Genomic DNA, 50,051 nt, shown 5'->3' with positions numbered 1-50,051 from the left:
CCAAGAAGTGCGGCTACGACTCCGTCCCCTGGCCCACCTCGGTCGCCCCTGAGCAGTCCGGGATGAAGGACTCCTACCGGGTGGCCCACCCCGACCCGGTCGCCGCCCCCGGCATCACCTGGTCGCCGATCTACACCACCTTCACCGGTGGCTACGGCCACGACGCCCACAAGGGCGAGCCCGAGCCGCAGGACCGCATCGACTTCGTCCACTACAAGGGCGACATCGAGGTGACCTCCTCCGAGGCCGTCGTCGAGGGCACCCCGGCCCCGATCCCCGGCCACAAGGACAACGCCTGGACCTCCGACCACGCCGCCGTCCTGACCACCTTCGCCATGAACTGACCGAACCCCACCCAGATCGCGGCGCCGGACCCTACCGTCCGCTGCCACCGCTGATCGTCGTTCGCCCTCACGGATGACGATCAGCGGTGGCCGCCGACGGCTCAGCCCACGCCGGCCCGGCCTGACGGCATTGAGGACCGAGCGGCCGGGCGCGGGCCGCCGGCGAGCCGGATCGCGGCGAGCGCGCCCACCACGAACACGGGCACGACCGTGAACGCCCGGGCCAGCCCCACGGAGTCGGCGAGCCAGCCGAGCAGGACCGGCGAGATCATGAGTGACGTCGACGTGGCCAGCGAGCACCGGGCCATCGCCGTGTCGGCCCGCGACGGGTCTCCGCCGATGACCATCGCCACCGCCGCCGGATAGAGGTTGGCGATTCCGAGGCCGGCGACCGCCGCCGCGCCGACCACCGCGGTCGTCGAGTGCGACGCGTTCAGCAGGCCGAAGGCGAGACCGCACGTCAGGAGCGATCCGGTCAGGACGTGCTGCGGGGCGACGCGGGCGACCATCCGGCTGCCCGCGGCGCGACCGGCGATCACGCCGGTCAGCATCAGCGACGTGCCCCAGCTCGCCTGGGCTCGGTCGAGTCCCACGACGTCGTGCAGGTACGTGGCCACCCACAGGGCGAAGGACCACTCGACCGCGACGCTGAGGGCCGCGGCGACGACGCCGAAGGCGGGCCGGCCCCGCCGTACCCCTGACGCGGCGCGCCGCGGCGGGACGGCCGGTGGGTCCGCCGACCGCGCGGTGCCCAGCATCAGCGGCACGACGACCAGACACAGAAGCACCGCGTGGAGGCCGCCGAACCCCCGCCAACCAAGCCCGGAGCCCGCGACGAGTGGCAGTGCGGCGGTTCCCAGAGCGGCGCCGAGGCTGTAGGCGAGGTTCAGTTCGATGATCATGCGGGCGGACCGCGGCCCCTGCAGTCCGACGAGCGCCGCCTGCCCGGAGATGAGGCAGACGCTCCCACCGAGACCGACGAGGAACGCGCTCGCCACACTGATCGTCGGCGTCGTGGCGACCGCGAAGCCCACCCCGCCCGCGGCCACGAGGAGCCCGGCGCAGAGCAACAGCCTGCCTCGGCCCAGCTTGCGGCGTACGGGCTCGGCCAGGACCGACGCGACGAGACCTCCCACGGCCATGGCCGACAGGTGCACGCTCTCGACAACATGACTCATCCGCAGATCGTGCCGCATGTACGGCAGCAGCGCGCCCAACCCACTGTGCAGAATGGCGACGCCGGCCAGCAGCAGATACAGCGAGATCGTGAACCGATCGCGCCGCGTGCCGCCGGCCGGCTCGGTGACGGCCGTCATCCCGGATTCAGCCGAAGGACGGGGCGTGCGCGGGCGGCGGAGTCACTCGGCTGGCGGTGACCCGTACGACACCGTCGATGATCACGCCGCAGACCGCCGGGATGTCCCCCGCCCGCAGCGCCTCCAACGCGGTCGGAGCCGCGGAGCCGCGCGGGGTGGAGAGGAACACGAGGTCCGCCTCGCGGCCGGGCTCGATGATTCCGGTGTTCCGTCGGTAGCGGCGCGCCGTCGAACCGGTGGCCGCGCAGACGGCGAGCTCCGGCTCCAGACCGGCCAGCGCGGAGGCGTAGGCCATGGTGCGCAGGATGCCGACCGGGATGACGCCGGTGCCCGACGGGGTGTCGCTGCCGATCTGCAGCCGGTCGACGAGATCCCGCCGCATGAGCTCGCGCACCACGTCGCGCAGCGCGCGGGTGTTGCCCGCCTGGACGATCTCGATGGCCGCGTCGGTCTCCTCGATGATGCGGACCACGTCGTCGTGGCTGGGAGCGGTCGGACCGCCGTTGCAGTGCACGGCGACGTCGGGCTGCACGGCGACGACCATGTCGGCTCCGATGACGGTCGAGCCCGGGACGGAGGCACCCCCGACATGCACCGGTACGAGGAAGCCATGCCGCTTGGCGGCCTCGACCAGCGGCACGGCGGCGGCCGGGTCGCTCACGCTGGAGATGCCGATCTCCCCCAGCAGCCAGCACCCCTCCGCCGCGGCCTCGGCGAAGTCCTCCTCGGTCAGTCCCGGTTCGAGAAGCAGGGCCCCGGCATGGACCTTCGCACCGAGCGGGCGCACCGTGGCGAAGCTCTTGTGCGCGAGGATCGCCAGCGCCTTCACCCCCGCGGCGTCCCTCGGCCGGCCGGGGGTGTGCGGCTCGCCGCACGACACGAGCGTGGTGACACCACCATGCACGTAGGACTCGATCCACCCCGACGTGTTCTGGCGCGGCGTGTAGTCGCCGAGCACGGGGTGCGTGTGCGCGTCGATGAGCCCCGGGACCAGCGTCGTGCCGTTGGCGTCTATGGTGCGGGGCGTGCCGCCCGGGTGCACGTCGTCGAGCCGGCCGACGGCCGCGATGAGCCCGTCACGGCACAGGACGCTGTCGCCGGCGAGGATCGGTGCCGTGAGGTCGCCCGAGACGATGGCGCCGATCCCGGTGATGAGCAGGTCGTCGCTCACGCCACCGAACCCTTCGCCGCCGCCTCGAGGGCGAGGCACAGCTCGTCCGTCCCGGCGACCGTGCCGAAGTGCGTCTCGATGTCGTACAGCGTGGACGCCTGTTCGCGCGAGCCCGTGGCGGCGCAGGCGTCCCGGGGAACGAGGACGTCGTAGCCGAGGAAGAAGCCGTCGTGCGCCGTCGACCGGACGCAGATGTTCGTGACGACACCGCAGACGATGAGCCGCGTGATGCCCTTCCGGCGCAGCCACGCGTCCAGGTCGGTCTGGAAGAACGCGCTGAACCTCCGCTTCACGAGCAGGTGGTCGTCGTCCGCCTTGGACAGCCCGTCGACGACCTCGGCGCCCCAGGTTCCGGCGAGGCAGTGCGGTGCCCTCTTGCGGAACTCCTCGTCGTCGAGCGAGTCGTGCCTGTCGCACACCCAGACGACATGCCCGCCGGCCTGACGGGTCGCGTCCACGAGCCGGTTGATCGGGTCGTGGAGCCGGTCCGCCCCGGGGAGCACCATCGCACCGCCGTCGGAGCAGAAGTCGTTGAGCATGTCCACCACGAGCAGGGCGGTCGACGCCCCGTCCAGCGGAGGGAGCGTGCCGTCGGACTCGACGCGGTGGGCGGAGAAGGAGTCCAGTTCCTCGTCGCGGACCCCTTCCGGCGTGACGGCCGTGGGCGGGAGCGCGCCGCCGGGGTCGGGGGCGATGAACTCGACGCGGATGCCGTCCGGGTCGACGATCTGGAACGAATCCGCCGACGGGTCCCGCACCGGGTCGGAGACCACCGTGGCGCCCGCGGCCGTGACCGCGGCGTGCACGGCGTCGATGTCGTCGACGACGAGGGCGAGATGCGCGGTGCCGACGTCGGCCGGGGACGGCGCGACCTTCGCCGCCGGCGGCGCGGAGTAGACCATCAGCTCCAGCACGATCCCATGGCCGCGCAGGTGGGCGAGCTCGATCGCCGCGCCGGGGATGCCCAGACCGTCCGCGCACACCTCGGGGGTCTCACTCCACCGCATGATCTCACGGAAGCCGAATGCGCCGTAGAAGGCGATCGAGCGGTCCAGGTCCGCGACGGTCAGGCAGACGTGGTGCAGCCCCTGGAATCGGCGCTCGTCAAGCGGTCCCAGCCTCATTGGAAACAGTCCTTCGCGTTGTGGTGACGTTCGTGCGCGCGGGTGCGGACGCTCACGCGACCTCCCCTCCGTCCACCGGCAGGACGACGCCGGTGACGTAGCTGGAGCGGGGCGAGAGCAGGAAGGAGATCGCCTCCGCCACCTCGTCCGCCGTGCCGACCCGCTCCATGGCCGTGTGCTTGGCGACCTCGACGAGCCATGACCCGACGGTGTGCCCGTCCGGCTGGTTCGAGCGCAGCATGGGCGTGTCGATGGGTCCCGGACTCACGCAGTTGACGCGCACGCCCTCGAGGGCGAGCTCACGGGCGGCGACCTTCGTCCAGTGCACCAGGGCGGCCTTGGACGAGGAGTACGCGGTGAACTTGGGGTAGGAGCGGATACCGGCGGCGGAGGCCACCGTCACGAACGCGGCGTTCCGCGATCGGCGCAGGTGGGGCAGCGCCGCCCGGGCGATCCGGCTGGGACCGAGAAGGTTGACGCCGAGCGTCAGGTCCCAGAGCTCCGGCGTCGTCTCCTCGATCGTCGCGTACTCGCCCATGCCGGCGGTGACGGCGACACCGTCGATCCCGGCCATGAGCTCGGCCGCGCGTTCGACGGCGGTGTGGCACGATTCGCCGTCCGTGATGTCGCAGACAACGTCGACGTGCGGCGAGGCGACGCGGTCGACGCGGACGACCCGCGCGCCGCGCAGTTCGCAGAGCCGCGCGGTGGCCTCGCCGATGCCGGACGCCGCGCCGACGACGACCAGCCGCAGGCCCTGCAGTTCCGTGGTGCTCATCGGGCGCCGCCGTTCGCGAGCCGGCCGTGCGGCGGCGGCCAGGTCTCCAGGCGCCGGGAGAGCACGTCGGCGAACGTGCCGTCGGTCTTGAGGACGACCCGGCAGCGCGCGCCTTCCTGGGGAGGGTGGCCGCGGTAGCGCCCGCGCGTGTCGCAGATCGTGGCGCCGCGTCCGGGCCCGTAACCGCACTCCACCTCGACGTTGACGACCGGCGCCTCGATCGGCTCGACGTCCCCGACGGCGATGGCCGCCGCCAGCGCGTCGTGGCACGGCGAGCACCGGACGTCGAACGACTCGGCGTGGAAGAAGTCGAAGTAGTGGTCGGTGATCCGGGCGACGAACGAGGTCACCGGCGTGGCGACCCGTTCGAAGTGGGCGCGGTGCTCCTCGGTGATCAGCTCTTCCATGGTCACGTCGAGCGGCACGAGGGTGGTGTTCCACGCGGCGCTGAGCACGGCCTGGGCCGCCTCCGGGTCGTGGAGGATGTTCGCCTCCGCCGCGGGCGTCTGGTTGCCGGGCGCGTCCGCGGCGCCGCCCATGATCGTCACATGCTTGATCAGCTTGGGCAGCTCGGGCTCCATGGCCAAGGCGATCGCGACGTTGGTCAGCGGGCCGGTGGCGATCAGGTGCACCTCGCCGGGGCGCTCCCGCGCGATCCGCGCGATCATCTCGGCGGCGGTCTCGTCCTGCCAGCTGCCCTTGGGCATCGGCAGGTTGGAGTTCCCCAGGCCGTCCTGGCCGTGCACGTGCGGTGCCAGCTCGGGGATGTCGCCACGGATCATGACGTCGGCGCCCTTGGCGACGGGGATGTGCTCCATCCCGACGAGTTCGAGCACCCTGAGACAGTTGATGGCCGCCGTCTCGGCGGAGATGTTGCCGAACACCGTGGTCAGCCCGCAGACCTCGACATCCGGGTCGAGCAACAGGTACAGCAGCGCCATGGCGTCGTCGACGCCGGTGTCGCAGTCGACCAGCACAGTGGCTTTCTTGGGCATGGGGATGGTCCTTCTAGTCGCGAGGGATGATGGCGGGCACGTACGCGGTGTCCGACGCCGCGAACCGCTCGACGCGGCGGCGGCGGATTCCGTATACGGCCAGTACGACGATGGTCGTCACGTACGGGAGGGCATGCAGGAGCTGTGGGTCGAGCAGGCCGCCGCCGCCCTGCATCTGCAGCGACGCGGCGACCGCCAGGCCGAAGAGGAACGCCGCGGCCGCCGAGCCCAGGATCGTGGCGCGGCCGAAGATGATCGCGGCGAGCGCGATGAACCCCGCGCCGTTGGTCGTCTGGGTGTTGAACGTGCCCACGACGCTGATGGTCAGGAAGGCGCCGCCCACGCCGGCGGTGAGGCCGCTGGCGATGATCGCGGTGGTGCGCACCCGGACCGGGCTGATGCCGGCGGCCAGGGCCGCCTCGTCGCTCTCGCCGACGGCCTGCACCCACAGCCCGAAGCGGGTCTTGTGCGTGACGACCCAGGCCACCGCGACGAGGGCCAGGGCGACGTAGACGAGGACGCTCTGCCTGTCGAGGGCGGGTCCCAGGACGGGGATCTCCGCGAGCGGTCCGAGCGGGACGTGCGGCAGCGTCGGCAGCCCGGCGGGCGCATAGGTCCCGGGCTGGTGGAAGACCACGACGGTGACCAGCAGGGCCAAGCCGCTGGCCAGCAGGTTCAGCGCGATCCCGGCGATGATGATGTCGCAGCGCAGGACGAAGGCGGCGATCGCCAGCAGAGCGCTGAACAGACCGCCGGCGAGGACGCCCGCCACGAGGCCGACCCACACGTTCTGGGTCTTGTCGGTCACTCCCAGCGCCACGAGCGCCGCGATGAGCATCGAGCCGTCCATGGCGATGTTGGTGGCGCGGGCGCGCTCCGCGATCGCACCGCCCATGGCGGTGGCCAGGACGGGGATCGTCGACGTGATGGCGAGTGCGAGGAAGTTGGCGAGCCCGCTCACATCGCACCCCTTCGGCGGATGCCCTGACTGGTGATCAGCAAAATGAGGAGTCCCTGGAGGATGAAGACGAGGGCGAACGGCACGTCGGACACCGACTGCATCGAGGTCGCGCCGGTCATCAGCGACCCGTACAGCACCGCGGCGGCGAGAACCCCGAACGGCGACAGCCGCCCGATGAGGGCCACGGTGATGCCCAGGAAGCCGAACTGCGGCGAGAAGCTGTCGATGAAGTTGTGCGTCAGCCCGAGGATGGCCACGCCTCCGGCCAGCCCGGCCAGCGCGCCGCTGGTGAGCATGCCGCCGAGCAGCGTGCGGTCGGACGCGATGCCCACGTTCTCGGCGAACGACGGCTGCAGGCCCACGAGCCGGAGTCGCAGACCGAGCCGGGTGCGCGCCAGGAACAGCGCCATCGCCCCCGCCAGGAGGACCGCCAGGAACAGGCCGTAGTTCGCGTTGGACGGGCTGAGAATGCCGGGCAGCCAGGTCTCCTGCGGGATCGGCGGCGTTTCCAGAGCGCCGGACTGCGGATCCTTGAAGTACGCCTTGACCAGGTACGTCGTGACGTCGATCGCGATGTACGTGGACATCAGCGTCGTGACGATCTCCGTCACCCCGAAGTAGACCCGCAGCAGGGCGGGGATCGCGATCCAGGCCGCGCCGACCACAGCGGCGGCCACGAGGGCGGTGACCATGACGACCGGTCCGGGCCCCGGCATGTACAGCGCCACGACGGCGGCAGTGAGCCCGCCCGCGTACAACTGTCCCTCGCCGCCGATGTTGAAGGCGCCGGCCTTGAACCCGATGGCCGAGGACAGACCGGTGATCGCCAGGATGGTGGCGATCGACAGCATGGTGCCGAAGCTGTAGACGTCCTCGAACGACCCGAGGGCGAATGCCCGGAAGGCGGCCATCGGCTCGTCCGCGATCACGGCGATGATGATCAAGGAGGCCAGCAGGCCGAGCGCGATGGCGATGAGCGACTGGCGGAGGCCGGGGGACGGCCGCAGCGCGCTGAGCCGGGCGCGCGCGGGTGACGCCGCGGGGGCGGTGGTGTCGGTCATGCGCTCATCCCCAACATCAGCCGGCCCACTTCGAACTCGGACGGGCGGTCACCGGCGAACTCCCCGACGACCTCACCCGTGAACATCACGAGGATGCGGTCGGCGAGCGACAGGATCTCCGGCAGCTCGGTGGAGACGAGCAGCACGGCGGCTCCGCGATCGCGGTGTTCGACGAGCTGGCGGTGCACGAACTCGGTGGCGGCGATGTCCAGACCGCGCACCGGCTCGCAGCACACGATGACCTCGGGTTCCCTGGACAGTTCGCGCGCCAGCACCATCTTCTGCGCGTTGCCGCCAGAGAGCCGCTTGGCGAACACCCCGGGGTGGGCGACGCGGACGTCGAAGCGCTCGATCAGTCGCTCGGCGAGCCGGCGCACCCTCGCCGGCTTGAGCAGCGGCCTGCCCAGGCTCCGGTCGTCGAGATGGCCGACGACGATGTTGTCGGTCACCGGCGACCAGACGCTCAGGCCGCGCGTGTTCCGGTCCTCGGGCACGTGAGCGAGGCCGGCGACCCTGGCCGCGCGCGGGCGCCTGCCCGCCACCTCGACGCCGGCGACCCGGATCGAGCCCGCACCGGGCCGACGGATGCCGGCGATGGCCTCCACCAGCTCCGTCTGCCCGTTGCCCGCCACCCCGGCGATCCCGACGATCTCCCCCGCGTGCACGGTGAGATCCAAACCCTTGATCAGCTCGACGCCGCGGCTGTCCCGCACGTGTAGCCCGTGGACCTCCAGCTTCGGCGCGCCCGGCGTGCCCCGCCCCCACTCCTTGGTCTGGCGCGGGAGGTCCTTGCCGACGATCAGCTCGGCAAGCCGGTGCTCGTCGACGTCGGCGACGCGCTCGGCGGCGACCCGCCGGCCGTGCCGCAGCACGGTCACCCGGTCCGCGATCCGGCAGACCTCCGACAGGTGGTGGCTGATCAGGACGACCCCGAGGCCGGCCGCCACGAAGCCACGCAGGGTCTCGAAGAGCCGCTCGGTCTCCTGCGGGGTGAGCACCGCGGTGGGTTCGTCCAGGACGAGCAGCCGGACGTCCTCCGAGAGGGCTCGGATGATCTCCACGCGCTGCTGCGCCCCGACCGACAGGTCCTTGACCTTCGCGTCCGGATCGACCCCGATGCCGTACCTCTCCGACAGCTCGGCGACACGAGCGCGTTGCGCGGCCCTGTCGAGGAAACCGAAGGCGCGCATGCGCTCGTGGCCGAGGAACACGTTCTCCGCCACGGTGAGCGAGGGCACCAGCTTGAAATGCTGGTGCACCATGCCGATGCCGTGGCGCAGCGCCGCCCGCGGTCCGTCGACGCGCACCGGGGTGCCCTCGATGCGGATCTCTCCCGCGTCGGGCTGCTGCAGTCCGAACAGGCAGTTCATCAGGGTGGACTTGCCGGCCCCGTTCTCGCCGAGGAGAGCATGGACCTCGCCGGCACGCACGTCGAGGTCGACGCCGTCGACCGCGGTCAGGGGCCCGAACCGCTTGGTGATGCCGCGCATCTCCAGCAGGGGGGTTGTCTGTTTCATATCGCTCGCTCGGTGATAGCCGGGGCTCGGCGGTTACTTGAGCGCCGTGTCGACGGTGATCTTTCCGTCGGTCACCTGCTGCTTGAGGTCGCCGATCTGCTTCTGGACGTCGGCCGGGACGATCGCGTCGTCGAACTCGATGCTGACGCCGTCGTTGGACAGGTCACCCACGCGGGTCTCCCCCATCGTCAGCTTCCCGTCGGTGAAGTCCTTGATCGCCTGATAAACGGTGTTGTCCACGGACTTGATCACGCTGGCGGCGATGAAACCGGGGTGCAGGTCGTTCTGGTTCGAGTCGGTGCCGATGCCGTAGCGTCCGGCCTCCTTGGCGGCCTTGAGGATCCCGATGCCCGTCGGTCCCGCGACCTGGTAGACGACGTCGGCGCCGTCCTTGAACATCGCGCTCGCGGTGTCGAAGCCCTTCTGCGGGCTGACGAAGTCACCGGTGAACCGCACGTCGACCGTGACGTTGGGGTCCACGGTCTTGACCCCCTGCTGGAACCCGACGATGAAGTCCCGGATGACCGGGATGTCCATGCCGGCGCAGAGGCCCACCTTCATCGACCCCTTGGCCTTGGGAAACTTGTCCGGGCTCTTGGTGATGTACGCCGCGAGCGCGCCGGCGAGGAACGCGCCCTCGTTCTGGGCGTAGGTGATGCCCGTGGAGTTCGGGCCCTGGCTCGGCGCATCGAAGATGAGGAACTTCTGGTTCGGGAAGGCCGGCGACACCTTCTTGAGCGTGCTCGCCACCACGGTGCCGCCGGTGAGCACGAGACCGACGTCGTCCCGCTTGGCGGCCTCACGGAGGTTGCGCTCCCACGCGGGGGCGTCGTTCGTCGACGCCTCGATCACCTTGACGGTGACGCCGAGGTCCGTCTCCGCACGCTTGAAGCCGCGGTTCGCCGAGTCCATGAAGCTCTTGTCGCCGAGCTGCCCGGACAGCGGCGCCACCATGTTCTTCGCCGCCGGCTTGCCGCCCGACGCGGCGGGTGTCCCTTCCGATCCACAGGCCGCGGTCGCGAGCGCGAGCGTGAGCGTGAGCCCGACGCCGGCGGCCGCGACGCGCAGCAGTCGCTTGTTGTGCATGTGTCGTGCCTCTTTCAGGTCCTGAGTTGGGGGGTGTTGAGGGGGGTCGCGGCTGTTGGGGGGCGACGGGGCGTGGCTGTCCTTTTGGGGCGTGATTTGGCGGTGCGGTGATGGGCGCGGCTGTTCGCTGGAGTCCGCAGCCGGGGTGCCCGTTGGATGCGCCCGTGGCGAGTGCGGTCCAGAACGGTCGCATCGCCAGAACGGACGCATCACCAGGCGGTCGAGAAAGCCGGGGCGGGCCTCCGTTCCCGAGGCCGCGGAGGCTTCGAGCCGGCGAGGTGTCTTCGTGTGTGGGGCGGCAACTGCGGCGAGGCACTGGGGTGGGCCGCGCGCAGCGACGCTTCATTCGCCGGATACGGTCCGGCGCGATGCCGGGAACCGGGGCCGGGTTGGCGGGGGGCAGAAGCGCGGAGGCCACCGCAGTGGTCGGCCCGGCGGTCTTCCCCGATCAGAGCGCTAGCGCAGACCGTCCTCGCCGATCGCGTCTTCCTCCCGGAGACCGCCGACGCGGGCGTGGGGGCGCCCCGCGTTGGTCACCGCCAGGGCGATGACGAGCTCGTCCGGCAGCGGTGCGTCGGTCACGCCGAACTCCACCGCGTCGAAGTGGGAGCGGATGAGCATCGCGCGCTTGTGGTGCACCGGAACATCGATCTTGGTGCCGGGTCCGCCGCGCTTCTTCGCCGAGGGAAGGATGGACACGCCTTCGGCACCACCGCGTACGGGCGGGCCGAACTTGGGGTGCAGCACCGCCGAGGCGTGCTCCAGTTCGCCGTTGACCCCCACGATGCCGGCCTTGCCGTAGGCCTCGATCTCATCGCCGAGCAACTCCTTGCACCGCCGCACGAGCTCCGCACCGAGCGTCTCGCCCGCGTCGATCAGCTCGGTGAGCTCTTCGGAGTAGCGGCCGCTGTAGGGGTTGGAGATCACCGCCCCGACGACGACCCGCCGCGCGGGGCGCTCCAGAGGGCGCCCGGCCTCGACGAGCACATCTTCTACGGTGCTCACCCACTTGCGAATGACGATGCTCACTTCACTCCTGACACGAGCTGATTGATGATCTGTTGCGCGGTGCGAAGCGCCGCCTCGCTGCCCGCCAGGTCCATTCGGATGCTGGGCGCCGCGACGCTCAGCGCGGCCACGACCCGGTTCTGCGAGTTCTGGATGGGCATCGCGACCGCCGCGATGCCCACCATGTACTCGTCCACCGACTGGGCCAGTTCCCTGCGCCGTACCTCGTCAAGGCGTTCGTCGGACGCGAGCGCCACGCCCTGGCCCACCAGCCGGGCACGCTCTTCCGGCAGGGCGAAGGCCGTCAACACGAGCCCGGAGGCGCTGGTCGCCAGCGGCATCCTGGTCCCGACCTTGAGGTCGGCGTTCAGGACCTGCTCCGATTCGACGCGCTGCACGATCAGAGCCGTACCGCGTTCGAGGACGGACAGGGACACCGCTTCGCGACACTCGTCGGCCAGGCGCTGCATGGCCGGACGTACGCGCTCGCCGAGGCTCGCCTGCTCCAGCGCCGCGTTTCCCACCCGGGTCGCCAGCATGCTGAGCCGGTAACGTCCGTCCTCGCACTGTTCGACCCAGCCGGAGCTCACAAGCGTGACCAGCTGCTTGTGCACCGTGCCCCGCCCCGAGCCGACCTGCCGGGCGAGTTCACTGACACCCACGGCGGTCGGCATCTCCGCGATGGCCTCCAGAAGCGCCAGGGCCTTCTGGCTGGAGCTCAAGGGCGGCGTGCGCGAAATGCCATCCATGGACCACTCTTCCTGTCCTCAAATTGAGGACGCCGTCTCCCATTTGGGAACATGCGGCGAATGTATTGGCCCCCAGATGGGTCGTCAAGCCCCAAACCGGACTCTCTTGGGACGTGTCGCCCCTCCTTGGACACAGCGCAAGACCGCGGACAGCACGAGCGAAGGGAGCGCCGAGCCACACCCGCCCTCGACCGCATCTGGGACGGCACCTCGGGCCGCGAGAGACGGCAGCGCACCGGCACACAGGCGTGCCGGCCGCAGGCGAGGCACCGGGCTCACAATGGCGCCAAAGAAGGCGAAAGCCGCAATGGGAAGGAAAAGACCGCCGCTGTCGGCGACGGTGTGGGACTGGTCTTGCTTGAAGTGGTGCTGTTGACGATTGTGTGCGGCGGGTGGAGGCGACTCAGGGGCACCATGCGGCGGAAAACGGGCAGCTTCCAGGTACGAGCATGAGCCTTGGGGAACCGACCGCCCACAATCCGCCCGGACCCGCCTGCGGCCCACGAATCACGCACCGTCTTCCGGACGACCGCAGAAAATCCACCAGGACCACGGCCGCACGGTTCAGGCGCTGTCCCCGGACCGAGGGCAGACAATCCACCAGGAGCAACCAGGCTCCCCCACAAATCATGCGCCGTCTCCGGACGACCGCGGATAATCCGGAACCGCCGCATGGCTCCATGAACCCATGCAGGAAAACCCGCAACCCGGCATCTACGTGCACTTGGACACGCGGCGGCGTCCGCCTACCGCGGACGGCATTCCCAAAAACAGTGACACGGGCCGACCGGGGCCGCACACACCGGTTTATTGCGAAATCCCGCCCCTGACCAGGCGCTTTCGCCGGCGCTCGGATCGTCTCCTCCCCCTGGCCCAGCCGGTGATGACGACCTCTCCGGAAAACCGCATGCGCCCTCGATATGCCGCACGTGGGCACCCGAGGATCGAGCTCCTCGGCTGGATTTCCGGACGCCTTCAGAGGTTTCCGGTTCGCGGCGCTTCGGAGGTTTCCGACTCGGAGTCGGGCGCGGCGTGCGGCCCTCGCGAGATCACACCGCGATCGGTATTCCGTACTCGATCAGCTTTTCCAATCAGGAACCAGAGGACGGAATCGATCAGTTCCACGGCAAGAGGCAGCCTCGTCGTGGGATATCGAAAGCGCCGGGCGTTCCTTTCCCGCGACGCGCCTCCGTCCGCACTGCGGCTGTTTCCATCACCTGCGGACCGCGACGGCTGAGCAGAAATTCGCGGCTGAAGCAATCCCAGGTGAGGCGCAGGGGCGGACGGAAGCGGAAGGGCCGTCATGTCACTGGCCGACTTCTGTCCCAGTGTGGTGTGTGACCAATAGTGTTCCCAAGCCGGGCGGAGCGGTCAGATGAACGAGGCCACCATGGCGGCGAACTCCTCGGGGGTGGCGATCCGCACGCCGAGCGTCGCGGCCTTGTCCCGCTTGGAGCCGGCCTTCTCGCCGGCCACGAGCAGGGAGGTGCGGGCCGAGACGCTGGAGGACGCCCGGCCTCCGGCGCGTTCGATCAGTTCGTTCATCTCGGTGCGGGTCAGCGTCTCCAGCGGGCCGCTCATCGCGCCGGTCACCACGACGGCCATCCCCGCCAGTGGCAGCTCCACGGCGAGCCCGGCGGCCGCCTCCGGGGAGCCGGGTACCGCCGCCCCCGATCCGGCGGCGTCGGACCCCGGAGCGTCGGATCCGGCGGCGCGGGGGCCGGCGACGCCCGGCTCGGTCATCGTCACCCCCGCCGCCACCAGCCGGTCGATCAGCGGCCCCAGCTCGGTGAGCTCCTCCACCAGGGCCGCCGCCTTCTCCGGCCCGATGCCGTCCACGGCCTGCAGCGCCTCGGCGTCGGCGGCGCGGATCGCGTCCATCGAGGCGAAGTGGCGGGCGATCCGCCGGGACATCGAGCGGCCGGTGCCGCGCACGCCCAGCGCGCAGAACACCTTGTTGAGCGGCTTCTCCTTGGCCCGCTCGATCGCCGCCAACAGGTTGTCGGTGCTGGTCTCACCCATCCGGTCCAGGCCGAGGATCTGCTCGCGGGTGAGCGTGAACAGGTCGGCGAAGTCGGCGATCAGCCCCGCGTCGACCAACTGCACGATGCGGGTCTCCCCCAGGCCCTCGATGTCGAGCTGGTCGCGGCCCACCGCGTAGCTCACCGAGGCGACCGCGTGGCAGGCCCGGCCCCGGGCGCACCGCCAGCGCTGCTGGGACGCGTCGATCTCGCCGCCGCACCTCGGGCAGACGTCGGGGAAGACGATCGGCCGCTCGGCCCCGGTCCGCAGGTGCGCCACGGGCGCCTCCACCCTCGGGATCACGTCGCCCGCCTTGTAGACGGTCACATGGTCGCCGAGCATCAGGCCGCGCCGGGTGATGTCCGCCGGGTTGTGCAGCGTGGCGTAGGTGACGACGCTGCCATCCAGCTGCACCGGCTCCAGCACGGCACGCGGCGCGATGATGCCGGTGCGCCCGACGTTCCACTCCACGTGCACCAGCTTGGTGATCTTCTCGACCGCGGGCAGCTTGTACGCGATCGCCCAGCGGGGCGCCCGGGAGCTGAACCCGGCCTGCACCTGGTCGGCGGCGAGATCGGCCTTGACGACGATGCCGTCGATGCCGAACGGCAGCCCGGCGCGCGCCGCGGCGATCTCCTCGACGCGGGCCTGGACCTGCTCGACGGCGGCCACGGCCACCACGCCGACCGGGGTCGCCCCGGTGGTCTGCACACCGAGGCGGGCGACCAGCTCCATGATCTCGCTGTGCGGCAGCTCGCGCAGCCGCCCGGCCGGCTCGCTCGCGTCGTCGGGCGGCAGCGGCAGCGCGCCGTATCCGAAGAACGTCATCTCGCAGCGGTACGGCCGGTCCTTGGCCCGCAACGTCCCGGCGGCGGCGCTGCGCGGGTTGGCGAACGTGGTGCCGTCGTGGGCGGTGCGTTTCGCGCACGCCTCCTCGAACTGCGCGGCGGTCATCAGCACCTCGCCGCGGATCTCCACGGTCACCGGCTCCGACAACGCCTCAGGCAGGCCGTGGACCATGCCGATCGCGTGCGACACGTCCTCACCGGCCACGCCGTCGCCGCGGGTCACGAGCTGGACCAGCCGGCCGCCGTGGTAGCGGGCCGACACCGCGAGCCCGTCAAGCTTGGGTTCGACGCTCCACCTCTCGACCGGGCGGCCGAGCCGCCGCTCCAGCCCGGCCGCCCACCCGGCCAGCTCCTCGGCGGAGAACACGTTGTCCAGGCTCAACATCGGCACGGTGTGCGGCACGTCGCCGGTCACCGCCCCGCCCGCCACCTTGCCGGTGGGCGAGCCCGGAAGCACCTGGTCGGGGTGCGCGGCCTCGTACGCCTCGATGCCACGCACCAGGCGGTCGTAGGCGTCGTCGTCGAGGGCGGAGTCGCCCGCGCCGTAGTAAGCGGCGGCGGCGTCGACCGCCACCCGCACCGCCTCGGCGTATTCCACCTGGTCGGCGAGGGGCGTGGCGTGGAGCGCGTCTGTCATGAGGACATAGTGCCGGGTCCGACCGACAATCCCGCGTGGCCACGCATCCGACCGGTCTCGGCGCCGTTGAAAGAGGCGCGGGGTGGAGAAGCAGGGCGCCCGGAGAAGGGCCAGGGCCGTGATCCGGGCTCCTCAGTGGTCGGCGTCTTCCGTCCTCAGTGCTGCCTCAGTCGTCGGCCACGTCCTCGGGGGTGGCGCGGGCGAGCCCGGCCAGCACGTCCAGCGCGTACGACAGGGTCTCCATGGGCGGGGAGGCGAGACCGAGCCGCACCGCGCCGGGCGCGCCGCGCGGCCCGACGACGAACGACGCGGCGGGCGTGACGGCGATCCCCCTGCGGGCCGCGGCGGCGACGAACGTCTCGGCCCGCCACTGCTCCGGCAGCTCCCACCAGCAGTAATAGGCGCGGGGGTCGGCCCGTACGGTGAACTCGGCGAGCCGCTGCGCGGCGATCCGCTGGCGCGCCGCGGCGTCGGCCCGCTTGGCTTCGGCGACGGCGGCCAGGGTGCCGTCGGCGGTCCACCGGACGGCGGCGTCGAGGGCGAACCGGGAGGGGGTCCACGCCCCGGAGCGCAGGGCGGCGGAGAGACGATCGGCGAGTCCCGGGGGTGTCACGGCGAAACCCACGGTCAGGCCGGGGGCCACCCGCTTCGAGAGGCTGTCGATCATGATCGTGCGCTCCGGGGCGAGCGCGGCGAGCGGCGGCGGCGCGGCGTCGTCGAGGAACCCCCAGACCGCGTCCTCGACGGCGTACAGCCCCAGCTCGCGCAGTGTCCGGGCGATCTCGGCGCGCCGGCTCTCCGGCATGGTGATTCCGAGCGGGTTGTGGAGGGTGGGCTGGAGGTAGACCGCGCGCAGCGGGGCGGCACGGTGCGCGGCGGCGAGCGCGTCCGGGCACAGCCCCTCGGCGTCCACGGCCAGGGGGACGGTGGTCACGCCGAGCCGATGCGCGACCGCCTTCACCACGGGATAGCTGACGGCCTCCACCCCGAGGCGCTCACCGGGCGGCACCAGCGCGGCGACGGCGGCGGCGATGGCCTGCCGCCCGTTGCCCGCGAACAGCACGCTCGCCGGGTCGGGGCGCCGGCCGTCCACTTCGAGCAGCCGGGCCGCGGCCTGCCGCGCCTCCGGGGTGCCGGCCGCGCCGGCCGGGCGCAACGCGGCGCCGAGCACGTCGGGACGCAGCAGCGGACCGAGCCCCCGGGCGAGCAGGGTGGGCTGCCCCGGGGCCACGGGATAGTTCAGTTCGAGGTCGATCCCGGCGGCGGAGGGCTCAGCGAGCGCAGGCACGGGCGGCGGCTGCGCGGCGCGGACGAAGGTGCCACGGCCGACCTCACCGACGACGAGGCCGCGCCGGGCCAGCTCGCGATAGACGCGGCTGGCGGTCGAGTTGGCGATGCCGCGCCCCCGGGCGAAGGCGCGCTGCGTCGGGAGCCGGTCTCCGGGCCGCAGACGACCCGAGGCGATCTCAACCGCGACCTCGTCGGCGACCGCGCGGTAGTCCTCCATGACACCTCCTCCGGGGGCGGCCCAGCCGTTCGACACGCCGCCGTCGCTGACCTCGCGGCCGGGGCCGGCCGACGACCGCGGTTGTGGAAGGCCCGCCGGGCCGCTTGAGCCATAGTGGCGTCAGAGTGCCCCGAGGTACGTCCAGGCGCCCGCGTCGCGGACGAAGCGGCTGTTCTCCTCCATCGCCCCCGGCGTCCCGCGATCTTCGTAGTGGGCCCGGAACCGCACGGTGCCCTCGGTGTGGAAGGCGCTGCCGCCGGTGGTGCCCAGGATCTCCAGCCGCACCCACCGCGGGCCGCCGGCGAGGTCGAGCCGGGCGGGACGGGTGGACGGGTGCCAGGTGCGCAGCAGGTAGCCGGCGTCCCCGACGCTGAACGCGCTGAACCGCGACCGCATCAGCGCCTCCGCAGTGGGTGCTGCGGCCTCCCCTCGGTGCAGCCGTCCGCAGCAGTCGCGGTACGGCAGGCCCGTGCCGCAGGGGCACGAGGAAGTGGGAGCGGAGCGGAGCGTGGGGCGGGCGTGGCGTCGGGACACCCCCTCATTCTGCCCGGCGCGCCCCGGTGGCACGGCCGGGCGTCTGCCTCGCCTCCGAGGTCCCACACGCACGGCGGCCGCTCATCTGCCGCCCGCGATCACCGGTTTGACGTCCACGATCGGCGTCCCGTCGAAGGCTTCGAGGTCTCGTACGCGCACGCGGCGGCCCTCGACGGCGGCGACCCGGACCCGGTGCAGCCCGATCGGGTTGGGCCGGTCCTGCGAGCGGGTGCTGAACACTCCCGTCTCCGGGTTGCGCGGGTCATCGCGGGGATGGACGGCGAGCACGTCGCGACGCGCGCGATGGAGCCAGGTGAGCACGAAGACCTCGTCACCGGCGGCCAGGTCGCGGATGCCCTCCGCCACGTCGGCGTCGAGGACCAGCCACGCGTCCGGCGCTCCCTCGAACCCCTGCTTGGGCGCGGCCTCGCGGCCGGTGATCGACGATTCGACGTGGCCGATCGGCCTGATCTCGTACGAAGCGGTCGTCATGGCAACTCCTCGGTTTGTACGGATCGTCCGATTATGTCGGCCCCCGTACGGCAGGGGCGGGTGAAACCCGAACAGCCAATGTCGGCGGTACCTGGTTTCCGTCAGCGTGCAAACCGGGGCAAGATGAGGCATGGTCACGCTTCACGGCGAGGCGTCCCCGGACGTCCCCCGCGCGTGGGGGCAGGAGCTGCGCTCACTGCGCGAGGCCACCGGCGCCCCGATCGCGTTCGGCGGCCCTGTCATGGACGGCGGGCTGCGCCTCCAGCACTTCGACGGCACCCGCACCGGCCTGCTGTCCGGGCTCACCGTCTCGCCCGGCGCCGGCGTCGGGGGCCGGGCGCTGGGCGAGCGCCGGGTGGTCGGCGTGGACGACTACCGGACGGCCCACGACATCTCCCACGACTACGACCTCCCGGTGCTCACCGAGGGGATCCGCGCCACGGTCGCGGCGCCCGTCGTCGTGGGCGCCACGGTCCGCGGCGTGATCTACGCCGCCGTCCGGGAGAGCCCGGGCCTGGGCGACCGGCTCAAGATCGCGACCTCGGCGGCGGCCCGCGCGCTGGCGCGGAAACTGGCCGTCGAGGACGAGATCGACCGGCGGGTGGCCGCCCGCCTCGCGGCCGTCGAGCGGACGCGGGCCACGGCCCTCGAACGGCTGCGCAAGGTCCACTCCGGCCTGCACGCACTGCACCGGAGCACCTCCGACGCGGCGCTCCGCGAGCGGATCGCCGCGCTCCTCGACGAGGCGTCCGGACCGCCCCCGCCGGCCTCGTCCGGACAGGTGTCCGGCGAGATCCCCGTGCTCAGCGCCCGTGAGCTGGCCGTCCTGTCGCTGGTCGCGACGGGCCGCACGTACGCGAGCGTGGCGGCCGATCTCGGCATATCTCCCATGACGGTCAAGAGCTACATGCGCGACATCCTCCTCCGGCTGGACGCGCACACCCGGCACGAGGCCGTCGTCGTCGCGCGCCGCCACGGCCTCATCCCTTGAAGTCCCCCGAAGCCCTCCCAAGTCCGCTTAAGACCTGTGAAGACCAGTGAAGTCCTCTGAAACCCCCTGAGATCCGCCTACATCCCCCGGCCCCCGCCCGCGTACCCCCATCGGGGGGTGCCACGACGGCGTGACGACGGTCACGATGTGCGGCGGACGACCAAGGAGGCCGCGATGTCACCCGACCCCACCTCTGCCCTGCGAGCCGCGCGCGACCGGCTGCTCGACCTGCGGACGGCCTACGACGACGCCGTCGCGACGTTCTCGTGGCCCGACCTGGGCGACACGTTCAACTGGGCGCACGACTGGTTCGAGACCTGGGCCCGCGATGACGAGCGCCCTGGTCTGGTGATCGTCGAGGAGGACGGCGGCCGGGCCGCCTACTCCTTCGCCGAGCTGTGCCGCCGCTCCGACCAGGTGGCCCGCTTCCTCGCGGCGGGCGGGGTGGGCCGCGGCGACAGCGTCCTCGTCATGCTCGGCAACCAGATCGAGCTGTGGGTGACGATGCTCGCGATCATCAAGCTCGGCGCCGTGATCATGCCGACCACCACAGCGGTCGGCCCCGCCGAGCTGACCGACCGGGTCGAGCGCGGCGACGCGAAGGCGGTCGTCTGCAACGCCGTGGACGCGCCGAAGTTCGCGACCGTCCCCGGGGCGTACCTGAAGGTCGTCGTCGGAGGGGCGGTGGACGGCTGGCGCGAGTTCGCCGGGGCGTACGAACTGGAGGCCGCGCCGCTGCCGCATCCGGGCAACGCGAGCGGCGACCGGCTGCTGCTCTACTTCACCTCGGGCACGACCAGCAGGCCCAAGCTCGTCGAGCACACCCACGTGTCCTATCCCGTGGGTCACCTGTCGACGATGTACTGGCTGGGGCTGCGGCCCGGGGACGTCCACCTCAACATCTCCTCGCCGGGGTGGGCCAAGCACGCGTGGTCGAACTTCTTCGCCCCGTGGCTCGCCGAGGCCACCGTGTTCGTCTACAACTACTCACGCTTCGACCCGCTGCGGCTGCTCGCGCAGTTGCGGGCGGAGAACGTGACCACGTTCTGCGCTCCTCCCACGGTGTGGCGGATGCTGATCAACGCCGACCTGTCCGAGCCCCCGGCGGCGCTGCGCGAGGCGGTCGGGGCGGGAGAGCCGTTGAACCCCGAGGTCATCACCCAGGTCGAGAAGAGGTGGGGGCTGACGATCCGGGACGGGTTCGGGCAGACCGAGACCACCGCGTCCGTCGGCAACACGCCGGGGCAGCGCCTCAAGCCGGGATCCATGGGCCGCCCGCTGCCGGGCGTGCCGGTCGTGCTCGTCGACACGGTGACCGGCGCGGTGCTCTCCGGCGAGGCGGAAGGCGAGCTCTGCCTCGACCTGTCCCTGGCCCCGTTGAGCCTGATGACCGGATACCAGGGGGACGAGGCGCGCCACGCCGAGGCGATGGCGGGCGGCTACTACCACACCGGCGACGTCGCCGCCCGGGACGCCGACGGCTACATCACGTTCATCGGGCGGACCGACGACGTCTTCAAGGCCTCGGACTACAAGGTCAGCCCGTTCGAGCTGGAGAGCGTGCTCATCGAGCACCCGGCCGTCGCCGAGGCGGCCGTGGTCCCCGCGCCGGACCCGGTCCGGCTGGCGGTGCCCAAGGCGTACGTGGCCCTGGCCCCGGGTCACGTGGCCGACGAGGAGACGGCCCGGTCGATCCTCGCCTACGCCAGGAAGAACCTGCCGCCCTACCTCCGGGTCCGCCGCCTGGAGTTCTACGACCTGCCGAAGACGATCTCCGGCAAGATCCGCCGGGTCGAGCTGCGCCAGCGCGAGGAGCGGCACGCGCAGGACCGGCCGGCCGCCGAGTGGCGCGACGACCAGTTCGACCTCTCCTGAGCCCGCCGGGTCACGCCTGATCCCGCCGCGCGGCGGGATCAGGCGGCCGGGCCGGGTTCGAGGTGGAAGCCGAGCTGGCAGTACAGCTCGAGCTGGTCGTAGTAGTCCCGGTCGGTGATGATCCGGCCGTTCTCGGTCGCGCACGCGCAGGCGCCGCGGAGGACGATGCGGCGGCCGGTCCCCGCGGTCTCGGCGCCGTCGGGCAGGAGGAAGGGCCCCGTGTGGGTGCCGACGAGCGTGTACTCCGTGACCGCGGGATCGTCGCATTCGACCTTGTACCACGCCGCGATGTGCAGGTCGGGGAATGCCTTGAAGAGGTGCTCGAACTGCCAGGCGATCTGCTCGTGCCCTTCGGCGACGCCGGCCGGGGTCACGTAGACGGCGTCCGGGCAGTAGCAGGCGAGCACCCTTTCCAGGTCGTGGGCGTTCATCGCCTCGAAGAGCGCGTCCTTGAGCTCTCGAGCAGTGGGCATGGCCATCGCCCTCCTCGTCTCCACTTCCAAGCTACGCCTGGAACTCCAGCCCCTCGGACGGCCGAGCGCCCTGCCCCGCGGCCCGCCCACAGGCCGCGGGGCAGGGCGTGGCGTCATATGCGGACGTTCAACCGTCCGGTGTGCAGGAAGGGCGGCCGGTCGCCGTCACCGACGAAGGCGACCACGGGGTGGACGCCGCCCCGGGCCTCGGCGAACACGAAGGTGTCGCCGCGCAGCCGGACCACCTCGAACCGCTGCGGTCCGCCGTGCTCGGCCATCACGCCGAGCGGCGTGGCCGTCACCCAGAGGCGTCCGGCCTCGTCCCCGGCCACCTCCCACGCCATCACGTCCGAAACGTACCGGCCGGCGTAGCGCGGGACGTCGATCGGCAGCGGAGGGGCCGGGGGCACCGGCGGCTCCGGTGGCACGACCCCGGCCAGGCGGCGCAGGATCGGCTCGACCAGCCCGGCGCGCAGCGGGTCGGGGTCGCCGCCGTTGGTCAGCAGCGCCACGGCCACTCCCGCGCCGGGTACCAGCCGCAGCGTCGCGGCCTGCCCCGGGGTGGATCCGTCGTGCCCGACCACCGTTCCGCCGGTCCAGCGCGGCAGCTCCCAGCCGAGCCCCCAGTGGCCCGGACGGCCGAGATCGGGCAGCGCGACCTGCGGCTCCCGCATCAGCCGCCCCAACGACGCGGGCAGTACGGCCGGGTCCCCGCGCATGTGGGCGCGGGCGAAGGCCAGCAGGTCGCGGGCCCGCATCGCCAGGCTGGCCCCGGCCGGGTCGTTCGACCGCATCAGCGACCAGACCGGCACCGGCTCGCCGTCCGCGTGACCGACCGCCGTGTCGTGGAGGATCGCCTCGTCGGCGCAGGTCGCGGCGTGGGTCAGGCCGAGCGGGGCGATCAGGTGGGTGCGCAGCGCCGTGTTGTACGGCACGCCGCGCAGCACCTCGACGATCCGGCCGAGCACGACGTATCCGGCGTTGTTGTAGGACCAGACCGCCCCGGGCGGCGCGAGCCGCGGCACGTCCTTGAGCAGCGCGACCAGCTTCTCGATCGCGTCGTCGCCCCGGCCGGTGTCCACGAAGACGTCACCCTCGAAGCCGCCGGTGTGCGCGAGGAGCTGCCTGATCGTCACCGGCTCCGGCAGCCCCAGTTCGGGCAGCACGGACTGCGCGGTCCGGTCGAGGTCGAGCCGTCCCTCGCCGACGAGCTGGAGGATCAGGGTCGCCGTCCACGCCTTGGCGATCGAGCCGATCTGGAAGAGTGAGTCGGTGGTCGCGGGCCGCCCGGTGCGGGTGTTGAGCAGGCCCGCCGCCGCCTCGGCCGTCCGGTCTCCGGCGGCGACGGCGATCGCGACGCCGGTGATCCCGTGCTCCCGGGCCAGCTCGTCCAGGCGGGCACGCAGGGCGTCCGGGTCCAGCGGGTCGATGGTCACGCGGCCCCTCCGAAGGTCGGGTCGATCCGGTACCCGGCCGGCGGCTCGGCGCCGATCAGGTGGCGGGTGAGGAAGTCCCACTGGCGGCGGAGCACGTGCGCCTCGGCGTGCAGGTAGCCGTGCGCGGCGTTGGGCACCATGAGCATCTCGAAGTCGGCGTCCGCCCGGATGAACGCGTCGACGAGGCGCAGCGACAGGGCGGGATGGCAGTTGTCGTCCATCTCGCCGAAGAGGATCAGCAGTTTGCCCTTCAGCCGCTCGGCGTGCGGCACCAGTGAGTCGGCGGTGTAGTCCTGCGGCGGCGGCCCCTGGTAGGTCTCGCCCCAGATCGCGTAGTAGCCGCTGTGCTCGTGGTCGCCGGCGGAGGCGACGCCCACGCCGAAGAACTCGGGGTGCGTCAGCAGCGCCCGGACCGTGGCCGCGCCGCCGCCCGAGTGGCCGGCGATCCCGACCCGGTCCAGGTCGAGGTAGGGCCGCTCGGCCGCGAGCTGGGTGATCGCCGCCACGTGGTCGGCGAGCCCCACCGACACCCCGGGGTCCCCGTAGGAGGCGTCCTGGAACGCCTTGCCCCGGTACGGCGTGCCGCGCCCGTCGAGCACCACCACGGCGAGGCCGAGCGCGGCCAGAGACGCCGCCCCGGCCGCCGGGTCGAGCAGCCAGGGGTCGAGCGAGTGGCCGCGCAGCGTCGTGCGGAGCTGCCGGGGGATCTGCGGGCCGTTGTAGACCGAGTCGAGGATCGGGTAGCGCCGGGACGGGTCGAAGTCGCCGGGCAGGAACAGCAGGCCGTACACGTCGGTCACGCCGTCGGCGGCCTTGGCCGTGAACCGCTCGGGCGCCCGCCAGCCCGCCTTCTCCAGCGCGCTCAGGTCGGCGCGCTCCAGTTCCATCACGACCGCTCCGTCGGCGTCGCGCAGGACGGTGACGCTCGGCGTCCCCGGCGTGGCGTACGTGTCGACCAGCCAGCGGCCGTCGGGCGACACCTGGACGTGGTGGTCGCCGTCCTCGGGCGTGAGCACGGTGACGCCGCCGCCGTCCAGGCCGGCCCGGCAGAGCCGCCGGTCGTACGGGTTCGAGCCGTGTCCGCCGGACACGAAGAGCACCTCGCGGGCGTCCCAGTCCACCCGGAGCACGTCACGTACCAGCCACTCGCCTTCGGTCACGGCGTTCTTCAGCTCGCCGCCCGCGTACCGGTAGAGGTGGCCCCAGCCCGAGCGGTCGGAGTACCAGAGCACCTCGTCGCCCAGGGTGCGCACCAGCGGGGCCTCCACGATGGTGGGCGCGGAGTACATCACCGTCTCGCTCCGCTCCTCCAGGACCACGGTCGCGTCGCCGGTCCTGGCGTCGATCCGGTACAGCACGGCGGCCCGGTAGCCGCGGGTGCCGTACAGCATCCAGAGCGTGTCGTCGTCCTCCCACCAGACCCTGCCGACGCCGAGCGGCGCGTCGTGGGTGAAGGTGAGCGGCTCGATGGCGATGTCGACCCGGTCACCGGTCTCCGCGTCGAAGATCATCTGCTGGAAGGTGGGGAGCGGGTCGCCCGGCATCTCGTAGTGCAGGGTGTGCGCGAGCGGCCGGGGCCCTCCGCCCGGCGGGCAGGACTGGGTGAGGGTGAGCGTGGGCACGTGCCGCTGGTCGACACGGAGCGTGACGAACCTGCGCCCGTCCGGGGCCCAGACGAGCAGCGGCGGCGTGGTCATGCCCGCCTGGGCGACCACGATCGGCAGCCGGTTCTGGTCGCTGGGCAGGCCGTACGCGTGGCCCTCCGCGCCGTCGTGGGTGATCCGCACGCCGTTCACCGCGAGGTTCCCGTCCTCGACGGAGACGGCGTGGCCCCCGTCCGGCGAGGTCTGGACGCCGGTCAGCTCGGGCGGCAGCACGGGCTCCGCCGCCGGGTGCGCCCCCTCCTCCACCCGCTCCCGCTTGTCCGGAAATATCCGGACAAGCGAGGGACCGTCGGGGGTGCTCACCTGGTAGGAGAACGATCCGTCCTCCCAGACCGGGGTGATCACCGCCCGGTGCACGAGCCTCGGCTCCTGCGACGGATGCAGCGCCTCGGCACGGCGATACGCCTCAATCATTCGGTCTCTCCAATCGCGTGATCGATCAGGGCGTCGAGATCGCCCATGAGGGTTTTGTGGATGGTCGCGACGAACAACGCCCCGGCGACCGCGGGGACGAGCAGCAGCAGGAGCCCGCCGCGCGGGTCGAGCGCCACCGAGGACAGGGCGAGCAGCCCGGCCCCGATCAGCCCGCCCAGCGCGATGATCAGCCCCAGGGCCGCCATCGCGTGCGCCCGGTCCGCCGGCCGTACGACCGAGAGCGCGCCGATGAACAGGCACGGCCCGATCACCGCGAGCAGCGCCTGGCCCAGCGCGAGCAGCGTGAGCATCAGCCACAGGTTCGGCACGACCGCCGACAGGCCGAAGGCCGCCGCGGCCGCCCCGAGCGTGCCGCCGGACAGCGCCATGAAGCGCGCCGGCCCCGCCCGATAAGCCGCCTCCGCCCGGCCGCCGAAGACCGCGAGCGCCACGATCGACACCGCGGCGCCCGCGCTGGTGAACAGGCCGCGCTGTCCGGGCGTCAGGCCGTAGTCATGCTCCAGGAGCGTAGAGACCACAACGCCGTACGGCACGGCCAGCGCGCCCATCGCGGTGAAGCCGACGCACATCCGCCGCACCGACGGGACGCGCAGCACCCGCCGCACGGTCCCCCAGAAGCCGGGCAGGTGCTCCTGGGCCGGGGACTCCGCCGCCGTCCGCGACCTGGCCCGCAGCTCGGCCACGTCCCAGCGGCCGAGCGCCGGCTCGCGCAGCCGCAGCGCGTACAGGCAGGCCACCAGCGACACGGCGCCCAGCGTGGCGAACACCGCCCGCCAGTCCATGCCGAGCCATGACACCAGCCCGGCGATGACCAGCGGCGCCAGGATCCCGGCCAGCGGCGAGGACGCCGAGTACAGCGACATCACCCGCATCCGGGCGGCGGGCGGGTAGGCGTCCATCAGCAGGGGCGGGTGCAGCAGCGCCACGGTGCCGGTGCTCGCGCCGTTCAGCACCATGAGCGCGGCCAGCGAGATCGGCCCGACCACCGAGCCGGTGAACAGCGTGGTGAGGCTCCAGGCGAACCCGGTGCCGACGGCCAGCCGCACCCGGTGCGGATAGCGGCGCAGGAGCGCCGCCACCGCGAACGGCGCCAGCCCCGCCGCCACGCCCTGGGCGGCGACGATCCCCGACAGGGAGCCGGCGTTCATCCCGAACGAGGCGGCGACCTCGGGTGCGAGCACGCCGAACGCCTGGGTCTGGAAGTTGTCCACGACCGCGAGCACGGTCAGCGCCGCCATGAAGGACAGCCCGACGCCGTGCTCCCTGAGTGTGCGCAGCAGCGGCGCCGTGTCGCCCTTCCCGCCGGTGACGCCCAGCACGGCGCGGGCGTCCTGCCTGCTCAGCGGATCGGCTGAGCGCGAAGGATCGTTCATGCCGAACGATGATCACGTGCCGGGGCGGCGGCGCACGAGGGCCGTTGGGGTGCGGACCGATGGGAAAGGTGGGGGGGTGGAACCTACTTTCGTCGCATCCGGCCCTTCGGCCCGCGCCGGTAGCGTTTCCTACATGAATGCGGGGGTCAGGAGGCTGGCCGGCGACGTCGCGCTGGCCGTGGCGGTGGGCGTGGTGGGCGTCGGCAGCGACCTGGCGATCAACGGGGCGGTGCCGATGGCGCTGGTCCCCGAGGTGCGGTGGCACGGGATCTGGGTGCAGATCGCCGGCGCGGCGCTCCTGCTCGTGCGGCGGCGCCTCCCCCTCGCAGTGGTCCTGGCCACGATCCCGCTCTGCTATGTCGAGGTGCCGCTGTCCATGCCGTTCGCGCTGTACTCGCTCGGCGCCCATCGAGGCGACCGGCGGCTGCTGCTCGCGGTGTCCGCGCTGGCGCTGCTCGTGCTGTGCCATCTGTGGGAAGCCCGCGACTTGAGCACGCTGCTGCAGATCGTCTCGATCTGCGGCCTGATCGTGGTGCCCGCCACGCTGCTCGGCCTGTACGCCGACACCCAGCGGCGGCTCAACACGGCGCTCGCCGAGCGGGCCGAGCGCGCCGAGCGCGAGCAGCGGCTGCTGGTCGAGCAGGCCAGGGCCGAGGAGCGCACCCGGCTCGCCCGCGAGATGCACGACGTGGTCACCCACCACGTCAGCCTGATGGTCCTGCAGGCGGGGTCGCTGCGGATGGCCGCGCCCACCCCGGAGGTGCGCGCCGCGGCCGAGGAGCTGCGCACGACGGGCCGGCGCGCGCTCGGCGAGTTGCGCGAGGTCGTCGGGGTGCTGCACGACAGCGAGCCCGCCGACCTCGCTCCCCCGCCGAGCCTGCTGGACGTCTCCCGGCTCGTCGCCGAGTCCGGGCTGCGCGTGTCGCTGCACCAGGACGAGGGGATCGAGGTGTCGGCGCCGCTCGGCCGCACCGCGTACCGGGTCGTGCAGGAGGCGCTGACCAACGCGCGCAAGCACGCCCCCGGCGCCCCCGTGCGCGTACGGCTGAGCCGCCACGAGAGCGGGGTGCGCGTCGCGGTGAGCAACCCTGCCGCGGCCGCGCCGCCGCCCGAGGACCTGCCACCGTCCGGTGCCGGGCTGCTCGGGCTGCGACAGCGGGTGGAGTTGGTCGGCGGCGTGTTCTCCGCGGGCCCGACCGAGGACGGCGGCTTCCGTTTGCTCGCGACGCTGCCCGGCAAGGGGGAGGCGTGATGATCAGAGTGCTGCTGGTGGACGACGAGCGCATCGTCTGCGCCCACCTGCGCGCGATCCTGTCGCGCGCCGACGACCTGGAGGTGGTGGGCGAGGCCTACGACGGCGCCGAGGCCGTCGAGGCGATCGTCCGGCTGTCGCCCGACGTCGTGCTGATGGACATCCGGATGCCCGGCGTGGACGGCCTGGCCGCGACCGAGCGCGCCTGCGCGCTGCCCGACCCGCCGAAGATCATCATGCTGACCACCTTCGACCTCGACGAGTACGCGGTGCGGGCGATGCGCGCGGGCGCGTTCGGCTTCCTGCTCAAGGACACCGACCCCGAGGACCTCGCCGGCGTGGTCAGGGTCGCCGCCGAGGGCCACGCGGTCATCTCGCCGGCCATGGCGAGGCGGCTGTTCTCGGCCTTCGCACCCGGCGAGCCGGCCAGGCGCGCCGCGCGGGCGCTGGTGGCCGGGCTCTCCGAGCGGGAGACCGAGGTGCTGACCTGCCTGGCGGAGGGGCTGTCCAACGCGGGGATCGGGGGCCGGCTGTTCCTGAGCGAGACGACGGTCAAGGGATACGTCTCGCGGCTGCTCGCCAAGCTCGGCTGCGCCAACCGCACCCAGGCCGCGCTGCTGGCCTACGACGCCGGCCTGATCTCCCGGGAGTGAGCCCCGTCCCTGAGCGGGGTCACCGGACCCTGCGGGCGGCGAACGCCCCACTGACCAGGCGTACGGCGGTGCCGTCCTCGACCACGAAGGCCAGATCCCAGCCCCGGCCGCCCGACAGGTCCACCTCGGGCAGGAACCGGTCCCCGTCCAGCGGCAGCAGCGCGACCGGCGGACTCGTCCGCCCGGTCGCCGCCTCCTCCAGTGTCACGGTCAGCACGCCGTCCGCCGAGGTCACGTCGTAGCGCAGGTCGCAGGCGGCGTAGCGCCCCTCGTACCGGCCGGGGTCGGCGGTCCGCCGGGTGACCGGTTCGACGTCCGCCGGAGCGGAGCCGAGCACGTAGGCGGCCACCTCGGCGGCCAGCGGGTAACCGGCGTGCGGCGTGTTGCACACCACCGCGACGACGGTGCCGGTGGACGGCGCCCACAGCAGCGTCGAGGAGCCGCCGAGGTTGGTCCCGCTGTGCCCGAAGACCTCCAGCCCGGAGAAGTCCCGCCGGTACGGCCCCAGGCACCACTCGTCCGCGAACCGCCTGGTCGGCAGCGCCACCTGGGGGACCTGCATCGCGGCGCACGCGCCGGGCGAGAGCACACCGCCGCCGTCGCGCAGGAACAGCTCGCCGAACCGGGCGAGGTCGGCGGCCGTCGAGCACAGCGTGCTCCCCGCCGGCCCCGAGCCGCGGGCCAGTGCCCACGGCCGCACCACCGAGCCGTCCGGCGCGTGGCCGACGGCGATCCGGTGGTAGGGCAGCTCCTCCCACAGCGTGAGGCGGTCTCGCAGGCCGAGCGGCTCGAACACGCGGCGCCGCAGCGCCTCGTCCCAGCTCAGCCCGGTCATCCGGGCGACCAGCGCGCCGGAGACGACCGTCGAGGCGTTGCTGTACGAGTAGCCGTTCCCCGGCGCGAACAGCATGTCCATGTCCGCGAACGTCGAGAGGTAGCCGAGGGGGTCGTCGTGGTCGCCGTCGTAGCGGCCGTTGTCGATCCCGCTGGTCATGGAGAGCAGGTGGCGCGGCGTCACCGACCGGGCGGCTTCCTCGTCGGCCAGCCGCAGCTCCGGCAGGTAGCGCCTGACCGGGGCGTCCAGGTCCACCAGGCCCTCGTCCACGAGGGTCATCACCAGCACCGCCGTGTGCAGTTTCGTGGTCGACCCGATCTGGATCAGGGTGCGCGGGTCCATCGGGATGCCGAGCTCGGCGTTGGCCGTCCCGGTCGCCGCCACGCGCAGCTCGCCCCCGGCGATCACGGCGGCCTGCGCCCCGGTCACGCCGAGGCGGCGGGCGGCCTCGGTGAGCATGTCCTTCATGGCGATCGAGTCTCGGCGCTCCGCGTCCGCCCGATCAAGATCGGGAGGGCGCTCCCCGACCTTCGGCACGGCCGGTCCCTACCTTCGTGTGGCCGGCCCCTTCCGTACGCGCCTTGTCGGTCACGGGCGCACCGGGCGTTCGAAGAAGGTCTCCAGCACGACGATCGCCTGGGTATTCGCCACTCCCTGGATGCCGTAGATCCGCCGCAGCACGTCCTGGAGCTGCTCGGTGGTCGCCGTACGCACCTTCACGAGCACCGACGCCTCCCCCGCGATCACGTGCGCCTCCATGATCTCCGGGATCCCGGCGAAGGCGTCCCCGGACTCCCCCATCCACGCGTCGGCGCCGACCATCACGTACGCCAGCACCGGCCGGTCCAGCGCCACGGGATCCACCTCGACCGTGGTCGCCCGGATGACCCCGCGCTCGCGCAGCTTGCGCACCCGCTCGTGCACCGCCCCGCCCGACAGCCCGACCGCCCGCCCCAGCGCCGCATAGGACTGCGCGGCGTCGCGCTGCAGCTCGGCCACGAGCGTGCGATCGATGTCGTCCAACGTCTACTTCCCCGCGGGGCGCTATCTGATCTGGAGCGACATCCCCAACGACCGGCTGCTGCGCTGGGACGAGACCACCGGCGCCGTCGGCGTCTTCCGCACCCCGTCGGGCAACGCCAACGGCAACACCATCGATCTCGAGGGCCGGCTGATCACCTGCGAGCAGGGCGCCAGACGGGTCACCAGGACCGAGCACGACGGCACCGTCACCGTCCTCGCCGACCGCTACCGGGGCAAGCGCCTCAACAGCCCCAACGACGTGGTGGTCCGCTCGGACGGCACGATCTGGTTCACCGACCCGCGCTACGGCATCACCGGCTACTACGAGGGCAGCCCGGCCGAGAGCGAGATCGGCGGCGACCACGTCTACCGCCTCGACCCCGCCTCCGGTGAGCTGTCGATCGTGGCCGACGACTTCGTCCGGCCGAACGGCCTGGCCTTCTCGCCGGACGAGTCGCTGCTGTACATCGTGGACACCCGCAAGCGGCAGCTGAGGGTGTTCGAGGTGACCGCGGAAGGGACTCTGGCGGGCGGCAAGGTCTTCGCCGAGGCCTGGTTCGACGGGATCCGCCTCGACTGCTACGGCCGGGTGTGGGCGGCGGCCATGGAGGGCCTCCACTGCTACGACCCCGACGGCACCCTGATCGCCCGCCTCCGCCTCCCCGAGTCGGCCTCGAACCTCACCTTCGGCGGCCCCAAGCGCAACAACCTGTTCATCACGGGCTCGGGCGGCGACCTGTACTCGATCCGGGTGACCTTCGCCGGGGCCGGGTGAACCACGTGGTCCCCGACCCACTCTCCTTCCAGGCACCCCCGTGGCGAGGAGGGGAAGCCGGGGCGGGGGACGGTGACGGGCGCGCGTCGACCGAACGCGAATCACGAATCACCGCACCCCGCTCCGGCGCGGCCGCGCGACCTTGAGCAGCGCGGCGAGCATCACGATTCCGGCGGTGATGCTCAGCCCGTACTGGACGACGGAAACGGCCGGATATTCGGCGCCCGCGTAGCGGCCCGGCCGGAGGAGGGCCCACGGGAGCTTCCACGCCGCCCACGCGAACAGCGAGCCCGACGACGTGAAGGCCACTGCCATGGGGATCCACCGGGGCATCCTTGGCCGTCCTGTCGCGACCGTGCGGATCGCGGCGGCGCCCATGACGGCCCAGAGCGCGGAGTTGCCGGCGAGCAGCCGTCCGTCGGCGTTCATCAGGTCGCGGTGTGCGGGGGCGAGGCCGAGCGTTCCGCCCGCCGCCCAATGCGCCCAGAGGAGGGCCAGTGCCGCGACCAGGATGTACAGAGCTCGCAGATGGGATCGGCCGAGGGGCACCGGCCGGTGGTCACCGACGCGTCCGAGGAACGCGGCCGGCCACCTTTCCCGGATGTAGATGGGGAGCGCTATGGCCAGCCCCAGGGCCATGCCCCCGAATCCGATGCCGATGAAGGCCATCTCCCAGGACGGGACGGCATCCCCGCCACCGGGGTCGCCGCCTCCCCCGCCTCCTCCGAGGACCGCGCCGAACAGCATGTAGGGGATCATCGGTATGAGGAACCCGGCCGCCATCCAGGCGAAGAAGACCAGCGGTGGCGCCGGGACGCGACGTGCCCGTCGTTGCGCGAGGACCAGCCCCAGAACGACGCCGACGACCGACATGGCGACGGTGACCGCGTTCAACAGAACCCAGTCGGCGCCATCGGTGAAGGCGGACGGCGTGCTCCCGAGCAGCGCCGCCACCACCCAGAGGACCTTCACCAGGAGATAGAGCGACAGCGACAGGGCGGCGCCGTAGCCGGCCACTACGCGCACCGCCGTCCATTTGGCACCGATCTGGCCCGTCTCAACCGGTGTCGCGGTGCCGCTCACCGATACGTCCAACCCGTGTTCATGGTCGAGATGCTTCCGGTGGGCACCCGGCACCCGCCTCCCCCACGGGAGCCGTTCGCCTCCCCCACACGGGGGAGCACGCGAAGAGCCGTCCCGATGGACGTTCTGTGGCCGGGGGAATGATCAAGCAGCCGCGGACCGAGCAGGTGCACCGTGAGGCCATCCGTTGCGGGCGGGTGGCCTCACCGCGACCTCATGCCGATGTCGGCTCACCCTGTGTACTGGGCGAAGATCTTCGTGTAGGCGTACGCGGACTGGGAGACGCCGCTGCAGGAGTCGGCGTCGGAGCCGGAGCCGCACTGCCGGTCCCGGTTGACCGACCAGAAGGTCAGGCGGCCGATGTGGTGCTGCCGCGCGTACGACAGCATGGTCTGGAAGTCGGTCGTCGTGACGGTCTCGTCGGCCTCGTCGGTCTTGCCGTTCATCGAGGAGAGGCCGATGCGGGTGTAGGCGACCGCGTCGCTGTAGCCGTACGCGCTCTTGACCTTGGCCTTCAGGCCCTCCATGGCGCTGACGGTGGCGGCGCCCATCGTGCCGGTGTGGCCGCCGAAGTCGAACGGCATGATCGTCCAGACGTCGTTGTCCAGACCGGCCGCCGCGCCGCGGTTGATGAGGTCGGCGCCGGTCGAATCGGGTCCGTTCGGCGTGGTGCCCATCGTGATGATCGTCTTGATGCCGGGATTGTTCGTCTTGACGATCTTCAGTGCGTCGATGACGCGCTGCCGCACGCTCGCGGTGGTGAACTCGGTGTCCTCGATGTCGATGTCGATGACCTTCAGCTTGTACGCGTTGATCACCTTCTGGTACGCCCCCGCGAGGGCGGACGCGCTGGAGCACTTCTCCCCGAGCTTGGCGCCGCTCCAGCCGCCGAACGAGACGACGATGTCGCCGCCGGCCGCACGGATGGAGTTGATCGCGGTCTGGTCGGCCCCTCCGGTGAGGGCGCGAGCGCCGTCCCACTTCGGGTTGCATGTGCCGTCGGAGAGCATGAAGGCGAGCGTCAACCACGTGATGCCGGTCGCCGACATCACGCTGGCGGGCGGCTGCGGGTTGCCCCATCCGAGGTACTCGTACGGCGCGACCGCCATGGAGGGGCCGCCGCCCGTGTCCGAGGTGACGACGGTGAGCTTGTCGACGTTCGGACCGCCGGTCGCCGTGGTGGCGGTGGCCCGGATCGTGTTGGCGCCGGCGTTGAGGGTGGCGGAGACCGAGGCGTCGGCCCAGGTGTCCCAGTTCGCCGTGGCCGGGAAGGACGTCGAGCCCGCCGAAGCCCCGTTGACGGTGATGTCCATCGGCCGGTCGGCGGTCGTGCCGTTGGCGTACCGGAACGTCAGCGTCGCCGGCCCCGCGGACGCGGCGGTGACCGTCCACTGGACGTAACCGCCGGCGGTGTTGACGTAGTCGACGAACCCGGTGCCGGTGTACCCGGTGTGGTTCGTCGCCACCGACGCCTGCGACAGCGTCGCGTCCTCCGCCTGGTACACGGTCGACGCGCCCTGCGCGGGCGACGCCAGGGAGCCGAGCGATCCGGCCAGGACGACGCCGAGGACGCATGCGAACAACTTGCGCACGTGACACTCCTACTGGGTTGGGGGGTGGCGCGGGTCCCGGACGCGTTCCGTCCGGGACCCGCGGGCGGGCGTCAGCTGATGGCGATCCGGAAGATCTTGTCCGCGCCGTTGGCGGCGCCGCCGTTGTTGTCGGCGTTGGTGGTGGTCAGCCAGAGCTGGTCGGCACCGGGGACCTTGACCACGGTCCGCAGCCGGCCGTACGCGCCGACGTAGTAGGCGGTGGCGGTGCCGACGTTCTCGGTGTCGCCGCTGATCGGGATCCGCCAGAGCCGCTCGCCGCGCAGCGCCGCCATGTAGATGACGTTGCGGACGATCGCGATGCCGCTCGGCGACGCGGTGCTCACCGGCCAGGTCGTCTTCGGATTGGTCATGCCGGAGACACTGCAGGTGCCCTCACAGGTCGGCCAGCCGTAGTTGTTGCCCGGCTTGATCAGATTGAGCTCGTCGGCCGAGCTGTCGCCGAACTCGGCCTCCCACAGCCTGCCGTTGCGGTCGAAGGCCAGGCCCTGCGGGTTGCGGTGGCCGTAGCTGTAGACGAGCGTCCCGAACGGGTTGCCCGGGGCGGGCGTGCCGTCGGTCTTCATCCGCAGGATCTTGCCGTTGAGCGAGCTCTTGTCCTGGGCGAGGCTCGACGTCTGCGCGTCGCCGGTGCTCGCGTACAGGTAGCCGTCGGGGCCGAAGGCCAGCCGGCCGCCGTTGTGGTACTTGTTCTTCTTGATCCCCTGCACCAGGATCGTGTAGCCGCTCAGCGAGGTGCCGTTGTAGGTCATCCGGACGATCCGGTTGCCCTCCGACGCGGTGTGGAAGAAGTACACGTAGTGGTTGGAGGCCCAGTTCGGGTCGACGGCCACGCCGAGCAGGCCGCCTTCGCCGCCGGTCGTCTGCACGTTCGGCACGGTGCCGACCTGGGTCCTGGCCCCGGCCAGGGTGACCTTGAAGACCTTGAACTGGCCGGAGGTCACCTTGTCGTCCCGTTCGGTGGCGAGCGCCGTCTGGCCGTCGGGCATCCAGTAGAGGCCCCACGGGATCGTCCAGCCGGACGAGATCGTCGTGATGCTCGACGGCACGCCGCCGTCCGCGGCGCCGCAGGCCAGGGTCCGGAAGCTCACCGTGTCGCTCGCGGCGGAGACGTTGCCCGCGGCGTCCAGGGCGACCACGGTGAGCGCGTACGGCGTGTCGCAGGCCAGGCCGGTGACGGTGGCGGAGGTGGCCGGCGGGTTGCCCGTGACCGTCTTGTACACCGAGGTGCCGCTGCGCACCTCGTACGAGGTGACCCCGACGTCGTCCGTCGATCCGGTCCAGGTGAGGTCGGCGCTGGTGGCCGTGACGTTGGACTGGGTCAGCGCGGTCGGGGCGGTGGGCGGCCGGGTGTCGGTGCTCGCGAGGGTGGTGCACGCCACGGTCGGGCTGCCGATCGACACGTTGCCGGCCGCGTCCCGGCCGAAGACGGACAGGCGGTACTGCGTGTTCGGAGTGAGACCGGTCAGACGTGTCGAGGTCTGGCTGCCCGGGGCCTCGGCCAGCTTGTTGCCGTCGTTGTAGATGTCGTACGCCACGACGCCGACGTCGTCGGTCGAGGCACCCCAGCTCAGGGTGAGCGCGGTGGCGCCGATGTCGCCGCAGGACGGCGTGCCGGGCGTGGTGGGCGGCCGGGTGTCGCCGGAGGCGGCCGTGACAGTGAGCTTGTCGACGTTCGGCCCGCCGCCCGCGGTGGTGGCCGTGGCGCGGATCGTGTTCACGCCCGCGTTCAGATTCGCGGTGACGGTGTCGTCGGCCCAGGTGTCCCAGTTCCCGGTGGCGGGGTACGCCCTGGAGCCGATGGCCGTCCCGTTGACCGCGATGTCCATCGGCCGGTCGGTGGTCGTGCCGTTGGCGTACCGGATCGTCAGCGTCGCCGGACCGGCGGACGCGGCGGTGACCGTCCACTGGACGTAACCGCCGATGGTGTTGACGTAGTCGACGAACCCGGTGCCGGTGTATCCGGTGTGGTTCGTCGCCACCGACGCCTGCGACAGCGTCGCGTCCTCCGCCTGGTACACCGTCGAGGGGACCGTGACCGTCACGTCCAGGTAGTCCAGGTTGGGGTTGCCGCCCGCCGAGGTCGCGGTCACCCGGAGCGTGTTGGCGCCCGCGTTCACGTTCGCGGTCAGGGTCGAGTTCGCCCACGTGTCCCAGTTGGCGGTCGCTCCGAACGACCGGTTGGCCGACACCACGGTCCCGTTCAGCGCGACGTCGGCCGTACGGGCGGCACCCGTGCCGTTGGCGTAGCGCAGCACCAGCGTCGCGGTGCCCGCCGCGGGCGCGTTGAACGTGAACTGCGTGTAGCTGCCGGCGACGTTGTCACCGTTGACGAACCCCGTACCGGAGTAGTTGAGATGATTCGCCTCCACGACCCCCTGCGAGATCGTGGCGTTCTCCGCCTCGTAACGGGTCGCCGCCGAAGCGGGCCCCGAGACGACGAGCTGGAAGCCGGCCAGCGTGGCCAGCGAGGCCAGGAGGATCGACGGACGTCGGAGACTTCGGGGGAACACCGTGACAGCCCTCTCCGCCGGACGGCGCGCCTTCGCTCCCCCGCGCGGGCGCAGGTCCGGCTGGTCATGGCGGGACACCAAGGTTAGGAAAGCTTCCTAACTTTCATTGCCAGGGAACAGCCCGAGCCGTTCGCCGTCAAGGCCCAAATTGCCGGCCCTGACCCCCTGACGACGTTCCGCGATCACCTGCGACGCCCCACGCGAATCACCGAACGTGCGGCCGGGGCCGTGCCGGTTTGACTTCGAGCGCACTCTAAGGGCGACCCTGGAGACATGACGATCCAGGAGGCCGCACGCAGGTCGGGGCTGAGCGCGCACACGCTGCGCTACTACGAGCGGATCGGGCTCATCCACTCCGTCGGCAGGAACGGCAGCGGACACCGCGACTACGACGAGCAGGACCTCGGGTGGCTCGACTTCCTCACGAAGTTGCGCTCCACCGGCATGTCGATCGCCGACATGTGCCGCTACGCCCAGTTGCTCCGCGCGGGCGCGCACACCGCCGGGGAGCGCCGCCGGATGCTGGAACGGCACCGCGAGAAGGTCGCGGCCCGGATCGCCGAACTCACCCAGGACCTGTCGGCCCTGGACTACAAGATCAGAACTTACCGGGAGACAGCATGATCAAGCGGACACTCGGAAAGGGCGGCCCGGAGGTCTCGGCACTCGGCCTCGGCTGCATGGGCATGTCGGAGTTCTACGGCCCGGCCGACGAGAAGGAGTCGATCGCCGTCATCCACCGGGCACTCGATCTGGGCATGAACTTCCTGGACACCGCCGACATGTACGGCACCGGACACAACGAGGACCTCGTCGGCCGGGCCGTCAGGGACCGCAGGGACGAGGTCGTACTGGCCACCAAGTTCGGCGTCAGGCGTGACGGAAACGTCCGTTCCATCGACAACACACCCGAGTACATCAGGGCCGCATGCGACGCCTCCCTCCGGCGGCTCGGCGTCGACCACATCGACCTGTACTACATGCACCGCCGCAACCCCGACGTGCCCGTCGAGGAGTCCGTCGGCGCCATGTCCGAGCTCGTACGGCAGGGCAAGGTCAGGCATCTCGGCCTGTCCGAGGTGAGCGCGGAGACGCTGCGCAGGGCGAACGACGTCCACCCGATCGCCGCCCTGCAGAGCGAGTACTCCCTGTTCACCCGGGGTTTGGAGAAGGAGATCCTGCCCACCGCGCGCGAGCTGGGCGTCGGGCTCGTGGCCTACTCCCCGATCAGCCGCGGCATCCTCACCGGCACCGTCCCTCCGGCCGACCAGCTTCCCGACGACGACTTCCGCAAGTGGGCACCGCGCAACCAGGGCGAGAACGCCGCGCACAACGCCGCCCTGGTCGCCGAGGTCCGGAAGATCGCCGAGGCGGCCGGGATCACCCCGGCCCAGTTGTCCCTGGCGTGGCTGCTCGCGCAGGGTGACGACATCGTGCCGATCCCGGGCACCAAGCGGCTCCGCTACCTGGAGGAGAACGCCGCGGCCGCCGGCATCACGCTGACGCCGGACCAGCTCACCGCGCTGGAGTCGGCCGTACCCGCCGACGCGGTGCGCGGCACGCGCTACGCGGACATGAGCAGCGTCGAGGCCTGAGCGCGTACCGGTGCCCGGACGACCGGGCACCGGTGCCGCCCCCGGCGGACCGATCAGCCGACCGTGGTCCGGTCGATCGCGGCGCGTACCCGCTCGGCGAACTCGGGCTCGAAGTACGGCATGAGCAGCAGCATGGAGTGGAGCACGCCCTCCCGCGCGTCGATCTCGTGCAGCCGGCTCTCCCCCCGGAACGCCACCGCGTAGCTGGTCCAGTTCCAGATGATGATGAAGACGTTCTCCGCCAGCCGCCGCCGGTCGCCGGGGGCGAGGGGCGTCATGGAGCCCTGCTCGATCAGGGCGTCGATCGCGCCGGTCGTCCAGTCGAGGATCCACCGGGTCAGCGCCCGCAGCCGGGACGCGAGCATGTCGTCCCGGCCCGCGATCTCGACGATGTTGGCGAAGAAGAAGCGATACCGCCAGACCGTGTCCAGGCCGTGCAGGAACACCTCGGCCCACTGCTGAGGGCTCACCGGCGTCGGCAGGGGGGCCATGACGGCACGGGCGTCGGCGTCGATCCGCTCGAACAGGGAGCGGATGATGTGCTCCTTGCTGCGGAAATGGTAGTAGAGGTTCCCCGGGCTCATGTTCAGGTGGTCCGCGATGTGGTTGGTCGTCACCGCCTGCACGCCTCTGTTGTTGAACAGTTCCAGGCTCCCGTCGAGGATCCGCTCCTTGGTGCCCGCCATCCGTCCTTGACCTCCGCTCATCGCGCTTCTCGTCACCGGCCTCGCCGGGACGCGGACCTGGATACAGATACGCCGCCATCGTTGACAGCGCCACTTTTAGAGCTAATACTCCAGACAAGCGGTTAGAGCTTTTACTCTAACTCTCCTTCCTTCCGGGAGCCGGCCTGTCTCCCGGACGTCTGCGACCGCCCCTCGTGCGGGATAGGGAGTCTCCATGTCCGCAGCCCCCATCGAGCGTTCCGCCTCCCCGGCCCGGCGCGTCCTCGCGCCGCCGGTCCCCCCGGAGGGAGAGGGCGGATTCTCCCGATCCTGGTTCCCGATCTGCATGTCCTCCGAGGTGCCCGCCGGAAAGGTCGTCGGGCGCGGCTTCCTGGACGGCAAGGTCGTCGTGTACCGGGGAGCCGACGGCGCGGCGCGGGTGCTGAGCGCGTACTGCCCGCACCTCGGCGCCGACCTGTCGGTGGGCGACGTCCAGGACGGGGAGCTCCGCTGCGCGTTCCACCACTGGCGCTTCGACGGCTCGGGCGCGTGCGTGGCCACCGGGTGCGGCGACCCCGCCCCGCCCCGCGCCCGGCTCTTCTCCTTCCCCGTCCAGGAGCGGTACGGGCTGGTGTGGGCGTTCAACGGCGAGACCCCCACCTTCGACCTGCCCGAGTTCCCGTTCCCCGACGGTGAGCTCGCCGTACGGACCCTGGAGCTGGACGACGTCTTCCCCGTCGATCCCTGGGTCTTCTGCGCGAACACGCCGGACGTCCAGCACATCAAGGCGCTGCACAAGATCACGTTCGACAACGGGGACCCCGACCCCGACGACTTCACCTGGACCGACCACTCGTTCCGCTACGCCTTCGAGGGGCGGCTGCCCTCGGGCGACCCCATCTCGTACGAGATCGGCATCACAGGAACGAACCTCTTCTACCAGTCGGGCTCGGTCAACGGCCGCTGGTTCGGGTTCATCATGCCCTTCGGCATCCCCTACCCCGGCGCGATCACCTCGTTCATGGTGCTGGCGGCCCGCGAGGCCGACGCCGAGCAGGGCGACACCGAGGCGTTCCTCGACGCCATCCAGGCCCTCGAGGAGAGCATCGTCGACGACGACCGCCCGGTGCTGAACACGATCCACTTCCGGCCGGGCACCACCACCCGCAGCGACAAGGCGCTCAACCGGTTCCTGCAGTACGTCCGCGACTTCCCGCGGACGCATCCGTCCCGTGACTTCATCAACTGACCCCGCTTCCCGGCACGGAGGGACGCGATGAGGGAGCTACGCGTCCGCCAGATGCGATGGGAGGCCGACGACGTCCTCTCCGTCACCCTGGTCGACCCCCTCGGCACGCCGCTGCCCTCATGGGAGCCGGGCGCGCACGTGGACCTGCACACGCCCGCGGGCGTCCGCCAGTACTCGCTCTGCGGAGACCCGCGCCGCGCCGACGAGTGGCGCGTCGCGGTCTTCCGCGAACCCGGAGGGCGAGGAGGGTCGGAGTGGGTCCACGACGCGCTCCGGGTCGGCGAGCCGGTCCCCGTCGGCGGGCCGCGCAACGCCTTCGCCCTCGTCACCGCGCCGCGCTACCTGTTCATCGCCGGCGGCATCGGGGTGACCCCCCTGATCCCGATGATCGACCACGCGGAGCGGGCCGGCGTGCCGTGGACCCTGCTCTACGGCGGCCGCCACCGATCGTCCTTGGCGTTCCTCGGCGAGCTCGCCGCGTACGGCGACCGGGTCAAGATCCGCCCAGAGGACGAGTACGGCCGGCTCGACCTGGCCGCGGAGCTGGACGGGCTCGCGGAGGGGACCGTGGTGTACTGCTGCGGGCCCCCCGGCCTCATCCTCGCGGTGGAGGGGCACCGCCCCGTCTGGCCGTCGGGAACGCTCCACGTCGAGCGTTTCACCCCCGCGGAGGTGGCCGGAGACCCGGCCGCCGACCGTGACTTCGAGGTCGAGCTGGCCCGCTCCGGCGTCACGCTCCTCGTGCCGGCGGGGACGTCGATCCTCGACGTGGTCGAGAACGCCGGCGTGGCCGACATCGGCAGCTGCTACCAGGGCACCTGCGGCTCCTGCGAGACGAAGGTGCTCGCGGGCAGCCCCGACCACCGGGACTCGGTGCTCTCGGCCGACGAGCGCGCCGCCGGGGCCAGCATGATGCTCTGCGTCTCGCGCTGCGCGTCTCCGCGCCTGGTCCTCGACCTCTGACCGACCGGCGACGGTCCGCGCTCCCGCCCATCCTCCGAGGCGCGCCGTGAAGCCGCGCCGTGGAGGCGCGCTGGAGGCACCCCGCCATCCCACGCATCACCCAACGAGCGACCACAGAAGGGATGCTCATGCCCACCCATCCCCCCGCGCCCGCCTACCTGGGCACGTCGGTCTTCGACACCTTCGCCTTCGCCCAGACCGTGGTCGTCGGCGACACGATCCACCTGTCCGGGATGACGCCGCTGCGCGGCGAGGTGGACGCCCTCGAACTCGTCTGCCCCGGCGACCTGCGCGGTCAGACCGAGTTCGAGCTGGACGTCCTGCGCCGCTCCCTCGAGGAGGTCGGCGCGAGCCTGGCCGACGTCGTGTCGGTCACCGTCTACACCACCGACATCGACGGGCTCACCGCGCACGCCGACCTGTTCCGCTCCAGTTTCGGATCGGCGCCACCGGCGGCGACCTGGGTGCAGGTGCAGCGGCTGCTGCACCCGGGCCAGCTCGTCGAGATCACCGCGACCGCCGTCAGGCGATAACCCCCGGGCCGGGAGCGCCTCCCGGCCCGTTTCCACCACCCCGCAGGAGAGACCCATGGCACGCGTGCTCATCATCGCCGGCGACGCCTCCGAGGCACTGGAGACCGTCTACCCCCACCAGCGCCTGCTGGAGGAGGGCTACGAGGTCCACCTCGCCGCCCCCACCAAGAAGAAGATCCAGCTCGTGGTCCACGACTTCGAGGAGGGCTTCGACACCTACACCGAGAAGGCCGGATACCTCTGGGACGCCGACATCGCCCTCTGCGACGTGCGGCCCGAGGACTACGTCGCCCTCGTCATCCCCGGCGGGCGCGCCCCCGAGTACCTCCGCTACGACACGCACGTGCGGCGCATCGTCGACCACTTCGTCGGCGAGCGGAAGGTCATCGCGGTCCAGTGCCACGGTCCGCTGATCCTCGCCGCGACCGGAGCCCTCAAGGGCCGCCGTACGGCGGGCTGGCCCACCATCGCGGCCGACCTGGAGGCCGCCGGGGCCCTGTACTCGGGCGACGAGGTGGTGATCGACGACAACCTCGTCTCCGGCCTCGCCTGGCCGGCGCACCCGGCGTGGATGCGCAAGGTCATCGCCCTGCTCCGGGAGCACGCGCCGGTGACCGCCGGCTGACCGGGAGCGTACCGGGAGCGTACCGGGAGCGCCGCGAACGAGGGGCGGGGCCGAACCCGTATCGGCCCCGCCCCGGAGGAAATTCGACGCTGATCGACTTGCGGCCGCTGGAGCCGCCGCGCGCTCAGGAGGTGCTCGCGCCGCTGTCGGCGTTCGGGGTCGTGCACAGCGCGTCGTCGACCAGCTTGCTCTCGGCCTGTTCCACGCGCAGGACGTGGTCCGCCGATTCGGCGAGTACGCCCGACAACGAGACAGTGACGCTGCGCCGGCCGTCGGCGGTGACACCGACGGCGCTGATCCAGCCGGAGTCACCGCCCTCATGGCCCCAGTACCTGCCGCCACACGACAGCGGGCGTGAGAAGACCCCCAGCCCGTCACGTGCGCCCGGCATGAGCGGTTCGAACTTCTTGCCGACTGGAATGGTCTGTTTCATCTGCGCCATCTGCGTCGGGGGCAGGAGTCGGCCGCCGAGCAGGGCGCGGAAGAATCGGTTGAGGTCGGCGGTCGTGGAGACGAGTCCGGCCTCTCCATTGCTGACCAGGCTGGCCTGCTCGGTGACGTCCACGAGTGGTTCGCCGGGCCGGAACCTCTGGTAGGTCTTGGCGTGTGGCTGGGGCAACTTGGGTGAAGTACCCGGCAAGAAGGTGTGATCGAGGCCGAGCGGCCGGACGATCCGATCCTGTACCTCCTTATGCCAGGGGTGCCCGGTGACCCGCTGGATGATCAAGCCGAGCAGGACGTAGCCGGTGTTGGAGTAACTCCAGTCCTTTCCTGGCCGGAAGTCCGGGCGGTGGCGCATCGCCCGGGCGACGGTCTGCTCGGGTGTGTAGGTGTCGTATCGGTGCTGGTAGAAGTTCTCCGCCGAGGTGTAGTCGGGGTAGTCGTCGTGGATGCCGCTGGTGTGCTGGAGCAGTTGGCGGATGGTGATCGCGCGGCCGTCATTGCCGTTTCCGGACACCACACCGGGCAGCCATCGCTCGACCGTGTCGTCCAGGGAGAGCTTGCCGTCGCCGGCCAACTGCAGGATCACGGTAGCCACGAACGTCTTGGTGACGCTGGCGATCCGGAAGTAGCCGTTCCGAGGGACCGGCCGCCGGGTCTTCAGGTCGGCGATGCCGCTGGTGGCGGTCAGGTTCCGGCCGCCAGGGGTGACCAGGCGGACCTGCACTCCCGTCACGCCGAGTGCGGTGATCGCATCGGCGTCCCGCTGAATCCGGGCCTGGTCGTCGCGCTGGCCGGCGGCGCTCGCGCCGGGCACGCTGGTAGAGAGGGTTCCGGCCACGATGGCGGCCAGAGCCAGGCTCCGTGGGAAGGATCGGCCGCGCCGCCGCGGTGAATGAATCGGTGAACTCGTCATGGGCGTTGACGCTAGGTCTGGCGGGGGGAAGCGGACGATACAGCTCACTAGCGAGAAAAAGGGGTAGTGGGCTGTAGTGCCAGGCCCGGTCGCCATGGCTCAGACTTGTGCGGATGAACCACCATGGGGCCAACCGGCTTTCGGCGATGTGGCGCGGCCTGGGCTATCTGCTGGGAAGCCTGTTCACCGCTGTGGTCGCCCTGTTCGCGCTGCCCGTACTCATCGTCCCGATGATGGCTCGCGCCTGGGCGTCCTGGCATCGTCGCCGCGCCGACCGGTTGCTGCTTTCTCCGCGTTCTGGTCCCGTCCGTGTCGGTACGTGGCGTGTTCTCGGGTGGCTGTGCACATGCATCGTGACCAGTCTGGCGTTCGGGCTCGTCGTGGTGGTGTGCGCGGGCAACGCGGTGGCCACGGCCGTCACGGTGCCCCTGTGGTGGGCGTTGCCCGCCGGCACCCCTGCGGGCGGCTTCGCCGCCGGTGTTCCGCTGTCCGGGTGGGGCACGGCGTTGACCCTGGGGACCGTACAGTTCCTCATCTTCGCGGCCCTGACCTACTGGCTGGTTCCACTGCTGGCGCGCCTGCACGCCCGGATCTGTGTTGCGTTGCTGTCCCCCTCGACCGCCGAGCGGTTGGCGCAGCGTGTGGAGACGCTGACCGAGACTCGGGCCGGCGCCATGAACGCGCACGGCGCGGAACTCCGCCGGATCGAACGCGCCCTGCACGACGGCACCCAGGCTCGGCTGGTGGCCATCGCGATGCGGCTGGGCGCGGCCCGTGAGTCGCTGAGCGAGGACCCCCAGACGGTGGACAGACTCCTGAGGGAAGCGCATGAGGGTGCCGAGGAGGCCATGGCGGAGCTTCGTGTGGTGATCCGGACGATCTACCCGCCGATCCTCGCCGACCGCGGCCTCGCCGGCGCGCTGACCTCCCTGGGGGCACGATCGGCAATCGACACCACCCTCGATATCGGCGACCTCGGCGCGATCCCCGCCGCGGTCGAGGCCGTGGCCTACTTCACCATCGCCGAGACGCTGACCAACGCTGCCAAGCACAGCCAGGCCACCCGGACCGCCGTCCGCGTCGCACGCGTCGGTGACCGGCTGTCGATCGAGGTCACCGACGACGGGATCGGCGGCGCCGACGAGACGCTGGGCACCGGCATCGCCGGAATCCGCCACCGCGTCCTGGCACTCGACGGCACCATCCGCATCGACAGCCCCACCGGCGGCCCGACCACGATCACTGTGAGCCTGCCATGCGCGTCGTGATCGCCGAGGACAACGTCCTGCTGTCCAGTGGACTGGAACTCCTGCTGACCGCCAAGGGCTTCCACGTCGCCGCGATAGCCCAGGACGCCCCCGGCTTCATCACCGCCGTCACCGAACACCGGCCCGACATCACCATCGTCGACGTACGACTACCGCCGACCTTCCGCGACGAGGGCATCCACGCCGCACTCCACGCCCGCCGCCAGCATGCCGGCCTGCCCGTGCTCGTCCTCTCCCAGTACGTCGAGCAGCAATACGCCGGCGAGCTGATCTCCGATGGACGCGGCGGTGTCGGCTACCTCCTCAAGGACCGGGTGAGCCGGGTGAGCGAGTTCATCGACGCCCTGCGGCGGGTCGCCGCCGGCGGCACCGTCATGGACCCCGAGGTGATCGCGCAACTCCTCACGCGGCACGCCCACGACCCGATCGCCGCCCTCACGCCGCGCGAACGCCAAGTGCTCGCCCTGATGGCCGAGGGAAAGGACAACGCCACAATCGCGGCCCGGCTCGTCATCACCGACAACGCCGTCCACAAGCACATCGGCAACATCTTCACCAAGCTCGGCCTTTCGCCGGCCGACAGCGGCCACCGCCGCGTCCTCGCAGTCCTCACATACCTCAGCCGCCGATGAGCCCCGTTTCTGACACCCGCCCGGAAGCCGGCCACACCGGTCCAGGTCGTCCTCGTGCGCCTTCCCCGTCAGAGCCGAGGCCACTCGTGCCGATCCCCGCGACGGCGGTGTCGTGAGGCTCCGGGTGGTCGTCGCCTACGAACGGCTGGTGTGCGCCAGCCTGCGGATGGTCGGATCACCGCGGCCGACCCCGAGGTGAAGGTGCTCATCCTGACCACCTTCGACCTGGACGAATACGTGTACGCGGGACTCCGGGCCGGAGCCACCGGATTCCTGCTCAAGGACGTCCCGCCCCGGGAACTGGTGGCGGCGATCGAGGTGGTCGCGGCAGGAGAGGCGCTCCTGGCGCCGCCGATCACCCGGCGGCTCATCGCCGACTTCGTCGGCCGCGCCCCCGCCCCCCGAAACCCGTCCATCCTCGATTCACTGACCAGACGCGAATCGAGGTGCTTGAGCTGGGCGACTCGGCCCCTGGTTCTACGCCCCTTGCAGGAGAAGGGGGCGCGAGTTCGGCTCCCTGGCAGGATGATCCGGACACCGGACAGGCCCGATCGTGGATGCCATGCGTTCAGTAACCAAGCGGACCACGGCGCTGGCGTCCGTGGCCATCACCGGAGTTGCCCTGCTCGGCGCCGCCCCGTCGGCCGCCGCGGCCGCAGAGTCCTGGTGTCCCGAGGTCCCCGGACACCGGGTGGAGTGCGACACGATCACCCGCCCGCTGGTGGCGGACAGGCCGGACCTGGGCACCATCTCGGTCGGCTACGCCGTCGTACGGCGCAGCGCGCTGGACCGTCCCGCCACCGGGACCATCGCCGTCAACCCCGGGGGTCCCGGCAACCCGGCGCTCCCCCTCACCGCGGCCTACGTCGGCCTGCTCACGCCGCTACTGGCCGATCACGACCTGCTGCTCGTCGATCCCCGGGGTACGGGCGTGTCCAGCGCCCTGGACTGCGGCATCACCACCGCCGACCTCCTGGGCACACCCCAGGAGCGGCGTACGGCCGTCGCCCGCTGCGGGAGCAGTCTGGGACCGCGCGCCGGGGGCTACACCTCCGCCGCGACCGCCGACGACCTCGACGCGGTACGGGCCCGGCTCGGGGCCGTCAAGCTCGATCTGGTCGGTGAGTCCTACGGCACCTACCTGATGCAGATCTACGCCCAGCGCCATCCCCGGCAGGTCAGGTCGATCATGCTGTCGGGGGTGCTCCCGCTCGACTTCGACACCTTCCAGCGGCCCAACGCCCGCGCCTTCACGACGACCCTGCGCCGGATCTGCGAGCGGAGCAAGGCGTGTGACGGCGCCGCCGCCGTACGTGACCTGCGGACATTCGCCGCCGCGGTCAGGAAGGAACCGGTCACCCTGTCGGTCAAGGTCGGTGCCGGGAAGCGCGTCGTGAAGTTCGGCGAGGAGTGGCTCACCCGGCTGGCCATCCAGAACTCCACCAGTGGAGCCGGGGCGGACCCCCGGGCGTCCTCGCTGATCGGCGCCTTCCCGGCCCTGTTGCACGACGCCGCACGCGGCGATTTCACGCTGCTGACCGCCGCCGTCCAGGAGGTGCTCGGGGACGGAGGGGAGGAGCCGAACTCCTCCCTGGGCATCAGCGTGGCGTGCAACGACTACCCCAGAGCCTGGTCCGTGGACGCCTCTCCGGCCCAGCGGCGCCGGCAGTACGACCAAGCGCTGGCCCGCACCGACCCCGCCGACTTCGGCGCCTTCAGCCCGGCGGCCTCGGCCGCGGCCACCTTCTGGTCGGGCGACATCTGCCTGGAGTGGCCACGCGGGACCGCGACCCGGCCCTCCCCTGTCAGCGACGACTTCCCCGACGTCCCGACCCTGGTGCTCACCGGCGACCTGGACGCGATCACCCCGGACTCCGACGCCGCCAAGGTGGCCCGCAGGTTCACGCGATCAAGGCTCATCTCCGTACCGAACCTGGGCCACGTCCCCGACCTGGACCCCAGCGGCTGTGTCTCTGGCATCATCGCCGGTTTCATCGCCAAGGGAACCCCCGGACCGACCGCCTGCCTGAAGCGGATCCCGCCCATCAGATCTAGCGAGAGGACTGCCAGGTTTACCCGGCAGGGGAATCGCTTCCTTGATATGGTTCTGTTGTTCGAAACGGGCAGGGCTTGTCCGTCGCCTACCTCGGCCGAGGGAAGCGAGAAGCCGCTCCCTTCAGGGAGCGGAGGAGTCACCAAGGTGGAACCCGCGGGGGGCATGTGACATCACCTCGGCCCCTCCGTTGAAGCAGGACAGGCCACCACGCGATCCACCGATCACGTGGTGGCCGTCGTCATGTCACGGGGACGTTCGGCTGTGGGGGTGAGGTCCGTACCCGCCCTACCAGTCGACCGCCTTGAGCACGGCGGCCGCCACGTCCGGTACGGCGAGATCGGTGGCGTCGACGACGACGTCCTCGACCTGCGCGTCGGTCAGGATCCGGTCGAGCTGTCCCGAGCGGTCGAGATGCCAGCGCAGATCGGCTTCCTGTCCCTCGTGGCGTCGTTCGAGCCGCCGGTGGACGACGGGGATCTCGACGCGGATCCGGCACACCGCGAGGTCGACGCCGACCGCCTCGCGGTACCGCGCACGCTCCTCCCCGGTCTCCGCCACCCCGGCCAGGACGAGCCGTTCGACCCCGGCGTCCCAGTAGTTGCGCGCGACGGCGCGCAGGTTGCGGACGGTCATCTCGAGGTTGAACGGATCGCCCGGAGGGGTGGGCCAGGACTGGCCGAGCCAGTCGAGGTCGACGACGGCGTTGGGTACCCCGGCGTCGGCGAGCAGCTCACCGACCGCCTCGGCCGCCGAGGTCTTGCCCGCGCCCACGGTTCCCGTGATCAGCAAGGCCCGGGACGGCTCGCGATTGCTCATCCGGTCATACTTCCATATTTCCGGACACGTCCGGGCGCCCCTCGAGCCGTCGTCCGCCCTGGTAAGGCGCTCGAAACCGGGCCTTCCACGGGGGGAGAAGGGCGGCACCCGGCTCGTCGGTACGGAGGGGGCGCCTACCACCATCGTCGTAGTCTCCGCGCCGATGATCGCGGCGAAAGTCGCACCGCGTAATGGATCTGCGAGCCGAGGAACCCCGGGGCCGCCGCCGGAAGCATGGTGGGCAGGCGTCGATCTCGGTCCCCTGACCGGGGCCGCGACGGCGCCCGTCCCCTTTTCCCAGACCGAGGTTCTCGCATGCACATCCGACCCCGTCCGGCGCGCGCTCTGATCCCGCTCGTCGCGGCGACCCTCGCCCTCGCGGCGTGCGGCACGGCGCCCGAGCGGCAACGCACCGCTCCCTCCTCGACCGCGACGGCTTCGCCCGCCGCGCAGGCGGCCATCCCGGCCACGCCGGTGGGCGACCAGCTCCGCTGGTTCCTGGCCGCCGCCGCCAAGCCGCCCATCCCCGAGGACCAGCTGACCGCGCACCTGAGCGCCGGCTTCCTCTCCCAGGTCCCGCCGGACAAGCTGAACGAGCTGTTCGGACGGCTCTCCGAGTTGCGCCTCGACCGCCTGACGGAGGTGAAGCCCACCTCTCTTGTCGGCCGCGTGATGGTCGACGGCGAGCCGCTGACGCTCTCGATCGCCGTCGACTCCGCCGGGAAGATCGACAAGCTCCTGCTGTCGGCCGCGGACCAGCCGTCCGCCGCTCCCATGCCGGCGAGCTGGGACGAGATCGACACCCGCCTGCGTGCCGTCGCCCCGGACGTCGGCTTCCTCGCGGCCGAGATCACCGCCGACGGCTCCTGCCGTCCGGTGCACGCGATCTCACCCGCCGTGGCCCGGCCGACCGGGTCGCTCTTCAAGCTGTACGTGCTGGGCGCCGTCGCGGAGCGGATCCGCGCCGGGAAGCTCTCCTGGGACACCCCGCTCACGATCACCGACCGGGTCCGGATCCCGCCCGGCGTCCTCTACGAGAAGCCCGCCGGCAGCGTGGTCCCGCTCCGCGAGGCCGCCAAGCTGATGATCTCCATCAGCGACAACGCGGCCACCGACCTGCTCATGGAGAAGGTCGGCCGCGCGGCGGTGGAGGCGCAGGTACGCAAGTGGTCGACGCACGCCTCGCTCAACATCCCCTTCCTCACCACGCGGGAGTTCGTCCTGCTGAAGGCGGCCGACTACCCCAGGCTCGCCGACACCTACGCGGGACTGAAGGGGGAGCAGCGGCGGCGCTTCCTGGAGACGACCGTCGCCCAGGCTTCCTTGGAGGGCCTGAAGGAGTGGACCGAGCCCCGCCACGTCACGTCGGTGGAGTGGTTCGGCTCTCCGAGCGACGTCTGCCGCGCCTACGCCGGCCTCGCAAAGCTGGACAGCGAGCCGCTCAACAAGGTCATGTCCGCCAACGACGCGGGTCTGGGCCTGGACCGCGAGCGCTGGCCCACGGTGTGGTACAAGGGCGGCTCCGAGGTCGGGCTCCTGACCATGGGCTTCCTCGCCCGCTCCGCCGAGGGCCGGACGTACGTCGTCACCGCCCTGACGTCCAACCCCCGTGCCGCCTACGACGAGGCGCGGGCCGCGAACGAGCTGCTCGCCCTGATCCGCGGCTCCTTCACCCTCCTGACCGGATGAGCCCAGCCGAGCCAAGCTTCCTGTCGCAGACGAGGCAGAACTCCTCGTTTCGCACCACCAAGACGTCGTTGTTCACCGCGTCCCCAAGCACGAGTTCCGGCTTAAGAAGTCCTAACAAAACATCTTCGCCCGTGTCCCAGGGGGTTGCGACGTCGACCTGCACCGCTCCGACCCGCTGCCGCTGCGCTGCTATTCCTTCCACCGCAACGCCGGCTTCCTCGCCCAGATGTACCTGAACGTCTACTTCGACGTCGGGCTGGGAGTGAACTACACCGGGGCGCACGGCGTGGCCGTCGTCGCCGAACGCCGGGAGCCTGCTCGCCACCGCGCGCGCGATCGGAATCGACGGCCGGTGAGACCTCGGCGCGACGCCTCCCCTGACGGAACCGTGATCAGCGTGAACTGATCGCGGCACCCTGAACGGAGTACGGCTCCCCCCCCCCCCCCCGGGGGGGGGGCCCG

The 50,051-nt window shown here is 71.5% G+C and carries 43 protein-coding genes and 1 pseudogene; 16 read left to right on the top strand and 28 right to left on the bottom strand.

From position 1 onward, the window contains the following. Positions 1-344 (top strand): annotated as a pseudogene (locus tag AWQ68_RS43830) (endonuclease/exonuclease/phosphatase family protein); the annotation flags it as partial. A gap of 101 nt (positions 345-445) precedes the next feature. Here AWQ68_RS43830 and AWQ68_RS35470 read toward each other — a convergent pair. From AWQ68_RS35470 to tsaA, 15 genes are all read right to left on the bottom strand, one after another. Beyond that, on the bottom strand, positions 446-1,660 hold the full coding sequence (locus AWQ68_RS35470; protein WP_066949536.1) for an MFS transporter: 1,215 nt from the start codon (positions 1,658-1,660) through the stop codon (positions 446-448). 7 nt (positions 1,661-1,667) lie between these two features. Further along, a complete protein-coding gene (locus AWQ68_RS35465; protein ID WP_245656419.1) occupies positions 1,668-2,831 on the bottom strand; it encodes an amidohydrolase family protein in 1,164 nt (387 codons plus the stop codon). After that, a complete protein-coding gene (locus tag AWQ68_RS44485; RefSeq protein ID WP_084464766.1) occupies positions 2,828-3,955 on the bottom strand; it encodes an isochorismatase family protein in 1,128 nt (375 codons plus the stop codon). Before AWQ68_RS44485 ends, AWQ68_RS35465 begins: the two co-directional genes overlap by 4 nt. A gap of 52 nt (positions 3,956-4,007) precedes the next feature. Next, positions 4,008-4,733 (bottom strand): SDR family NAD(P)-dependent oxidoreductase, encoded by a 726-nt coding sequence (locus AWQ68_RS35455; protein WP_066949533.1) that lies wholly within the window; start codon positions 4,731-4,733, stop codon positions 4,008-4,010. Further along, positions 4,730-5,728 carry a nucleoside hydrolase gene (locus tag AWQ68_RS35450; protein ID WP_066949531.1) on the bottom strand — a complete coding sequence of 333 codons (999 nt, stop codon included), beginning with the start codon at positions 5,726-5,728 and terminating at the stop codon, positions 4,730-4,732. The genes AWQ68_RS35455 and AWQ68_RS35450 overlap by 4 nt, the downstream gene beginning before the upstream one ends. A 13-nt stretch (positions 5,729-5,741) precedes the next feature. Beyond that, a complete protein-coding gene (locus AWQ68_RS35445) occupies positions 5,742-6,689 on the bottom strand; it encodes an ABC transporter permease (RefSeq protein ID WP_066949528.1) in 948 nt (315 codons plus the stop codon). Then, positions 6,686-7,750 (bottom strand): ABC transporter permease, encoded by a 1,065-nt coding sequence (locus AWQ68_RS35440; protein WP_066949525.1) that lies wholly within the window; start codon positions 7,748-7,750, stop codon positions 6,686-6,688. The genes AWQ68_RS35445 and AWQ68_RS35440 overlap by 4 nt, the downstream gene beginning before the upstream one ends. Further along, complete coding sequence (locus tag AWQ68_RS35435) at positions 7,747-9,267, bottom strand: ABC transporter ATP-binding protein (RefSeq protein ID WP_066949522.1); 1,521 nt, start codon at positions 9,265-9,267, stop codon at positions 7,747-7,749. Before AWQ68_RS35435 ends, AWQ68_RS35440 begins: the two co-directional genes overlap by 4 nt. Before the next feature lie 33 nt (positions 9,268-9,300). Then, on the bottom strand, positions 9,301-10,353 hold the full coding sequence (locus AWQ68_RS35430; RefSeq protein ID WP_066949519.1) for a BMP family lipoprotein: 1,053 nt from the start codon (positions 10,351-10,353) through the stop codon (positions 9,301-9,303). A gap of 456 nt (positions 10,354-10,809) precedes the next feature. Further along, the gene (locus AWQ68_RS35425) at positions 10,810-11,382 is read right to left on the bottom strand and encodes an amino acid synthesis family protein (protein ID WP_066949516.1); all 573 of its coding nucleotides are present in this window, start codon (positions 11,380-11,382) and stop codon (positions 10,810-10,812) included. Continuing rightward, positions 11,379-12,110, bottom strand: coding sequence for an IclR family transcriptional regulator (locus AWQ68_RS35420; protein WP_084464764.1), 732 nt, complete (start codon positions 12,108-12,110; stop codon positions 11,379-11,381). Before AWQ68_RS35420 ends, AWQ68_RS35425 begins: the two co-directional genes overlap by 4 nt. Before the next feature lie 1,371 nt (positions 12,111-13,481). Next, positions 13,482-15,617: an NAD-dependent DNA ligase LigA gene (gene ligA / locus AWQ68_RS35415; RefSeq protein ID WP_066949510.1), complete on the bottom strand. Its 2,136-nt coding sequence runs from the start codon at positions 15,615-15,617 to the stop codon at positions 13,482-13,484. A 166-nt stretch (positions 15,618-15,783) separates the two neighbouring features. Beyond that, on the bottom strand, positions 15,784-17,124 hold the full coding sequence (locus tag AWQ68_RS35410) for an aminotransferase-like domain-containing protein (protein ID WP_066949507.1): 1,341 nt from the start codon (positions 17,122-17,124) through the stop codon (positions 15,784-15,786). Positions 17,125-17,244: 120 nt separating this feature from the next. Further along, positions 17,245-17,658, bottom strand: coding sequence for a YchJ family protein (locus AWQ68_RS35405; protein WP_066949503.1), 414 nt, complete (start codon positions 17,656-17,658; stop codon positions 17,245-17,247). An 81-nt stretch (positions 17,659-17,739) separates the two neighbouring features. Beyond that, the gene (tsaA, locus tag AWQ68_RS35400) at positions 17,740-18,150 is read right to left on the bottom strand and encodes a tRNA (N6-threonylcarbamoyladenosine(37)-N6)-methyltransferase TrmO (protein ID WP_066949500.1); all 411 of its coding nucleotides are present in this window, start codon (positions 18,148-18,150) and stop codon (positions 17,740-17,742) included. Positions 18,151-18,280: 130 nt separating this feature from the next. Between tsaA and AWQ68_RS35395 the strand changes: the two genes are divergently transcribed. Continuing rightward, positions 18,281-19,141, top strand: a complete 861-nt coding sequence (locus AWQ68_RS35395) for a helix-turn-helix transcriptional regulator (RefSeq protein ID WP_066949497.1) — start codon at positions 18,281-18,283, stop codon at positions 19,139-19,141. Between the two features lie 174 nt (positions 19,142-19,315). Then, entirely contained in the window at positions 19,316-21,016 is a 1,701-nt protein-coding gene (locus AWQ68_RS35390) for an AMP-binding protein (RefSeq protein ID WP_066949493.1), read from the top strand. A gap of 38 nt (positions 21,017-21,054) precedes the next feature. Here AWQ68_RS35390 and AWQ68_RS35385 read toward each other — a convergent pair whose 3' ends face one another. From AWQ68_RS35385 to AWQ68_RS35370, 4 genes are all read right to left on the bottom strand, one after another. After that, positions 21,055-21,489, bottom strand: coding sequence for an ester cyclase (locus AWQ68_RS35385; protein WP_066949574.1), 435 nt, complete (start codon positions 21,487-21,489; stop codon positions 21,055-21,057). Between the two features lie 113 nt (positions 21,490-21,602). After that, positions 21,603-22,925, bottom strand: a complete 1,323-nt coding sequence (locus tag AWQ68_RS35380) for a serine hydrolase domain-containing protein (RefSeq protein ID WP_066949490.1) — start codon at positions 22,923-22,925, stop codon at positions 21,603-21,605. Continuing rightward, a complete protein-coding gene (locus tag AWQ68_RS35375) occupies positions 22,922-25,003 on the bottom strand; it encodes a S9 family peptidase (protein ID WP_066949487.1) in 2,082 nt (693 codons plus the stop codon). The genes AWQ68_RS35380 and AWQ68_RS35375 overlap by 4 nt, the downstream gene beginning before the upstream one ends. Further along, positions 25,000-26,397, bottom strand: a complete 1,398-nt coding sequence (locus AWQ68_RS35370) for an MFS transporter (RefSeq protein ID WP_066949485.1) — start codon at positions 26,395-26,397, stop codon at positions 25,000-25,002. Before AWQ68_RS35370 ends, AWQ68_RS35375 begins: the two co-directional genes overlap by 4 nt. A 133-nt stretch (positions 26,398-26,530) precedes the next feature. On the opposite strand from AWQ68_RS35370, the gene AWQ68_RS35365 reads away from it, so the two are divergent. Then, complete coding sequence (locus AWQ68_RS35365; RefSeq protein WP_066949482.1) at positions 26,531-27,649, top strand: sensor histidine kinase; 1,119 nt, start codon at positions 26,531-26,533, stop codon at positions 27,647-27,649. Further along, positions 27,649-28,302, top strand: coding sequence for a response regulator (locus tag AWQ68_RS35360; RefSeq protein WP_066949480.1), 654 nt, complete (start codon positions 27,649-27,651; stop codon positions 28,300-28,302). The genes AWQ68_RS35365 and AWQ68_RS35360 overlap by 1 nt, the downstream gene beginning before the upstream one ends. A gap of 19 nt (positions 28,303-28,321) precedes the next feature. On the opposite strand, the gene AWQ68_RS35355 is transcribed toward AWQ68_RS35360, so the two are convergent. Together AWQ68_RS35355 and AWQ68_RS35350 are read right to left on the bottom strand one after the other, a co-directional pair. Beyond that, positions 28,322-29,605 carry a serine hydrolase domain-containing protein gene (locus AWQ68_RS35355; protein WP_157546232.1) on the bottom strand — a complete coding sequence of 428 codons (1,284 nt, stop codon included), beginning with the start codon at positions 29,603-29,605 and terminating at the stop codon, positions 28,322-28,324. Positions 29,606-29,725: 120 nt separating this feature from the next. Continuing rightward, on the bottom strand, positions 29,726-30,160 hold the full coding sequence (locus AWQ68_RS35350) for an Lrp/AsnC family transcriptional regulator (protein WP_066949474.1): 435 nt from the start codon (positions 30,158-30,160) through the stop codon (positions 29,726-29,728). Between AWQ68_RS35350 and AWQ68_RS35345 the strand changes: the two genes are divergently transcribed. Further along, positions 30,150-30,935, top strand: a complete 786-nt coding sequence (locus AWQ68_RS35345) for an SMP-30/gluconolactonase/LRE family protein (RefSeq protein ID WP_084464762.1) — start codon at positions 30,150-30,152, stop codon at positions 30,933-30,935. The two genes, AWQ68_RS35350 and AWQ68_RS35345, sit on opposite strands and share 11 nt — an antisense overlap. Positions 30,936-31,043: 108 nt before the next feature. On the opposite strand, the gene AWQ68_RS35340 is transcribed toward AWQ68_RS35345, so the two are convergent. The 3 genes from AWQ68_RS35340 to AWQ68_RS35330 all read right to left on the bottom strand — a co-directional run bounded on the left by AWQ68_RS35340 (position 31,044) and on the right by AWQ68_RS35330 (position 36,219). Next, positions 31,044-31,961, bottom strand: coding sequence for a hypothetical protein (locus tag AWQ68_RS35340; protein ID WP_218007178.1), 918 nt, complete (start codon positions 31,959-31,961; stop codon positions 31,044-31,046). Between the two features lie 287 nt (positions 31,962-32,248). After that, positions 32,249-33,610 carry a CBM35 domain-containing protein gene (locus AWQ68_RS35335; RefSeq protein ID WP_066949472.1) on the bottom strand — a complete coding sequence of 454 codons (1,362 nt, stop codon included), beginning with the start codon at positions 33,608-33,610 and terminating at the stop codon, positions 32,249-32,251. 71 nt (positions 33,611-33,681) lie between these two features. Then, positions 33,682-36,219: a PQQ-dependent sugar dehydrogenase gene (locus tag AWQ68_RS35330; protein WP_218007177.1), complete on the bottom strand. Its 2,538-nt coding sequence runs from the start codon at positions 36,217-36,219 to the stop codon at positions 33,682-33,684. A 195-nt stretch (positions 36,220-36,414) separates the two neighbouring features. Between AWQ68_RS35330 and AWQ68_RS35325 the strand changes: the two genes are divergently transcribed. Both AWQ68_RS35325 and AWQ68_RS35320 read left to right on the top strand, forming a co-directional pair. Further along, entirely contained in the window at positions 36,415-36,765 is a 351-nt protein-coding gene (locus AWQ68_RS35325) for a MerR family transcriptional regulator (protein WP_066949469.1), read from the top strand. Beyond that, positions 36,762-37,736 carry an aldo/keto reductase gene (locus AWQ68_RS35320; protein WP_066949467.1) on the top strand — a complete coding sequence of 325 codons (975 nt, stop codon included), beginning with the start codon at positions 36,762-36,764 and terminating at the stop codon, positions 37,734-37,736. The genes AWQ68_RS35325 and AWQ68_RS35320 overlap by 4 nt, the downstream gene beginning before the upstream one ends. A gap of 53 nt (positions 37,737-37,789) precedes the next feature. Here AWQ68_RS35320 and AWQ68_RS43815 read toward each other — a convergent pair whose 3' ends face one another. Then, positions 37,790-38,422, bottom strand: a complete 633-nt coding sequence (locus tag AWQ68_RS43815; protein ID WP_066949464.1) for a TetR/AcrR family transcriptional regulator — start codon at positions 38,420-38,422, stop codon at positions 37,790-37,792. A 214-nt stretch (positions 38,423-38,636) separates the two neighbouring features. On the opposite strand from AWQ68_RS43815, the gene AWQ68_RS35310 reads away from it, so the two are divergent. From AWQ68_RS35310 to AWQ68_RS35295, 4 genes are all read left to right on the top strand, one after another. Continuing rightward, positions 38,637-39,650: an aromatic ring-hydroxylating oxygenase subunit alpha gene (locus AWQ68_RS35310; RefSeq protein ID WP_066949461.1), complete on the top strand. Its 1,014-nt coding sequence runs from the start codon at positions 38,637-38,639 to the stop codon at positions 39,648-39,650. A 27-nt stretch (positions 39,651-39,677) separates the two neighbouring features. Continuing rightward, positions 39,678-40,613, top strand: coding sequence for a PDR/VanB family oxidoreductase (locus AWQ68_RS35305; protein ID WP_066949458.1), 936 nt, complete (start codon positions 39,678-39,680; stop codon positions 40,611-40,613). A gap of 128 nt (positions 40,614-40,741) precedes the next feature. After that, positions 40,742-41,146 carry a RidA family protein gene (locus AWQ68_RS35300; protein WP_066949565.1) on the top strand — a complete coding sequence of 135 codons (405 nt, stop codon included), beginning with the start codon at positions 40,742-40,744 and terminating at the stop codon, positions 41,144-41,146. A 55-nt stretch (positions 41,147-41,201) separates the two neighbouring features. Further along, positions 41,202-41,771 (top strand): DJ-1/PfpI family protein, encoded by a 570-nt coding sequence (locus tag AWQ68_RS35295; RefSeq protein ID WP_066949455.1) that lies wholly within the window; start codon positions 41,202-41,204, stop codon positions 41,769-41,771. Positions 41,772-41,895: 124 nt separating this feature from the next. On the opposite strand, the gene AWQ68_RS35290 is transcribed toward AWQ68_RS35295, so the two are convergent. Beyond that, the gene (locus AWQ68_RS35290) at positions 41,896-43,053 is read right to left on the bottom strand and encodes a serine hydrolase domain-containing protein (RefSeq protein ID WP_245656417.1); all 1,158 of its coding nucleotides are present in this window, start codon (positions 43,051-43,053) and stop codon (positions 41,896-41,898) included. A gap of 188 nt (positions 43,054-43,241) precedes the next feature. Here AWQ68_RS35290 and AWQ68_RS35285 point away from each other — a divergent pair, with 188 nt between their 5' ends. The 3 genes from AWQ68_RS35285 (at position 43,242) to AWQ68_RS35275 (ending at position 47,252) form a co-directional block, all read left to right on the top strand. Continuing rightward, positions 43,242-44,396, top strand: coding sequence for a sensor histidine kinase (locus AWQ68_RS35285; RefSeq protein ID WP_066949452.1), 1,155 nt, complete (start codon positions 43,242-43,244; stop codon positions 44,394-44,396). Then, positions 44,384-45,028 (top strand): LuxR C-terminal-related transcriptional regulator, encoded by a 645-nt coding sequence (locus AWQ68_RS35280; protein WP_066949449.1) that lies wholly within the window; start codon positions 44,384-44,386, stop codon positions 45,026-45,028. Before AWQ68_RS35285 ends, AWQ68_RS35280 begins: the two co-directional genes overlap by 13 nt. A 562-nt stretch (positions 45,029-45,590) precedes the next feature. Further along, complete coding sequence (locus AWQ68_RS35275; protein WP_066949446.1) at positions 45,591-47,252, top strand: alpha/beta fold hydrolase; 1,662 nt, start codon at positions 45,591-45,593, stop codon at positions 47,250-47,252. Between the two features lie 117 nt (positions 47,253-47,369). Here the strand turns inward: AWQ68_RS35275 and AWQ68_RS35270 are convergent, their stop codons facing one another. Continuing rightward, positions 47,370-47,900: a DEAD/DEAH box helicase family protein gene (locus AWQ68_RS35270; RefSeq protein ID WP_066949443.1), complete on the bottom strand. Its 531-nt coding sequence runs from the start codon at positions 47,898-47,900 to the stop codon at positions 47,370-47,372. 315 nt (positions 47,901-48,215) lie between these two features. Here AWQ68_RS35270 and AWQ68_RS35265 point away from each other — a divergent pair, with 315 nt between their 5' ends. Further along, the gene (locus AWQ68_RS35265; protein WP_066949440.1) at positions 48,216-49,589 is read left to right on the top strand and encodes a serine hydrolase; all 1,374 of its coding nucleotides are present in this window, start codon (positions 48,216-48,218) and stop codon (positions 49,587-49,589) included. Here the strand turns inward: AWQ68_RS35265 and AWQ68_RS43110 are convergent. After that, positions 49,570-49,914, bottom strand: coding sequence for a hypothetical protein (locus AWQ68_RS43110; protein ID WP_066949437.1), 345 nt, complete (start codon positions 49,912-49,914; stop codon positions 49,570-49,572). The two genes, AWQ68_RS35265 and AWQ68_RS43110, sit on opposite strands and share 20 nt — an antisense overlap. Positions 49,915-50,051: the final 137 nt, after the last annotated feature.

Source organism: Microtetraspora fusca (assembly GCF_001570365.1).
GTDB lineage: Bacteria > Actinomycetota > Actinomycetes > Streptosporangiales > Streptosporangiaceae > Microtetraspora > Microtetraspora fusca.
Note: the sequence above shows the minus strand (reverse complement) of the source record. Positions and strands in the feature narration are given on the sequence as shown.

Coding starts and splice junctions, on each gene's coding strand:
- AWQ68_RS35355 (WP_157546232.1), bottom strand. CDS start 29,605: ATGAAGGACATGCTCACCGAGGCCGCCCGCCGCCTCGGCGTGACCGGG.
- AWQ68_RS35275 (WP_066949446.1), top strand. CDS start 45,591: ATGCGTTCAGTAACCAAGCGGACCACGGCGCTGGCGTCCGTGGCCATC.
- AWQ68_RS35390 (WP_066949493.1), top strand. CDS start 19,316: ATGTCACCCGACCCCACCTCTGCCCTGCGAGCCGCGCGCGACCGGCTG.
- AWQ68_RS35435 (WP_066949522.1), bottom strand. CDS start 9,267: ATGAAACAGACAACCCCCCTGCTGGAGATGCGCGGCATCACCAAGCGG.
- AWQ68_RS35295 (WP_066949455.1), top strand. CDS start 41,202: ATGGCACGCGTGCTCATCATCGCCGGCGACGCCTCCGAGGCACTGGAG.
- AWQ68_RS35440 (WP_066949525.1), bottom strand. CDS start 7,750: ATGACCGACACCACCGCCCCCGCGGCGTCACCCGCGCGCGCCCGGCTC.
- AWQ68_RS35385 (WP_066949574.1), bottom strand. CDS start 21,489: ATGCCCACTGCTCGAGAGCTCAAGGACGCGCTCTTCGAGGCGATGAAC.
- AWQ68_RS35455 (WP_066949533.1), bottom strand. CDS start 4,733: ATGAGCACCACGGAACTGCAGGGCCTGCGGCTGGTCGTCGTCGGCGCG.
- AWQ68_RS35320 (WP_066949467.1), top strand. CDS start 36,762: ATGATCAAGCGGACACTCGGAAAGGGCGGCCCGGAGGTCTCGGCACTC.
- AWQ68_RS35285 (WP_066949452.1), top strand. CDS start 43,242: ATGAACCACCATGGGGCCAACCGGCTTTCGGCGATGTGGCGCGGCCTG.
- tsaA (WP_066949500.1), bottom strand. CDS start 18,150: ATGACGACCGCTTCGTACGAGATCAGGCCGATCGGCCACGTCGAATCG.
- AWQ68_RS35270 (WP_066949443.1), bottom strand. CDS start 47,900: ATGAGCAATCGCGAGCCGTCCCGGGCCTTGCTGATCACGGGAACCGTG.
- AWQ68_RS35375 (WP_066949487.1), bottom strand. CDS start 25,003: ATGATTGAGGCGTATCGCCGTGCCGAGGCGCTGCATCCGTCGCAGGAG.
- AWQ68_RS43815 (WP_066949464.1), bottom strand. CDS start 38,422: ATGGCGGGCACCAAGGAGCGGATCCTCGACGGGAGCCTGGAACTGTTC.
- AWQ68_RS35310 (WP_066949461.1), top strand. CDS start 38,637: ATGTCCGCAGCCCCCATCGAGCGTTCCGCCTCCCCGGCCCGGCGCGTC.
- AWQ68_RS35395 (WP_066949497.1), top strand. CDS start 18,281: ATGGTCACGCTTCACGGCGAGGCGTCCCCGGACGTCCCCCGCGCGTGG.
- AWQ68_RS35365 (WP_066949482.1), top strand. CDS start 26,531: ATGAATGCGGGGGTCAGGAGGCTGGCCGGCGACGTCGCGCTGGCCGTG.
- AWQ68_RS35410 (WP_066949507.1), bottom strand. CDS start 17,124: ATGGAGGACTACCGCGCGGTCGCCGACGAGGTCGCGGTTGAGATCGCC.
- AWQ68_RS35305 (WP_066949458.1), top strand. CDS start 39,678: ATGAGGGAGCTACGCGTCCGCCAGATGCGATGGGAGGCCGACGACGTC.
- AWQ68_RS35360 (WP_066949480.1), top strand. CDS start 27,649: ATGATCAGAGTGCTGCTGGTGGACGACGAGCGCATCGTCTGCGCCCAC.
- AWQ68_RS35265 (WP_066949440.1), top strand. CDS start 48,216: ATGCACATCCGACCCCGTCCGGCGCGCGCTCTGATCCCGCTCGTCGCG.
- AWQ68_RS35345 (WP_084464762.1), top strand. CDS start 30,150: ATGTCGTCCAACGTCTACTTCCCCGCGGGGCGCTATCTGATCTGGAGC.
- AWQ68_RS44485 (WP_084464766.1), bottom strand. CDS start 3,955: ATGAGGCTGGGACCGCTTGACGAGCGCCGATTCCAGGGGCTGCACCAC.
- AWQ68_RS35300 (WP_066949565.1), top strand. CDS start 40,742: ATGCCCACCCATCCCCCCGCGCCCGCCTACCTGGGCACGTCGGTCTTC.
- AWQ68_RS35325 (WP_066949469.1), top strand. CDS start 36,415: ATGACGATCCAGGAGGCCGCACGCAGGTCGGGGCTGAGCGCGCACACG.
- AWQ68_RS35470 (WP_066949536.1), bottom strand. CDS start 1,660: ATGACGGCCGTCACCGAGCCGGCCGGCGGCACGCGGCGCGATCGGTTC.
- AWQ68_RS35420 (WP_084464764.1), bottom strand. CDS start 12,110: ATGGATGGCATTTCGCGCACGCCGCCCTTGAGCTCCAGCCAGAAGGCC.
- AWQ68_RS35450 (WP_066949531.1), bottom strand. CDS start 5,728: ATGCCCAAGAAAGCCACTGTGCTGGTCGACTGCGACACCGGCGTCGAC.
- AWQ68_RS35280 (WP_066949449.1), top strand. CDS start 44,384: ATGCGCGTCGTGATCGCCGAGGACAACGTCCTGCTGTCCAGTGGACTG.
- AWQ68_RS35430 (WP_066949519.1), bottom strand. CDS start 10,353: ATGCACAACAAGCGACTGCTGCGCGTCGCGGCCGCCGGCGTCGGGCTC.
- ligA (WP_066949510.1), bottom strand. CDS start 15,617: ATGACAGACGCGCTCCACGCCACGCCCCTCGCCGACCAGGTGGAATAC.
- AWQ68_RS35370 (WP_066949485.1), bottom strand. CDS start 26,397: ATGAACGATCCTTCGCGCTCAGCCGATCCGCTGAGCAGGCAGGACGCC.